The following is a 56,416-nucleotide window of genomic DNA, read 5'->3' on the forward strand; positions in this document are numbered from 1 at the left end:
GGCGCGCTTGTTTGTCTGGCACGTGAATTGCTGACGTTGAGACCTAGAGTGCGTCTCAACGACGAGCCGACTCGCTTCCCAAATTCCGTCTCTTTGTGCCGAGATACCGCGCGGCCCGCACGGTATCACACGCCGCTGTTCGAGGCTGCTCGATGAAGTTTGCTGAATTCAAGAAGGCCGGCCATTGGCCCACGCTGCTCGCCGCCTTTCTCTATTTCGACATAAGCTTCATGGCTTGGGTCGCGCTTGGTCCGTTGATCGTCTACATCGTGCATGACATGAACCTGGCCGTCGACGAGAAGTTCACACTCGTCGCCATCCCGGTTCTGGCCGGCGCGCTGCTGCGGGTGCCGATGGGCATACTCGCCGATCTGTTCGGCGCCAAGCGGACCGGAATTGTCGCGCAACTCGTCGTCATCGCCGCGACGTCCTGGGTTTGCTATTTCGGACTCCCGAGCAAGCTGTCGGTCGAAATCTTCGGTCTCGCGCTCGGCATCGGCGGCGCCTCGTTCGCGGTGGCACTGCCGCAGGCGAGCCGCTGGTATCCGCCGCAATATCAGGGCGTGGTGATGGGGATCGCGGGTGCCGGCAATATGGGTGTCGTGCTCGACACGATGTTCGCGCCGACGATTGCTGAGCTGTGGGGCTGGCAGGCCGTGTTCGGCGTGCTGCTCGTTCCGATGGTGCTGATCCTCGCCTACTACGCCTATGCCGCCAAGGACGCGCCCGGAGAGCGGAAACCGATCTCGCTGAAGGCTTATGGCACGTTGCTGCGCGATCCCGACAGCCGCTGGTTCATGTTCTTCTACTTCATCACCTTCGGCGGCTTCGTCGGACTGGCCAACGCGTTGCCGCTGTATTTCACCGTGCAATATCACGTATCAGGCGTCGCGGCAGGTCTGCTGGTTTCCTTGATCGTCGCTTTCGGTTCGGGTTTCCGCCCGGTCGGTGGCATGATCGCCGACCGCATCGGCGGCATCCGCTCGCTGTCGATGTTCTTTGGCGTCGTCGTGGCGGCGTATCTCGTCATCGCCTTCATGCCGGAGGGGCCGGCCGCGCCAGCGGCTGCGGGTTGGGCGCTCACCGAAATGCCGCGGATCGCCTGGATGTCGGTGCTGCTGTTCTCCATCGGAGTGCTCGCGCTCGGCATGGGCAACGGCGCCGTGTTCCAGCTCATTCCACTTCGCTTCCGGCAGGAGATCGGCCTGATGACCGGCATGGTGGGTTGCGCCGGCGGCATCGGCGGTTTCTTCCTTGCCAAGGCCCTCGGCATCGCCAAGGGAATGACCGGCGGATTTGGCGCAGGCTTCCTGTTTTTCGGCCTGCTGGCGTTGCTTGGTTTCCTCGGACTTGCCATGGTCAAGGTGCGCTGGCGCACCACATGGGGCGCCGCATCGGGAGCGCGGGTCTGACGACGCGCGCTGCTAACTTGACAGGCCGCGCTGGGTGACGATCGGTTCGCAACGAGATCTCGGGGTTCGCGTCGGCTTCGTCAGCGAGACCGGCAAGCGCTCCGCTAACGAGGATTATGTCGGGACCTGCCTCGGCCGGTCCGGCGTAAGCAATCGCGACATCGTCGCCGCCGTCGCCGACGGTGTCGGCGGACACAAGGGCGGACGCGAAGCCGCCGAGCTTGCGGTTCGTTGCTTCATCGACGCTTATTATTCTCTCCCCGAGACGCTCGGCGTGCGCCGCCGGGCGTCGCGCTCGCTGGAAGCCGCCAATAGCTGGATCTATACGCAAGGCCGCACCGATCCTCGGCTCAGCGGCATGAGTTGCGCCTTCTCGTCGATCATCCTGTCGCGGCGGCTTTGCCACATCATTCACATCGGGGACACCCGCGCCTATCGCCTGAGCGAGGGACGCCTGGAGCGGTTGACCACCGACCACATCGCCGGACGCGGCGATCTCGCTCACCTGCTCAACCGCGCCATCGGCTTCGAGGATTTTGCCCGCTTCGACTACGCGACCGTCGGATTGCGGCAGCACGACAGGCTGCTGATCTGCAGCGACGGCGTTCATGGCGTACTCGCCGATCACCGGCTGCAGCTATTGTTAAGCGAGCGCGCTTCGCCGGAAGAATCCGCCCGCGCGCTCGTCGACGCGGCGCTGGATGCCGGCTCCACCGACAATATGACCGCACTGGTGCTCGATGTCGTCGACCTGCCGCCCGCCGACCGGGACGAGCTCACCCACTCGATCGCGACGCTTCCGATCCTGGATTTGCCCGAGACGGGCGACCTGGTCGACGATTTCACGCTCGGCGAAATATTGTCGGACGGCCGCTACAGCCGGCTGTTCAAGGCCATCGACAAGCGGCAGGGCCGCGAAGTCGTGCTGAAGTTTCCGCATCCGCGCGTGGCCAGTGAGGGCTCCTATCGCCTCGCCTTCGTCCGCGAAGCGTGGGTCGCGGCGCGCGTGCGAAGCCTGTGGATCGGCGAGATCATCGAACTGCCCGCCGAACGGCAGTCCCGTCTCTATTCGGTGATGCCGCTCTACGAGGGCGAGACGCTGGAACAGCGCCTCAATCGTTCGCCGCAGCTTTCGCTGGCCGAAGGCATCGGCATCGCGACCAAGCTGGCGCGCGCGGTTGCCACCCTGCACCGCGCCGGCATCATCCATCGCGACATCAAGCCCGACAACGTGATCCTGTTGAAGGCCGGCGGATTGCGGCTGGTCGACCTTGGCGTCGCGCGGGTGCCGTTGCTCGAGGACTTCCCGGCCGAGGATATTCCGGGCACGCCGAGCTATATGGCGCCGGAGTTGTTCGGCGGGCGGCCCGGCGACGAGTTTTCCGATCTCTATGCACTCGGCGTCACTGTGTACCGGATGTTCACTGCCGCCTATCCCTACGGCGAAATCGAACCGTTCTCGCGGCCTCGCTTCGGCAAGCCAACCTACCTCTCGCGCTATCGCCCCGACCTGCCGGCCTGGCTGGACGCGGTGGTCGGCAAGGCGCTCAGCGTCGATCGTGCACAACGCTATGGCGACGTCATCGAATTCTCGCACGAGCTCGAGAACGGCGCGATGTGGGCAAAGCCCGCCGTCACATCACGGCGCTCGCTCTACGAGCGCGATCCGCTGGTGTTCTGGAAGAGCCTGTCGGCGGGCCTGATCGTGCTCGTCATCCTGCTGCTTGCGTGGATAGTAAAAAATTAGCCCGACGCTCCGGGTGGGGCGTCGGGCTACGGCACGTGAGCGAAGCAGACCGGGCTGGCTTCGCCAGTCGGGTTCACACCCCGGTCTGGGTGATGAACTTGGTATTGAAATAAGCCTCCATGGCCTCGGTGCCGCCTTCCGAGCCGTAGCCGGAATCCTTGACGCCGCCGAACGGCACTTCGGGCAGGGCCAGACCAAAACTGTTGATCGAGACCATGCCGGCTTCGATCGCCGCGCCGATCGCGGTCGCCGTCTTGGTCGAGCTGGTGAAGGCGTAGGACGCGAGACCGAACGGCAAGCGGTTGGCCTCCTCGGCCACCTCGTCGAAGGTCGAGAACCGCGAGATCAGCGCCAGCGGCCCGAACGGCTCCTCGTTCATGGCACGCGCGTCCTTCGGCACGTCGCTGACGACCGTCGGCTCGAAGAAGTAGCCCTTGTTGCCGACGCGGTGCCCCCCGGTCTCGAGCTTGGCGCCCTTGCCGACCGCATCCTGCACCATGCCCTCGATGGCGGTGACGCGGCGCGGATTGGCGAGCGACCCCATCTTCGAGTCGGGATCGAGACCATTGCCGACCTTCATCGACTTGGCACCTTCGACGAACTTGTCGACGAATTCACGGAACACGTCGTCCTGCACCAGCATGCGCGTCGGCGAGATGCAGACCTGGCCGGCATTGCGGTACTTTGCTGCCGCCAGAATCTTCGCCGCCGACGTGACGTCCGCGTCCTTGAATACGATGGCCGGCGCGTGGCCGCCCAGCTCCATGGTGGCGCGCTTCATGTGCAGGCCCGCCAAGGCCGAGAGCTGCTTGCCCACGGTGGTCGAGCCGGTGAAGGAAATCTTGCGGATCACCGGATGCGGAATGAGATATTCCGAAATCTCTGACGGCACGCCGAAGACCAGGTTGATGACGCCATCGGGCACGCCCGCGTCAGCGAACGCCTTGATCAGTTGCGCCGGAGATGCCGGGGTTTCCTCGGGCGCTTTGACGATAATGGAGCAGCCGGCTGCGAGAGCCGCGGAGAGCTTGCGAACGACCTGGTTGATTGGGAAATTCCAGGGCGAAAAGGCCGCAACCGGGCCAACCGGCTCCTTGACTGCGATCTGGTAAATGCCGGGACCACGGGCCGGGATCACCCTTCCATAAGCGCGCTTGGCTTCCTCGGCGAACCACTCGATGATGTCGGCCGCCGCCATCGCTTCGATCTTCGCCTCGGCCAGCGTCTTGCCCTGCTCCATCGTCAACAGCGGCGCGATCTCGTCATTGCGCTCGCGCATGATTGCGGCCGCCTTGCGCATGATCTTGCAGCGGTCGAACGGCGCCACCGTGCGCCAGACCTTAAAGCCCCTGGCGGCGGCTTCCAGCGCGTCGTCAAGATCGGCACGGTCGGCGTGCGCAACGGTGCCGATCGTCTCTTCGGTCGCCGGGTTGAGCACGGCGATAGTCCTGCCCGACTGGCTCGGACGCCATTTGCCGTTGATGAAGAGTTGGGTATTCGAATATGCCACGAGACTTTCTCCCTGAGCTTATTAGTCGCCAAATGGCGCGCGCGGCGGAAATCAGGCGCCTATATGATGGAAGCCCGATCGAATTGCAAAGCCGATTCAAGGGTGTGGCCGCGCAGCCGACGCATAGCGCCACCACGGCCCGCGCCATTTCGGGACTCCGATCGCTTCGAACCTCGGCTGCTGGGTGAGCGCCGCAAAATCAGGCTATTGCGTCGCGCCACCGTCACCGACCAGCAGGAAAACTGCCTTGCCGGCTAGCGACCGGGAGGCCGCTCCAGCGGGCGGCCAGCGTCACGCCGCCAAAATCATTTCGGGCGCCGCTGCAGGCAAATTCTGGCTGTCGGCGACCGCGCGATTGGTGATCTGTCCGCGGTGCACGTTGAGTCCGGCGCGCAGATGCGGATCCTCGATCAGCGCGCGGATGCCCTTTTCAGCCAGCGCAAGGCCGAACGGCAGCGTGGCATTGTTGAGCGCATGGCTCGACGTCACCGGCACCGCGCCCGGCATGTTGGCGACGCAATAGTGCACGATTTCGTCGACTAGATATGTCGGCGCCTGATGGGTCGTCGGCCGCGACGTCTCGAAGCAGCCGCCCTGGTCGATTGCGACATCGACCAGCACGGCACGGCGTTTCATACGGGCGAGATGCGCGCGCGAGACGAGCTTCGGCGCGCTGGCCCCCGGCACCAGCACGGCGCCGATGACGACGTCGGCCGCAATGACTTCCTCTTCGATCGCTTCCAGCGTTGCATAGCGCGTGCGCACGCGTCCCTGGAACATCTCGTCGAGAACGCGAAGGCGCGGCAGCGAGCGGTCCAGGATCGCGATATCGGCGCCGAGCCCTGCGGCCATCCGCGCGGCATGCGTGCCGACCACGCCGCCGCCGATCACCGCGATCCTGCTTGGCGCCACACCGGGCACCCCGCCGATCAGCTTGCCCATTCCGTCCGCCGATTTCCGCAAGGCAGCGCCCGCCGCCTCGATCGCCAACCGTCCCGCCACTTCACTCATCGGCGCAAGCAAAGGAAGCCCTCCATAGGCGTCGGTCACCGTCTCGTAAGCAATCGCCGTGCAGCCGGATGCCAGAAGCCCCTTGGTCTGCGCCGCGTCCGGCGCAAGGTGCAAATAGGTAAAGAGGATCTGATTGTCGCGAAGCTGGCGCCATTCGGTCGGCTGCGGCTCCTTGACCTTGACCACCATATCAGCGGTCGCGAAAATTTCCGCAGCCGTATCCACGATTGCAGCGCCGGCCGAACGGTAGACATCATCACTTGCGCCAATGCCGATCCCCGCACCCTGCTCGACGATCACCTCGTGCCCCCGCGTCACATATTCCCGCACCGACGCCGGCGTCAGACCGACGCGATATTCCTCGACCTTGATTTCCCTGGGCACACCGATCCGCATGGGCTGCTCCTGCATTCGAGGTTGTCTGACTGCAGACAGAGTACTTCTGACTCGGCAACGCTTTTCGGCGAATTACGGCTTGCTGGACGCGATCTGCGCACATATTCTGCACATTAGCCTTGTAAATTGGTGACTTGTAGCGTGAATGAACTGGATCGCATTGATTATCGGATTCTGACCGAGCTCCTCGCTGACGCCCGGGCGAGCCAGATCGAGCTCGCTGAAAAGGTCGGACTATCGCCGACAGCCTGCGCGCGCCGCATCCGCCAACTCGAGGAAGGTGGGATTATCAGGGGCTATCGCGCCGATCTCGAGCCGACTGCGCTCGGGCTCGTCACGACCGTCGTCGTCACCATCACGCTGGAAAAACAGAGCGAGGATTACCTGGCCGCGTTCGAAGCGGCGATCGCCCGCTGTCCGGATGTCGTGTCCTGTCATTTGATGTCGGGCAGCGACGATTATCACTTGCAGGTCATCGCACGCGACATCGCGGACTTCGAGCGCATCCACAAGCAACATCTTTCACGGATGCCCGGGGTGGCGCGCATCCACTCGAGCTTTGCGATGCGCGAGGTGGTGCGCAGGGCCATCCCCGAGACGGCATTGCGGCGCTAGCCTCTTCGATCAGCTCGACGCAATCAGCACATCCAACCTACCAACGCATAGATGCGACGGCGAAGCGTCAGTCGTTTTCGGCGTCGTCCGGCGTGTTGCGTTCCGATGCTGCCGACCGGACCAAACGCGACTTGACAGAACGCTAATCCACCGTATGTTACGTTATAACATAACGTACTTGCAAACCAAAGATGCCTTTCCGACGGGGACCCCTTGCATGGGCGAAATCGTTCGACTTGTTCCGAAGCCAGAGCTTGAGCGGGCTCGTTTAATTCGAGAGGCCCGCGCGATATACGACAGCATATTTCCGCCGACGGATGCGGTCAGCCAGCACGCAGATGATCACCTCAACCAAGAGATGCAATCGGGCAGAAAAGGCCGGGCGGTACCGGGGCTCTGACCAGCAGCGACTCGATCGCGACCGGCATTCTGCCAGCTTCATCTAGTGCATGCGATTCTCGACAGGCTTGCCCTTGAGGCCGTCGTGCGAGTGCCTGAGATCGAGCGTCGGCTTGGGTTGCTCCCTCACAAAGCTCTGCACCGTCTCCCCCGGACCGCCCTTCGCAATCGTGGTGCCGCCGTCAGCAAATATCAGCGCCCCCGTTACGAAGCTCGCCTCATCCGACGCGGCGAACGCAAAGACATTGGCCATCTCCTCCGGGGTGCCGCGCCGACCGAGCACGGTACCGGCAAGAGTCTGCTTCTCCATCTGCTCGTTCATCGGCCCGGTCTCCTTGTGCGTCCAGGCCGTATCGATGGGGCCAGGGCACACACAGAGAGCGCGCACGCCGTGTTTGCCCTGTTCGTAGGCCACGCCGCGCATGAAAGCGTGAAGGAAACCCTTCGAGCCGCCATAGGGCGCCGCCGTCGGCTCACCCATTTCGCCGGCCTCCGATCCCGTTGAAATCACGACACCCCGCGAGCGCTTCAGATGCGGCAGCGCAAACTTCGTCATCAGGAATGCAGAACGGACATTGTTACGCACGATGTAGTCGAACATCTCGACCGAATGATCCTGGCATTCGGCAATTTCAGGAAAGACGCCAGCATTGTTGATCAGGACGTCGAGCCTGCCGAATGCGTCGATCGCCAGGGCGATGCATGCTTGCGCATCCACCTCGTCCGCAACATCGCCAAGAAAGGGTTCGGCCACGCCGCCGCGCGCCCGGATGGCATGGACGACGTCCTCCACCGGATCGGCGGGCAGTCCGGCAACAATGACTTTCGCACCTTCTCGCGCAAATTTATGGGCGATAGCTTCGCCGATTCCCGTCGCCGCACCTGTTACGATTGATGATTTGCCGTTCAGCCGTCCCGCCATCGTCATCCGCTCCGCTTTGCTCTGGTCCAAAGCGTTGAACACACTCGTACCCGCGATGTTCCGCGGCGCGCGTCATCGGCGTTCTTCCCGCCGCGCGTGGAACGACTGACGCAGTTTCTGCCGCGAGCGCCGAATGAACTCCGTTCCTTCGCAACATGCGGGCGCAGTCAGGGGCTGACGCTTTCAGTCGGAAAACTACAGGAGCGTCCGCGTCACTGAACCCGTGGACCGACAGCTCAAGCCACACAGTCCCAAGCTACAGGGCAGCAAGGTACGTAATCGCACGACCTTCCATCGATGCAAACAGAAGGAACAGAGTGCCGAGCGGGAGCGGGCATGCCACAGGCGCACCCCGACACCCGCTCGTTCCATGCAACGCGTCGCCACTACCTGCGGTACGTCCCGACGAGTTCAGCCTGGCCGATCATGTGCTTCTCGGCTGCTTTCCAGATGTCGACTACCGGCATGCTGGGCGACCGCGATAGCTCGTCGACATCCAAAGCCGCTAGCTTGAAGTGATAGTGATGCGTACCATGACCCTTGGGCGGCGCGGGCCCGCCATAGCCTAGTTCGCCGAAATCGTTCATGCCCTTGCCGAGACGCTCCGTCTTTGGCCCGTGACCGATGGCTTCCGGCAGCATCGACCGCTCGCCCATGACGTTGTAGATGCCCCAATGCCGAAACGTGCCGGACGGTGCATCCGGGTCCTCAACGATAAGGGCGAAGCTCTTCGTACCCGGTGGCGGATCCGACCATTGAAGCGGCGGAGACACATTCTGGCCGTCGCAAGTGTATTTGACCGGAATCGGCTGGTCGTCGTCGAATGCAGGACTCGTCAACTTGAACACCATATGCAGACTCCCGTGCTCATGGAATGTAAGGGTCGCAGCGGCGGGCTCGCTCGGTCCTCCGGGGTGCAACCACACGCCTTGCCGGTCGATTCCGCCGATACGAAGGAACGTCGGACCGGCCCTTGAGTTGCTTCAACAAGGCCCGTTGATCGGCGTTTCCCGCGCGCGCTCAGAAGATCCTTGTAAAGGCGTGCGTCGGTACGCCGATGCCGGACAAGCGCAGCAACCATCTAGGGAACCCGGCGCATGGCCCTTTCACCGGAAGCCGAACAAGTTCGCGAGAGGACTAATCGCGAGCTGATCGATCTCCTGCACGAGGCAGGCGAGCATCTCCCGGCGCCGGAGCAGGACGATTTCACGTCCTTTTTCGATCGATTCGGCCCTGCGAAAATCGTGATGCTCGGCGAAGCGACACATGGCACGTCAGAATTCTATCGGGCACGTACCGCCATCACCCGCCAGTTGATCGAGCACCACGGCTTCAACATCGTCGCGGTCGAGGCCGATTGGCCGGACGCAGCAGTGCTCGATCACCTCGTGCGGCAACTGCCATCCGAGCCGCCCAAGGAGCGGCCGTTCGAACGTTTCCCGACCTGGATGTGGCGCAATATCGAAGTGAAGCAATTCATCGATTATCTGCGCTTCCACAACGACGCGTGCGCTGCGGACCGGAGAGTCGAGTTGCGGGGGCTCGACGTCTACAGCCTCAACAGCTCCATTGCCGCAGTCATCGCGTATCTCGAACGCATCGACCCGGAACGCGCCCGCGTGGCGCGTGAACGCTATTCCTGCCTGACGCCGTGGCAGGCAGACCCTGCCGGTTACGGACGCGCCGTACTGTCCGGCCGAGACAGTTGCGAAGACGAGGTGGTGGCTCAATTGCGCGAGCTTCTGTCGCACCGGCTTTCGCATCAAGACGGCGACGAGGCCTTCTTCAATGCCGCGCAGAATGCGCGGATCGTGCGCGCGGCCGAGCAGTATTACCGCATCATGTATCGCGGCTCGACCGAGTCGTGGAACCTGCGCGACCGTCACATGTTCGACACGCTGCAATATGTGGTGCAGGAACGCGGGCCGCAGGCGAAGGCGGTGGTCTGGGCCCACAACTCCCACATCGGCAACGCTGCGGCAACTTCGATGGGTTGGGGCGGCGAATTCAATATCGGTGAGCTCGTCCGCAACGCCTATGGCGACGAGGCCGTCTTGATCGGCTTCGGCACGGATCGCGGCACAGTGGCTGCGGCCTCCGATTGGGGCGGCGAGATGGAGATCAAGTCGGTTCGGCCGGCACGCGAGGACAGCTATGAATACCTGCTCCGCCGCACTGGTCTGGCGCGATCACTGACCGATTTGCGGCCGCCCGGCCGAAGCGAGCTGCGCGACAGGTTGACCGGTCCCAGACTCGAGCGAGCCATTGGCGTCATCTATCGACCCGAGACGGAGCTCCTCAGCCACTACTTCGAGGCGGTATTGCCCGAACAGTTCGACGCGTTCGTCTGGTTCGAAGACACCAAGGCGGTGACACCGCTTGCGACACGAGCCGTAGCGGGCGCGGCAGAGACCTATCCCTTTGGGTTCTGATCATGGCGAGTGCACGGGAACAGCTCAGCGAAGTCCTGGTCGGTCCGCACCACCTTGCGGGCATTCTGGGCGTACCTCACGATGCGGCCGGCATCGTGATCTTTGCGCATGGCAGCGGTAGCGGCCGTCTAAGCCCACGCAACAACCAGGTCGCAGCGGCTCTCCGTGAGGCCGGATTTGCCACGCTGCTGCTTGATCTCCTCAGCCCGGAGGAGGAGCGTGACCGCGGCAACGTATTCGACATCCCGCTATTGGCATCACGGCTCTCAGACGCCGCGGACTGGACCCGCAACAGGCCAGAGCTCGCGGAGTTTCCGATTGGCTATTTCGGCGCAAGCACCGGTGCAGCGGCCGCGCTGGTCGCGGCTGCCGACCGGCAGAACGTTACTGCGGTGGTTTCGCGCGGCGGTCGGCCGGATTTGGCCGGCAAGGCGCTGCACGCCGTCAGGGCGCCGACCCTGTTGATCGTTGGCGGGGCCGACCTACCGGTTATTCCGCTCAACCGTTCGGCTTTTGCGGAGCTCTCTTGCGAGAAGGACCTCGTGATCGTGCCGAAGGCGACGCATTTGTTCGAAGAACCCGGCGCGCTCGAGCAGGTGACGCAATATGCCACGCGCTGGTTCCGCCTATTCCTGGCGTCGCCCCTCTCCGAAGAGGTGATCGACGCCGACACGGTTTTCAACGACCGGCAAGACGCCGGACGCCGGCTAGCCTCTGCGCTCATGAAGTTCAAAGACAAGGACGCGGTCGTGCTCGCGCTGCCGCGTGGGGGCGTACCCGTCGCGTTCGAGGTTGCGCAAGCGCTGCACGCCAAGCTCGACGTAGCGCTCGTGCGCAAGATCGGCGCGCCGGGTCATGAGGAGCTCGGGCTCGGCGCGGTCGTCGATGGCGCCCATCCGCAGGTCGTGCTCAATGAGGACATCGTTCGCGAGATCCAGCCGGGTGCGGCCTACCTGGAAGCCGAGATTGCCCGCCAGCTTGCCGAAATCGAACGTCGACGACGCCTTTACCGCGAGGGTGATCCACCGCCGGAGATTGCAGGCCGTACGACCATTGTCGTCGACGACGGCATCGCCACCGGCGGAAGCGTGAAAGCCGTGCTGAGAGCGCTCGCAAGGGCGAAGCCGGGCCGTCTCGTCCTTGCGGTGCCGGTTGCGCCACGCGATTCGCTTGACGAACTGAGTGCGGAGGCAGACGAGATCATTTGCCTCAGGAGCCCCGATCCGTTCTTTGCGGTCGGCATGCACTACAGGGATTTCGGCCAGACTTCGGATCAGGAAGTTACCGAGCTGTTGCATCGTTCGAAGGCCAGCAGCCCGAACCAGACGCGTACGTGACGATCGCGAGAGCGCCCTCACCTGGTAAGGCAAATACAATATCCGATGCGATACTGCGCCCGCCTCGGAGATCGAGCCGCCGTTTCACACCTGCTCGCGCCTTTTTCGCTTTGCCTCAAACCACTCCACTTGTCGGACCCCGAAAGCCTTGCCGCCGCCTGGCGTCTCGACGGCCACGGTTTCCCCTCTGCTCTTTCCGATTAACGCCTTGGCGATGGGTGAAGTTATCGAGATCTTCCCCTTGCTCGCGTCGGCTTCCGGTTCGCCGACGAGCTGCCAGACCCGCTTCTCGCCGGTGTCCTCATCAATCAGCGTCACGGTGGCGCCAAACTTGATGGTATTGCCGGAAAGCTTGGATACGTCGACGATATCGGCACGCGCGAGCTTGTCTTCCAACTCGGCAATTCGGGTGTCGTTGACACTTTGCTCTGCAAGCGCAACCTGATACTCCGAATTCTCAACCAGATTTGGATCGTCGGCGATCGCCTGCTGAATTCGCTGAATAAGATCGGGGCCGCTCGATACGGATGCGGTGCCTCAGTTCATCAGCAAGGGCAGCGTAGCCCGCGGCCGTCATGGGAAGTCTTGTCATCGCGACTCTTATACCGAGTTAATCGACAAAGCATGCATTCAGACGTTCGCGCCGCGCCACCAGCGGTCGCGTACCTGCGGTGGGGAACGCCGTGCGAGGACACGGGTTCCAATTGGTGAGGTTGCCGGTTTCCCATAGTGCGGGGCCACGGCGCCTCGCCCGCTGCGCAGCTCTGACAGTCCGTGATGGAACCTGCAGAGCGGTATGATGGAACGTACACCCTTATGTAAGGTTGCCAGTCCAATGCGGAGCAAAGAGGGCTCGGTACCGTGGCTTTTCATGTCAGCCTTGTTGGTCGAGGTGACCTCAGCGGCGAGATCTACCGTCAGATCCGGCAGGCAATTCTGGACGGGCGCCTTCGGCCTGGAGAGCGGCTGTCTCCCACGCGAGAACTAGCCGCCGCGCTGACGGTTGCGCGATCGACGGTGACGATTGCTTATGAAAGCCTTGTCGCGGAAGGATTCGCGACATCGCAAGCGGGCGCCGGGACGTTCGTCAGCCATCAGCTTGAGGCGAAACGTCCAGCATCGAAAACAAGGCGGTCGACAGTCCGCGCAGTTCGGGTGCGTGGCGTTTGGGAGACCATATTGCCTCCGACGGCCTTTGCCCGCGCGGCGGATTTCGACTTTAGAACCGGGCTTCCGGACGCTTCGTTGTTCCCACACGGAGCCTGGCGGCGGGTCGTCTCCCGTGCGGTGCGCTCGCGCGAAATGGCGGCAGGCGTCTACGAGAATCCTGCTGGCAATCGGGAGCTGCGCGCGGCTATTGCTCGCCACATTGGCATCTCACGAAGCGTTTCCGGATCGCCCGACGACGTCATCGTGACTAATGGCACCCAACAGGCGCTCGACATCATCGCTCGCGTGCTCCTCGAGCCCGGCGATGTCGTTGCGATGGAAGATCCGGGCTATCAACCGCCAAAGCACTTGTTCAAGGCGTTGGGCACGCGCGTGATCGGTGTGCCGGTCGACAGCGAAGGTCTCGTCGTGGAGGCGCTGCCGGCCGAGGCAAGGGCCGTCTACGTGACGCCCTCGCATCAATATCCCCTCGGCGTGGCCATGAGCCTGTCGCGCCGACGCGCACTGCTTGCCTGGGCCGAGCGCAACAACGCGGTTGTCGTTGAGGACGACTATGATAGCGAGTTTCGCTTCGGTGGGCGTCCGCTCGAGCCGCTTCAGACCCTCGATTCAGCCGGTCGCGTTGTGTATGTCGGCACGTTTTCAAAGACGTTGCTGCCGACTCTCCGGCTGGGCTTTATGGTCGTGCCGCCGTCGCTGCGAGAGGCGGCGCAGAAGGCGAAGTTCGTCACCGATTGGCATACAGCGACAATGGCGCAGAGCGCGCTGGCGCGGTTCATCGACGAGGGCGCGTTTGCGCGCCACATTCGCAGGGTGAGCCGCACCTATAGCGAACGGCATCAGGTGCTGACCGCGGCGATCAAGAGCAACTTCGGCGATTATCTCGACCTTATTCCGTCGAGCACCGGGTTGCACATCGCCGCCTACGCGCGAAGAGCGTCGGTTGGTCATATTGATGCGATTGCATCAAGAGCCTTTGATCTCGGCGTCGCCTTCCAAAGACTGTCGGCCTGCCGGGTGGACGGAAAGCCTCAGGCCGGCATCCTCCTGGGATATGGGGCGATCGAGACGGCTCGGATTGCCGAAGGGCTGAGGCGGCTGCGAAGTTGCTTCGATGAATGCGTGTCTCGACGCCCGAATGCAGCGTGAGCGATGTCGCTTGAGGTGACGGCACGCGACTCAGCAATCCGATCAACAACAGTCCCGAGGCGCCGCCTGAATTGGACTGATTGATCATCCGCAAATTGGACCTTCCGTCATACCGCTTCGCTTTCTAACGTTGGGCCGCTGACGCGCGCGACGTCAGGCAGTTGTGGCCGCGCGCGTTGAAACCGCAAGCACACCCTGACCGCCCACGCTCTCTCGTCATCGCACGAAGGCGTGAGACGTGAACGAACTCACACGCCAGCGACGCGCATGCCGATAGTTCTATCCGCGCATCAGGAGGATTACGTCAGGAGGATTCTCATGTCCGTTATTGCCAATGCGCTCACGAATTGGAAGGAAGCCGCTGCATCCAGCCATCATCGACCTGGATGGGGATTGCGGTTCCTACTCTGGTGTGTCCAGTGTTCGGAGCGGTCGCGGCAGCGACAAGCCCTGGCGGAGCTCGATGACCACTTTCTCAAGGACATCGGCAAGACGCGGCAAGAGGCCATGGTCGAAGCAGCCAAGCCATTCTGGAAATGACGTCGTTCATCGCGCACTGGTTCAACAAACTCACCGGGGTCCTCCTGATAGCCTTGGGAGCTTCGCTATGCGCCCGCATCGTCTGACGGCAACAGCAGAAAAAGAACTGGAGCCATCGAACGAAGATTAGGTGATGCACATGAAATCTGTTGATCGCATGCAGAAGAACGGCCGCCTTATGGTGGGCTCGATGGCGAGTGACACGCTTCGAACGAAGCGGGCTGTGGACGGGGTCCTGCATCTAGTCCACGCGGCCGCCGACGAAATCGAACGCAACCGCCGCCTGCCCGACGCGGTCGTCGCCGCCCTGCGCGACACAGGGATCAACCGCCTGCTGATCCCAGCAGCCCTCGGTGGAATGGAGGCGCCGATCACGGACGCGATGGACGTCATGGAGCGCATCGCGGCGGTCGACGGCAGCGCCGGGTGGTGCGCGGCGATTGGCGGGGGGAGCAACGTGTTCGCCGGCTACGTGCCCGCAACGGGCGCACGCACGGTGTTCGCTGACCCGGATCAAGGCAATGCCACGATGTTCGCTCCGCTCGGCCGGGTGGTCAACGACCACGGCCGAGTCACGCTGAGCGGCCGCTGGCCATTCACGAGCAATTGCCTCCACAGCGCATGGGTCGGCCTTGGCGCACTATTCCATGACGCCGATGGAGCCGGTCCCGTGCCGCGCATCGTGTTCGTGCCCGTGGCCGACCTGACGATCGAGGACACCTGGGATGTCGTGGGCCTCCGCGGGACCGGCAGCCACCACGTTGCCGCCGCCGAAGTCCCGGTCTACCCGGATCGGTGCACTCGCTTCGCCGACCGGCCGTGGCCCGGCGGCACGTTATGGCGGCTGCCGATCTACACGACGCTGCTGCCGACCCTTGTCGCCGTCCCGCTCGGCATCGCCCGGGGCGCCATCGACGAGATTTCGCGGCAGGCGCGCGAAGGCCGGACCGCGCGGCGCGGTCAATTGGCCGACGCGCCGATCTCGATGGCCGAACTGGCCGTCGCAGACACAAGACTGCGGGCGGCCCGGGCCGGATTGCGCGCCGCTGTCGGTGAGGCGCACATGCACGCCGAGCGAGGCGAGCCGATCAGCCGGCAGCTCCAGGCTCGCATCTGCCTGGCTGGCATGCACGCCTGCGACACGAGCGTAGAGGTGACATCCACAGCGCACCACCTTGGCGGCGGCGCCGCCGCTTACCGTGGCAGCCGCCTGCTGCGGGCCCTCAGCGACGTGCAGGCCGCGCGCCAGCACCTGCTGTTCTCGCACCATCACTTGGGCGAGCTGGGCAAGCTCGTCGCCGGCCTGGACCTGGCCTATCCTCCCTACGTCATGTGACGGCCAGCCACTGGTCAGCTCGATTGCCATTGAGATCGATGCGGCAGGAGGCGGAGCTCCCAACTACGAAATATGGAAAACAACCCCATGCAAAGTAGCAATAGCCGCAGGCATGATACCTTGAGCGATCCCGCGAGCACTTGACGCGTCGGGCAAATCAGCGGCACTACTCCATCATCGCGCAGACTATCTATTGGCCTGCTGTAACGCCGCCCCTCGTCGCGATGGCACACAAAATCCTTTTGACAATCGAAAGTCGCCACAGCGAGCGATCGCCTGCGCGTTGCCGAACCGTGCGCGCTTCCGGCGCGTGCCGAAGGAGTATCGACATGAACGCCGCACCGGACGTCAATTGGCCGACGGCGACAGCCCCAGCCGATCCAACCAAGGCCGCCGCAACGATGCTAGCTCAAAGGTACACTTCCATGAGCCATTTCGCTTCCATAGCTTGTCATCGCCTCACCGCGGTTCTGACGTCAGATGCTGGGGCGCTTTAGCTCGCCGTCAGTTCCTGTGAGAGGCGCTGCTCGCGGCAATTGTGGGCCCAACAATCTGCCGCGCCGGCAGTTCCGCTCGAGCCCAAGTCATCCCAAAACTTGCGGCGAGCCTTCGCAACTTTCTTTGAACCATCCGTGTTAGGATGGATCTATCAAGACAACCGAGTTGAACCGAGCTGTGATCAAGGTCGAGCGAACCGGCGAAGGCGATCCACTTGAATTCGAGGTCACCGTCGGTGTGGGAAACGGCGAAACTCGCCATCACGTCACGATGGCAAGAGAGACTTGCGAACGGCTAACGATGGGCACGCATACGCCCGAGCGTTGCATCGAGACAGCATTCCAATTCCTGCTTGATCGCGAGCCCCAGGAATCGATCCTGCGGCGTTTCGACATCACCGTGATCTCCCGTTACTTTCCCGAGTTCGAGCGCGAACTGCCACGCTACCTCTCGCGATCCTGACAGCTTCGGCAAAAGGGTATTGGTAGCGGGGGAGCGCTACCGCTTTTCCCACACCACACAAACTTACGATATTCTATCCGATCGATCGCCTGAAAGTTTCTTACATGCGTCCGATCACCGATCGATATTGCCTAACCACTATCGGCAACTTGGACCCGCCGCGTAACGGCAGGAACGATTCCTTGACTGACACCACATGCATGGATCGTACGCGCCGGTCGCTGTCGAATCGGCGTCCGTTTCAGCTCTCCGATTGTTCGAGCGCCTTGCACATCCTACAATCGTGTCCGTCGCGTCGGCCGTGCTGCGTTCGGCCCGGCACACTTGCTCCGGGTCTACCGGCGAGATTCACATGGGAGCACCGAGGGCTCCGGCACTAGCGAAGAGAGTCTCGAACGCCACAAACGGCTTGCGCGCAATACTGTACGTCAACCCCTTCTTCCACGTGAGGCAGCGACTCAACGAAGCGCCTGGCGTCGTCCATCGCGGCGGGCCGCGCCATCGCGCACGCGACCTACCGCTGTCGCAGGGCTCGATGCCCAACGATTTGTGGTGTGCTGACTTCAAGGGCGACTTCAAGCTCGGCAATAGGCGGTACTGATATCCGTTTGACCCTCACCGACCATGCCTCTCGCTACCTGCTCCTCTGCGAGGCGCAGCCTCGCTAATGCGATGCCGCTTTTCGTACCGGAATAATCGGCGTCGCTGCGCGTCGCCTCAGCCTGGGAAGTCATTGTCCCGCCCGAGCGTCAGCCGCTATTGTTCATCTTGCGCACCAACTCGCGCGCTTCGTCACCCTCCGGGATCGGTCGGCCGCTGTCGCGCCACTCAATCGCCGCCTTGAATCCATGGGCTTGGGCGTAGCGGCGGAACCAAAGCCCTTCAGGATTATGGCGAGCGATGCCATCCATGATCGTGGCCAAGGATTGCGTTTGCTCAAGGCCCATGTTGAGCATCACCTGGTTCACGACCAGCTTGTGCATGGCGAGGTGGCTTTTTGGAACGCCGGCAATACGGTCGGCAAGACGCATCGTCGCTTCCTCGAGCTCAGCGAGCGGTACTGCCTCATTCGCCAGTCCCCAATCTGCCGCGCGCCGACCATCGATCATGTCGCCGGTAAACATCAATTGTTTGGCGCGCGTCGGACCCAGTCTGAACGTCCACATCGCCGTCGTCGGACATCCCCAAACGCGCGTCGGCATGTAGCCGATCTTGGCATCTTCAGCCATTACGAGCATGTCACAGCTCAACGCGATGTCGCTGCCGCCAGCGACAGCATGGCCATGCACCTTCGCGATCGTGGGCTTGGAGCAGCGCCATAGACTCATGAATTGCTCGGTATTTTCCTTCATCGAGGCATAGTCGACCATCGGATCCCAAGGATGATTCTCCTGCTGGTTCGGGTGATGTCTTACGCGCTCGGCATAGTGTGTGAGGTCGTAGCCACCACAAAATCCTTTGCCGGCACCCTCGACTACAATGACATGAATATCGTCATTGTTCTGAGCCCACTTAACAGCCTGCTGTATCTCGCCGGGTGTTTCGTCGTTGATGGCATTGAGGCGCTCGGGACGGTTCAGGAGCAATCTGGCAACGCGCGGCGAATTCTTGTCGGGCTCGATCGATAGCGTCGAAAAACTTGGCATGGTAACTCCAGTCCGCAGTAACCGTCAGAGTTGACGGTATCATGCCTTCTGATACCGTCAATACTGACTGTGCATGGGAGCCTCGCATGTCTGCGAAAACTCAGGGAATGTTGGGCCAGCATACCCGCAAGAAGTTGCTGGACGCGGCCGTGGAGTGTCTCATCGAGCTTGGGGTGGCCGGAACAACTACTCTTGCTGTTCAACATCGCGCAAGCGTAAGCCGGGGCACACTGCTCCACCATTTTCCCAGCCATGCGGAGCTGCTGGCGGCGACGGTAACCGAACTCGTTGAAAGGAACGAACTAGCTGTCATCGCTTCGCGTCGTTCCCATCCAATCGAAGATCCCCTTGAGCGCGCCATGCACGCATTGGCCTATGCGGTGCGACAGCCGGCGTACCTGGCTGAACTGGAGCTATGGGCCGTTGCGCGAACGGATCCTCATCTAAAGCAGGTTCTCGTGGCCGCCGAGCGGTCGGCGCGTCGGGACAGCCAGCGCGTTCACGAGATGCTATTCAGCGAATGGAGCGGCTTTAAAGGCCTTCAAGAGGTCATCGCCCTAACGCAGCACTTTATGCGCGGCCTTGCGATCTCGGAAAACTTGAGAAATTCGGCAACCAAGCGAGATCGATTGATCACGGCCTGGGCCAACGCTGCGCGTCTCATGCTTAAAGAGTAATAGAAGCAGCTCAGCTACGGGGTGCTGCGTCGCGCCTGTTGGCCGGCTTCTGCGGATCGGATTCGCTTCGGGCCGCGTTCCTGAGATCCCAGCGAACATCGTGCTCGTGAAGAACCTGACCGTGATCGGTGTCTTCTGGGGGTTCTACATGGCGTGGGGAAAGAGCAAGGCCGACGCATCCATACGCGAGCGCGTCGGCACACTGTTCGATGAGTTGTTCGGCCTCTGTGAAGCCGGCAAGCTGCGCGCGCCCGTCGATCGGTCGCTGCCGCTGTCGAAGTTCGCGGATGCGCTCCGTAGCGTCGAGGCCCGCGAAGTCATCGGGAAGATCGCGTTGATACCGGAACAACGAACATGACTGCAACCGAGCCACGAAGCCCCCGCTTCGCTACCAGCAGCAGTACAAAATCGTAGAAAATCGTAGTTTGGCGTAGAAAATCGCAGAATTGGTAGCGGGAGAGGGACTCGAACCCCCGACCCCAGGATTATGATTCCCGTGCTCTAACCAGCTGAGCTACCCCGCCACGGCATCGCGGTGGCGGCAGGCAATGCCGCGGTCGCGAACGCGCGGCATATAAGGAGCGGGTCGACGCCCTGTCAAGCAAAGCGAGCCGTCCGGCCAGGCATCTGCAAAATTGCGCTATTTCGGCCGGATTGACGGGTCGCCGCCGGGAGTGCCGGGCGGCGGGATTACCGGCGTCTTGCCATCTTCCGGCGTGGGCGCATGGATTTCGGGATCAACGCCCGGCGGCGGACACAAGACGCCCTCCGAGCGGGCCAGCTTGTCGCCAAGCGGCTCGGCCCGCTGACCGGTGGTCGTTCCTTCCCGCGCCTTCCCTTCCGGAACCGTCGCGCCGGAATTCGGCGCCGGCTGCATCGGGGCGCAATTGGCGGCGGCGCGGTCGGGCGATGGCGGTGCGGTCTGGGCGGGCGGCGTCGCCGGGCTGGGCGGGGCCTGAGCGCCCGCCATACTCGTAGCCGTCATCAACACACATGAAAGAAGAAGTGCCCGGTGCATTGCCATGTCGGGAAAACGGTCCGCTCGCGCGGAGGTTCCCAGTTAGTTCAGCCGCTTTTTGTTTGACGCGTTTTCTCGAGCGAAAACGCTATGCGCTTCACGATTTCCGAAAGCGGATCAGCGAAAAATGTCCCATCGGCGGCATCGGCCGCCGCTCGGTCAAGGTGACGCCGCCATGTTTGGCGGCCCAGTTGGTCAGGCGTTCCCACGGAAATTCCGGCCGCCAGCCCAGCCGCCGCGCCAGTGGCGCGAACGCCAGTTCGAACGCGCGGCGCGGACCGGTTTCGGCGCCGATGTGATTGACCAGAATCAGTTCGCCGCCGGGCTTCAGCACGCGGATGAAATCATCCAGCGTGCGTTCCGGATCCGGCACCGCCGTGATGACATATTGCGCCACCACCGCATCGAAGAACGAATCCGGAAACGCCAGGTTCTTGGCGTCCATCACCGCAAGCGCTTCGACATTGGTCAGGCCGAACTCGCGCACGCGCTTGAGCGCCCGCCGCAGCATCGGCTCGGAAATGTCGACGCCGCACAATTTCGTGTTGCGCGAATATTCCGACAGCGACAGCCCAGTACCGACACCGACGTCGAGAACGCGTCCACCGATTTTGTCGGCCTCCGCAATGGTCGATCGACGGCCTTCGTCGAACACCTTGCCGAAAACCAGATCGTAGACCGGCGCCCAGCGCCCATAAGCTTTTTCGACCCCCTCGCGGTCGATATCCCCAGCCATTCCCTCTGCCCCGATTTTTTCTTAAGTGCGCATCACCTCGGCGAGCGGCGCGGCCTTTTCCTGCGCCCCTCCCCTCGTCACCGGATGGCGTGCGGTCGCGCTCTTGATGAATCCGCCGCCGAGCACGCGCGCCTGTCCCGCAGGCGCATCGTAGAACACGCAGGCCTGGCCGGGCGATACGCCCTCTTCGCCGGCAACGAGTTCGACCTCATAACCGCCATCGACCGCGCGCAACCAGGCCGGCTGCGGCGCGCGCGTCGATCGCACGCGCACGAACATCTCGATGCCGTCGCCGATGACGCGGTCGAGCGCGCCATCGCCGATCCAGTTGACGTCACGCAGCAGGATGCGATCCATCCGCAACGCCTCGCGCGGCCCCACCACGACGCGGCGGCTGGTGGCATCGAGCTTGACGACATAGAGCGGCGCGCCGGCTGCAATGCCCAGTCCCTTGCGCTGGCCGACGGTGAAATGAACGATCCCTTGATGGCGGCCGATTGTATGGCCCTCGAGATCGACGATGTCGCCGGGCTCGATCGCGCCGGGCTTGAGGCGGCCGATAATGTCGGTGTAGCGCCCGGTCGGCACGAAGCAGATATCCTGGCTGTCCTGCTTTTCGGCGACTTCGAGGCCGAAGCGCCGCGCCAGCTCGCGCGTCTGCGGCTTGGTCATGTCGCCGAGCGGAAAGCGTAAGTAATCGAGCTGCTCGCGCGTGGTCGCGAACAGGAAATAGCTCTGGTCGCGATCGGAATCCGCCGCGCAGACCAGTGCGCGCGATCCGTCGGCAAGGCGGCGCGAGGCGACATAGTGTCCGGTCGCGAGCGCCTGCGCGCCGAGCTCACGCGCGGTCGCCAAGAGATCGCGAAACTTGATCGAGCGGTTGCACTCGATGCAGGGCACCGGCGTTTCGCCGAGCGCGTAGCTGTCGGCGAAATTGTCGATCACGGATTCGCGGAAGCGGCTTTCGTAGTCGAGCACGTAATGCGGAATGCCGATTCGCTCCGCCACGTTGCGGGCGTCGTGGATGTCCCGTCCCGCGCAGCAGGCCCCCTTGCGATGGGTGGCAGCGCCATGGTCGTAAAGCTGCAGCGTGATCCCGACCACGTCATAGCCTTCGGACTTCAGCAAGGCAGCCGTCACCGAGGAATCGACGCCGCCGGACATGGCGACCACGATCCGTGTGTCCTGCGGACGGCCTTCGAGATCCAAACTGTTTCGCATGCCAGGGGTCATCGACTTCAATCGCGAACGCGCCATGGCGGTTCGCGGCCAGGGATTTAAAAAGCCTTTATGCATAAGGCCTTAAGGCGCAATTCGGCCATACCGGGCCGGATCGGACGCCGCTCTTTAATATAGGCCGTATTCCCGTGAAGCAATCAGCCGATCCCCATTTTGGAGCTTGTCCAGGACGGCAAATCTTGCCGCCGGGCAGAAAAGGCGGCCGTGGTCACGCTCCGGAATCCGGACGTCACCTTTTTAAGTATTTGAAATAACGTGATATTTTTTACCACAGCGGCTGGCCCGGTCCTTGCTGAATGGTAGCCGAGAGCTCAGCGCGAGGGTTACCGTGGTTAGTGTCACGTCAGAAGTATCGGCAAATGCATCTTTCCAGAGCGCGGCGGCGAGGTCCGCCCGGCCGGATTCCGATCCGCCCGCCGGGAACGACAGCTTCGCGGCGCTGGTCGACAGCAACACGGCCGCGAGCCACAACGACCGCGCGCAGGACGCAGCGCCCTGCCCGCGCCGCTCCGACGACGCGCAATCAGCTTCCGACAACCGTTCGCGCGACAGCGCCGCCGCATCCGACAAGGCCGACAAGGCCGCGCGCAACGATTCGAATAATCGCGACGCCGCGGCCAAGCTGCGCGACGACAAGACACGGGACGACAAGATAAGGGACGGCAAGACACGCGACGACGGCAAGGTCGACACCGACACCAACGCCGATGCCGAGACGAAGTCCGCAAAGACCGGCCGCGCCAAATCGAAGTCCGACGCACCGAAGTCCGAGAAGGCGTCCTCCGACGAAGCGACGCAGGTTTCTTCCGGAGACGCCTCACCCGCGACCGATCAGACCGAACTGGCGCAGAATGGAACGGCCGTGGTAACGGCCGACGCGATTGCCGCCGCCATCCCTGCTGCCGCAACGCCGCCGGCGACGACGGCTTCCGCCGTACCCACGACCGATAAGGTGACCGCGCCGCTTGCCATCGCGGCGGCTGCGATCGCAGCCTCCGCTTCGCTCGCCGCCGAGACCGCGCCAGCCAGTCCCGCCGGTGAAAGCGCCGAAGCGACCGCCTCCACGACCGCGAACGCTGCGCAAGGGGACGGTACCAAGACCAACGCGCAGGGCATCGGCCAGGCCGTCAGCGCCCAGGCCACGTCCGCCGACCCGTCGGTCACAACCGGCATCGCTCAGGCCGCCGCCGTGGTTGCAGCGACACCCGCCGCTACCAAATCGGCCGTGCCGCTCAAGAACCCCGATCTCGCCAGGAAAAGCGCGACGACGGCGGTCACGCCGGAAAACACCGCCGGGACCACGACCACTACCGCACCCGCAGCACCTGCCGCTGATACCATCGTGCCCGCCGTCACGCCGCCGACCGAAGCCGCAGGCAAGCTTAAGTCCGAGAATGGCATCGCCGAGGCCGTGAAGGCCGACGCCTCGGGCAATTCCATCGTGCCGTCGGCCGCCAACACCAACACACATTTTGCGGCCCCAGATGTCGTCGGCCAGACGCCGGTCAACGCGTCCGGCAACGGCCTGCAGGCTCCTGGTGCGATCCAGACGCAGCAACCGGCCGCTCCCACCACGACGGCGGCTGCCGCTACCCAACTCACCGCCACGGCGGCCACAAGCGCGGCAGTGCCGGTGAGCGGGCTTGCGATGGAAATCGCCGCGTCCGCCAAGAGCGGCAAGACCCGCTTCGAAATCCGGCTCGATCCCGCTGAACTCGGTCGCATCGACGTCCGCATCGATGTCGATCGCAACGGCCAGGTGACGTCGCATCTGACCGTCGAACGGCCGGAAACGCTGTCGATGCTGCGTCAGGACGCCAACCAGTTGCAGCGCGCACTCGACAACGCCGGCCTCTCGACCGGCAACGGCGGCCTGCAGTTCAGCCTGCGCGACCAGTCTTCGCAGGGCCAGAACGACGGCAACCAATCCAATCCCAACGCCCACCGTCTGGTGGTGGGCGAAGAAGACAACGTCCCGGCCGTGGTCGCCGGCCGCACCTATGGTCGCATGCTCGGTTCGAGCGGCGGCGTCGATATCAGGGTTTAAGGAGATCGCCATGGCAGTCGATGCAACCATGCCGACAACGGTCGTCTCGGCGCCGGGAACCGGCACCGCGACGAGCAACAACACCGCGTCGGAGAAGACGACGGGAATCGCGGATAATTTCCAGACCTTCCTGACGCTGCTGACCACGCAGTTGCAGCACCAGAACCCGCTCGATCCGCTCGACACCAATCAGTTCACCCAGCAGCTCGTGCAGTTCGCCGGCATCGAGCAGCAGCTCAAGTCGAACGAACAGTTGAAGGCGCTGGTGGAGATCGAAAAGAGCGCCCAGGCGACGCAGGCGCTGGTCTATGTCGGCAACACGGTCGCCGTCGACGGCAGCAAGGCGCAGTTCGACAAATCTGCGACGTGGAATTTCAATTCCGAGAAAGACACCAGCGCGACGATCACGATCACCAATTCGGCGGGACAGACCGCCTATACAGGCAACTATACGCTGAAGAAGGGCGGCTCCAGTTTCGTCTGGGACGGCAAGGGCAATGACGGCGTGCAGTGGCCGGCCGGCACTTACACCCTGACCGCCACGGGCAAGGACAGTTCGGGCAACAACGTCGCGATTTCCACCGAAGTCCAGGGCATCGTCGATTCAGTCGATCTCAGCGCCTCTCCGCCGCTGCTGTCGATCGGCGGCCAGAGCTACACCACCGACAAGATAAAGCGCGTGGTCCGTCCGAGCTCTTCCAGCTAAGCCCGGCCCACTCGCCTCGGTTGATCCACCGCTCCCGGCCCGGCAATCCCTGATTGTACGCAAAAGCGTCACAGGGAACCGGGCCGGAGCCATTTCGATCATTTTCAAGGAGATTCGTATTGAAGCCGCAGGCTTAGGCAAATTTTAAGCCGCGGGGCGTAGGTTACCATGGTGAGTTCAGTGGTTGAGAGTTTGTGAGTACACCATGACAGAACCCCATCGCCCGAGGGTGAAATACGTCATCGGGCCTGACGGCAGTCCGTTAACAATTGCTGACCTGCCCGCGCCCGGAACCAAACGTTGGGTGATCCGCCGCAAGGCCGAAGTCGTCGCCGCGGTCCGTGGCGGCCTGCTCTCCCTCGAGGAAGCCTGTAGCCGTTATACGCTGACCGTCGACGAATTCCTGTCCTGGCAGTTTTCCATCGACCAGCATGGCCTGGCAGGCCTGCGGACCACCCGGATCCAGCAATATCGCCAGTAACTCTGGCGAACCGAAAGATTTGATGAAAACCGGCTTCGTTTTACGAAGCCGGTTTTTTTCATGCCGGAACTATTCGCGGCAGCTTTAAGGGTTGTTAACCATATGGAAACCATCCCCTAGGCAATAATTGCCCAGTCGGTCCCTCGGGCCGAATCCCTGGGGGCGGTTGGTGCAAAGTCTCGTTGCTTTCCTGAAAGGCTTGGGCGCAGCGCGGCTGATGGCCATGGTTGCGGTGACGACCGCGCTGATCGGCTTCTTCGCCTTCGTCATCATGCGCGTCACGACGCCGCAGATGACCACCCTGTTCACCGACCTCTCCACCGAAGATTCCTCCGGCATCATCAAGGATCTGGAGCGCCAGGCGATTCCCTTCGAGCTGCGCAACGAAGGCGCGGTCATCATGGTCCCGAAGGACAAGGTCACGCGGCTGCGGATGAAGCTGGCCGAAAGCAACCTGCCCAAGGGCGGCGGCGTCGGCTACGAGATTTTCGACAAGTCCGACGCCCTCGGCACCACGAGCTTCGTCCAGAACATCAATCATCTGCGCGCGCTGGAGGGCGAACTCGCCCGCACCATCCGCGCCATCGACCGCATCCAGGCCGCCCGCGTCCATCTGGTGCTGCCGGAACGGCCGTTGTTCGCCCGCGAGGCGCCGGAGCCGTCGGCTTCGATCGTAGTGCGGGTGCGCGGCAGCCTCGAACCCCAGCAGATCCGTGCCATCCGTCACGTCGTTGCCTCCGCCGTCAACGGACTGAAGCCGCAGCGGGTGTCGATCGTCGACGAAGCCGGCCGGTTGCTGGCCGACGGCGCCAGCAAGGACCCCGAGATCGCCGTCGGCGACGAGCGCCGCACCGCCTTCGAGAAGCGCATGCGCAACGAAGTCGAGGCGATCGTCTCCTCGGTGGTCGGCCAGGGCCGCGCCCGCGTCCAGCTCACCGCCGACTTCGACTACAACAAGGTTACCCAGACTTCCGACAAGTTCGATCCCGAGGGACGCGTACTGCGCTCCACGCAGACCCGCGAGGAATCTTCCCTCACTGCCGAGAACAACGGCCAGGTAACGGTCAACAACGAACTGCCCGGCAATCAAACCAACACCACGCCGGCGGCCCGCGACCAGAGCAAGAAGAGCGAGGAGACCAACAACTACGAGATTTCCCGCACCACCAAGACCGAGGTCACCGAGGCCGGACGGGTCAACCGGATCTCGGTCGCTGTGCTGGTCGACGGCGCCTACACCAAGAACGAAAAAGGCGAAATGGTCTATCAGGACCGCAGCAAGGAGCAGCTCGACCGCATCGCCACGCTGGTGCGCTCGGCGATCGGCTTCGACCAGAAGCGTGGCGATCAGGTCGAGGTCGTCAATCTCCGCTTTGCCGAAGCGCCCTCCGTGCCACCGGTCGTCGAGCCGGGCGGGCTCCTGGGTATGCTGCAATTCACCAAGGATGACGTCATGTACGTCATCGAGCTCGGCGTCATGATGCTGCTCGGCCTCGTGGTGCTGTTCCTGGTGATCCGCCCGCTGGTCAAGCGCATCCTGGCCGCCGAAGTCGTTCCCGCTTTGGCCGAACCGACGCCCGCATTGATCGAGGGCAGCGGTCCAAACGGAGAACTCGGGCCCAATCAGGCCTTGATTGCCGGCACCAGCGGCACCGCCCAGTTGATCGACGTCGCGCAGGTCCAGGGCCAGGTCCACGCCCAGGCCGTGCACAGGGTCGGCGAACTGGCCGAACGTAATCCGAACGAGACCGCCTCCATTGTTCGCCAATGGCTGAGCGAACCCGCCGAGAGCTGACATGGCCGCCGTACCGCAAACCTCGAACGCCAACGACATCACCACCGTCATCTCGGCGCTGGCGAGCCGTCAGAGCAACCGGCCCAAAGGCAAGCCGTTGAGCGGGCCGAAGCGCGCCGCCATCCTGATGCTGGCGCTGGGCGAGCAATATGGCGGCAAGGTGTGGTCGCTGCTCGACGACGACGAGGTGCGCGAACTGTCGATCCACATGTCGACGCTCGGCACCGTCGAGGCCGATGTCGTGGAAGACCTGCTGCTCGAATTCGTCTCGCGGATGTCGGCCTCCGGCGCCCTGATGGGCACCTTCGACGCCACCGAACGGCTGTTGCAGCAATATCTGCCCTCCGAGCGCGTCAGCGGCATCATGGATGAAATTCGCGGCCCCGCCGGCCGCAACATGTGGGAGAAGCTCTCCAACGTGCAGGAAGAGGTGCTCGCCAACTACCTCAAGAACGAATACCCGCAGACCATCGCGGTGGTGCTGTCGAAGCTGAAGCCCGAGCACGCCGCGCGCGTGCTGGCGATCCTGCCCGAGGACCTCGCGCTCGATGTGGTCGGCCGCATGCTGAAGATGGAAGCCGTCCAGAAAGAAGTCATCGAGCGCGTCGAGCAGACGCTGCGCACCGAATTCATGTCCAACCTGTCGCAGACCCGCCGCCGCGACGCCCACGAGGTGATGGCCGAAATCTTCAACAATTTCGACCGCCAGACCGAGACTCGCTTCATCACCTCGCTGGAAGAGGAAAACCGCGAATCCGCCGAGCGCATCAAGGCGCTGATGTTCACCTTCGACGACCTGATCAAGCTCGATTCCGCCTCGGCCCAGACGCTGATGCGCAACGTCGACAAGGACAAGCTCGGCATCGCGCTCAAGAGCGCCAATGAAGAGGTGCGCGCCTTCTTCCTCGGCAACATGTCCTCGCGCGCCGGCAAGATGCTGATGGACGACATGGCCGCGATGGGACCGGTGCGGCTGCGCGATGTCGACGAGGCGCAGGCGCTGCTCGTCAACCTCGCCAAGGACATGGCCGCCAGGGGCGAAATCACCCTGACCAAGAACCGCGCCGACGACGAACTGGTGTATTGATGGCCGCGCCCGCAAAATTCCTGTTCGACATCGACTTCGCAGCGCCCGACAGGACACGCGAGCGTGCCGCCACGGCCGCCGAGATCGCGCAGAAGGTCGCGGAGGCCGAGGCACGTGCCTACCGCGCCGGCTACGAGGCAGCCCAGCACGAGGCCAAAGTCGAGAGCGACCGCCGCTCGGCGCTGGCGCTGGAAGAGATCGGCATCGCCATCAAGGGCATCGCCACACGTGTCTCCGGCATCGAGGCCAGGATGGAAACCGAGGCCGTCGATGTCGCGGTCGCGGTGGCGCGCAAGCTGTGTAGCGAACTGATCGCCCGCGAACCGCTCGGCGAGATCATGGCGCTGGTCAGCGACTGCTTCTCGCATCTGGTCGCCACCCCGCATCTCGTCGTCCGCATCAACGACCAGCTCTACGAGGCCGCTCGTGAGAAGATCGAACGCCAGGCGGCCCAAAGCGGCTTCGAGGGCCGGCTGGTGATCCTGGCCGAGCCCGGCATCGCTACCGGCGACTGCCGGATCGAATGGGCCGACGGCGGCGTCGTGCTGGAACGCGCGGCCATCGAAGCGAAGATCAGCGAACTCGTCGGGCGCTATCTGGCGTCCCACGATCAGGCCGCAATGTGAAGGCCATGAGGACTGAACCATGAGTGACACCGACGCACAGGTACCACTACCCGATCTCAACGCCGCGGACGCGCCGCCGGTTGACGATCTCGCCTACAACGAGGACGAACAGGCCTCGCGCATCGCAGCCGACCTCGAGGCCGTATTCGACGTGCCCGTGCAGGTCTCGGCCGTGCTCGGCCGCTCCAAGATGGATGTCGGCGAGTTGTTGAAGCTCGGACCCGGTACTGTGCTCGAACTCGACCGCCGCGTCGGCGAAGCCATCGACATCTACGTCAACAACCGCCTGGTGGCGCGTGGCGAAGTCGTGCTGGTCGAAGACAAGCTCGGCGTGACCATGACGGAAATCATCAAGGCAGAACGCAACTAACAATTTTGACAATACGCGCCCGTGAGGCGCGAACAGACGGACAGGAGACAAACATGCGGCTTCTCATCGTTGGCACATTGAAGGGCCAGCTCACGACCGCCACCAAGATCGCGATGGAAAACGGAGCTTCGGTGACCCATGCCGAGGCGACCGAACAGGCGATGGCCGTGCTGCGCGGCGGCAAGGGTGCCGACCTGCTGCTGGTCGACGTCGCCCTCGACATTCGCGACCTGGTGATGCGGCTGGAAGCCGAACATATTCACGTGCCGATCGTGGCCTGCGGCATCTCCAACGATGCCCGCGCCGCGGTCGCCGCGATCCGCGCCGGCGCCAAGGAATACATCCCGCTGCCGCCGGATCCGGAACTGATCGCCGCCGTGCTTGCTGCCGTCGCCAATGATTCGCGTGATCTGGTCTATCGCGATGAAGCGATGGGCAAGGTGATCAAGCTGGCGCAGCAGATCGCGGGCTCCGACGCCTCCGTGATGATCACTGGCGAATCCGGAACCGGCAAGGAAGTGCTGGCGCGTTATGTCCACACCCGCTCGACCCGCGCCAAGCGGCCGTTCATCTCGATCAATTGCGCGGCAATTCCCGAACACCTGCTGGAATCCGAACTGTTCGGCCACGAGAAGGGCGCCTTCACCGGCGCGGTCGCCCGCCGCATCGGCAAGTTCGAGGAAGCCACTGGCGGCACGCTGCTGCTCGATGAAATCTCGGAAATGGACGTGCGGCTGCAATCCAAGCTGTTGCGCGCGATCCAGGAACGCGTGATCGACCGCGTCGGTGGCACCAAGCCGGTGCCGGTCGACATCCGCATCATCGCGACCTCGAACCGCAACCTCGCAGACGCCGTGCGCGAAGGCACCTTCCGCGAGGATCTGCTGTTCCGCCTCAACGTCGTCAACCTGAAGATCCCGCCGCTGCGTGACCGTCCGGCCGACATCCTCGAGCTGGCGCAGCACTTTGCCAAGAAATACGCCGACGCCAACGGCGTGCCGCTGCGCCCCATCTCCGCCGATGCGCGGCGGGTGCTGACATCGAACCGCTGGCAGGGCAACGTTCGCGAGCTGGAAAACACCATCCACCGTTCGGTGCTGATGGCGCAGGGGGACGAGATTGGGCCTGAGGCCATCCTGACCCCCGATGGCGACCGCCTCGACCTCGCCAAGACCGCGCCCGCCGTGGCCCACGCCACCTTTGCCGCCGAACAGGTGACCCGCGCTCTCGTCGGCCGCACCGTCGCGGACGTGGAGCGCGACCTGATCCTGGAGACGCTGAAGCACTGCCTCGGCAATCGCACCCATGCCGCCAACATCCTCGGCATCTCGATCCGCACGCTGCGCAACAAACTGAATGAATATGCCGACGGCGGGATACCGATTACGCCGGCGGGTGCAGGCGACAGTCAGCGGTTTATGACGGCGGGGTAGACAACCCGTTCCCCGGACGCAGCGCAGCGCGACAGCGATGCGCTGCAGAGCCGGGGTCCATCTTCTTTGTAACTGGCGATGGGTCCCGGCTCTGCGCCGCAGCGTTCCACGCTGCAGCGCGTCCGGGACACGATGCATCACGAATAACTCGGCGCATCCGGCTTGCGGAAAATGTGGATGGGATCGCCGGGCTGCAGGTCGCGCCCGGTGAAAACAGCATAGGCATACAGTGCCAGATACGCGATCGCGATCGCGCCGACGCCGTAAAACACCCAAGTCGCAATCCGCTTCATCGCGAATATCTAGAATGCCGGGCCGCAAATGGCCAGCCGTCGAGCGCGAGAAATCCGGAACTTTCGCCGGGATCGTCAGGTCCTTCGCGTGGCCCGCGATGCAGGCAGACTCACTTCCGCCAGTTTGAGCGCGTCCTCGTCGCGGTCGATGGCGACGTACTGCCCCTGCCAATAGGCCAGCGCCGCGGTACGCGTGGAGACAGCAACATCCAGCACGCGCCCAATGACAATCGCATGGGAATGCCGTTCGACCATATCCTCGACTTCGCAATCAATCGCGGCCAGGGCGTCTGTTAGTAGCGGCACTCCCGATACGCGCGTCGTCCAATGCGCGCCATCGAAGCGTTCGGTGCCCTTCAGTCCGCCTTTCCCGGTAAAGCGGTCGGCGATGTCGATCTGGTCCGAGGTCAGGATGTTGACGCCGAAGAAGCCGTATCGTCTCATGAGCGGCCAGGACGAGGCTTCCCGGTTGATGCTGACGATCAAGGCGGGCGGGTCGACGGACAACGACGATACCGATGTAACCGTCATGCCTGAGATGTCCCAGCCTATGCCCGCGGTGATGACGCTGACGCCGCCCGTCAACCGGCGCATCGCCTGGCGAAAATCGCCTGCGGAAACCCCGCGGTCGATCGAAACGTTGCAGACGATCGAGTTCATGGCCACCTCACAGGTCGGACGTGTCTTCAGTCCCTTGCAGCAGGTTCTTCAGGATCGAGCCCTCCAGCGCAGCAAGTTCCGCCGAGCCGCGCCGCCTGGGGCGCGGGATATCGACTTCGATGTCGTGGGCGATGCCGCCATCATCGATGACCAGAACGCGATCGGCCAGCGCCACGGCCTCCGACACGTCGTGCGTCACCAGGATCGCGGTAAAGCCCTGGTCGTGCCAGACCCGTTCGAGCAGTCGCTGCATCGATATCCGTGTCAGCGCATCGAGCGCGCCGAGCGGCTCATCGAACGCCAGCACGCGGGGACGGCTCACCAGCGCCCGCGCCAGTGCCACGCGCTGCCGCTGTCCGCCGGACAGAACCGCCGGCCATTGCGCCCGCTTGTCGTCGAGACCAACCTCGACCAGCGCGCTTTCCGCCCTCGCCTGCGCATCCTGCGATGCCCGTTCGCGACCAAGCCCGACTTCGACATTTGAAAGCACCCGCGCCCAGGGCAGCAACCGCGGTTCCTGAAACATCACGCGGATGTCTTCGGCGCGCGCCTCCTCACCGAAGTCGATGCTGCCCGCGGTTACGGTCTCGAGGCCCGCGATCAGCCGCAGCAACGTGCTCTTGCCGCAGCCGCTGCGGCCGACGATGACGACGAACTGGCCGGCCGGAATGTGCAGGTCGATGCCGCGCAATACCTCGTTGTCGCCGAACGATTTGCGCAAGCCGCGGATGGTAAGCGAAAGGCCGCGAGACGCAGTTCTCGGCCTGCGACGCGCAAACGGGGCTTGCTTGATCTCGGCGCGGCTCAAGGGCTCGGCATCCGACAAACGAAAACGAAGGGCTTCTTGCATTTGTTGTCCTCAGTGTTTCTGGAAGGCCGGGTGCCAGGAGAGCGTCAACCGCTCAAGCGCGCGCGAGGCGCTGTCGGCAAGCTTTCCGAGTAGGGCATAGATCAGGATGGAGAGCACCACGACGTCGATCAGCATGAACTCCCGCGCCTGCATCGCCATGTAACCGAGGCCGGAGGAAGCGGCGATGGTCTCCGCCACGATCAGCGTCAGCCACATGATGCCTAGCGCAAAGCGCAGACCGACGAAGATTGACGGCAAGGCTCCAGGGAAGATCACCCGGCGGAACAACTCGCCATCGCTCATGCCGTAGATCCGTCCCATCTCGATCAATTGCGGATCGACGGTGCGGATGCCGTGCAGCGTGTTGAGGTAGATCGGGAAGAACACGCCGAGCGCGACCAGGAATAGTTTTGCGGATTCGTCGATGCCGAACCACAGGATGACCAACGGGATCAGCGCCAGATGCGGAATGTTGCGCACCATCTGCAGTGTCGTATCGGTGAGCTTGCTGGAGATTTGCGACAGGCCGTTGGCGAGGCCGAAGGAGAAGCCGATGCTGGCGCCGATCAAGAAGCCGACGCTGGCGCGCCAGAAACTCACCCAGATGTTGCGCGCCAGTTCACCTGACAGCAGAAGCTTCCATCCCGCCAGTGCCACGTCGGTAGGAGCCGGCAGGACCCGCACCGAGACAAAGCCGGTGACGCACGCGACCTGCCAGATCAGAATGATTCCGAGCGGCACGACCCACGGGATCAGGCCGTCGACCCGCGGCAATTTCGGTGCGCCCACGCGCGGAAGACTGTCGATCAAACTCATGATTGCGATGCCTGTTTCTGTGGCCGGTACTCATTGCCGATGGTTTCACCGAACGGGCCCGTGTTGACGCGGATCGGCGTGATATTGTTGTGCCGCGTCAGCGACAACAGCGGGAACACCAGTTCGGCGAAGCGATAGGCCTCCTCCAGATGCGGATAGCCCGACATGATGAAGGTATCGATGCCGATGTCCTGATATTCCCTGATCCGCGCCGCCACCGTCTGGGGATCACCGACCAAAGCGGTGCCTGCCCCGCCGCGCACCAGGCCGACACCGGCCCAGAGGTTTGGGCTGATCTCGAGCTTGTCACGACGGCCGCCATGAAGCTGTGCCATGCGCTGCTGACCGACGGAATCCATCCGCGCGAAGATCTTTTGTGCGGAAGCCACCGTCTCGTCGGTGACATGCTGGATCAATTCATCCGCCGCCTTCCAAGCCTCCGCATTGGTCTCGCGCACGATCACGTGCAGGCGAATGCCGAACGAGAGCTTGCGGCCGCGGCTTGCAGCCACCGCTTTCACGCGGTTGACCTTTTCGGCCACCTGCGCCGGCGGCTCGCCCCAGGTCAGATATTTGTCAACGGCGTCGACGGCAACTTCGATGCCGGCATCCGACGATCCGCCAAAATAGAGCGGCGGGCGCGGCGACTGCCCCGGCTGGAACAGCAGGCGGCCGTCCTCGATGCGGATGTGCTTGCCCTCGACGTTGACGGTCTTGCCTGCAAGCAGATCACTGTAGACGTGGAGGAACTCGCGCGTCACCTCGTAGCGCTCGTCGTGATCGAGGAAGATGCCATCGCCCTTGTTCTCGATCGGATCGCCGCCGGTGACGACGTTGATCAGCAAGCGCCCGTTCGACACCCGATCGAGCGTTGCGGTCATGCGCGCGGCGACGCTTGGCGATTGCAAGCCGGGTCGTACGGCCACGAGATAACGCAAGCGCTCAGTCCAAGGCGCGACAGCCGAAGCAACCACCCAGGAATCTTCGCAGCTTCGCCCGGTCGGCAGCAGCACGCCGAAATAGCCGAGCTGATCGGCGGCCTGTGCGATCTGGCGCAGGTAGTTGAAGTTCACCTCGCGGCCGCCAGTGGTCGTGCCGAGATAGCGACCGTCGCCATGGGTCGGCAGGAACCAGAGAATATTGGCGTTGGGTTGCGTGCTCACGATCCGGACCTCCGGGCCACATCAGAAATCTTGATTTGCTTCGGGATAAGCCCAAGCGTGAAGAACGTATCGGCAACCTGTTGCTGGTCGGCGATTACGCTCTCGGTGATCGGCTTGATGCCGTACGCCTGCCGCTTGAGCGCGACTTCAACGACCGGAACGGAGAGTCCGACCGCAGGCGCGAGTTGCTCGGCGACGGCATGGATGTCGCCCTTGGCCCAGTCGTCGACCTCGCTGAGCTGGGCCAACACGACATCGATGATCTTCGGATCGCTCTCCAGGAACTTCTTGGACGAGAAATAGAACTGATAGTTTGAAACCAGGCCCGTGCCGTCGGCGAGCGTGCGCGCACCGGTGGCAGCTTCAGCGGCAGCCTGGAACGGATCCCAGATCACCCAGGCATCCACGGCGCCGCGCTCGAACGCCGCACGGGCATCCGCTGGCGCCAGAAACACCGGCTCGATCTCGGAATATTTGATGCCGGCCTTCTCCAGCGCCTTCACCAAGAGATAGTGAACGTTGGAGCCCTTGTTCAGCGCGACCTTCTTGCCTTTCAGGTCAGCCACTGAGTTCAATTTGCTGTCCTTCGGCACCAGGATCGCCTCGCCTTTCGGCGCGGGCGGCTCGTAGGCGACGTACTGGATCGGCGCGCCCGCAGCTTGCGCGAAAATCGGCGGCGCTTCGCCGGTGTTGCCGAAATCTATCGCGCCGACATTGAGCGCTTCGAGCAGCGGCGGACCGGATGGAAACTCCGTCCATACCACCTTGTAGCCGGAGGTTTTCAGTTTCTCCTCCAGCGTGCCCTTGCTCTTGAGCAGCACCAGCTTGCCGTATTTCTGGAAGCCGATGCGGACGACCTTCTCCTGGCCGTAGGAGACGCTAACGGTCGCTGCGACCATGCTGATCGACAGCACGGCACTGGCGATCCAGCGTTGAATCAAACGCTTCATGAGTTACGTCCTGTTCTAAGGAACTCAGCTTTGGGTATGGCGCCAGACGATGTCGCGCACGGCAATCTGCTTCGGGATCAGCCCGAGCTTGTGGAAGCGATCGGCAACGGCCTGCTGCGTCGTGACGATCTCGTCGGTCACGGGCCCGATCAGGAAAGATGCGCGGTTGGCGGCGACGGCCTGAACCTCGAGAGGCACGCCGGTGACCGCGGCGAGCGCGCTCGCGACTTCGGCGCGGTTGGCCTCGGCCCAGCGCGCGGCCTCTGCGAGGCCGTCGATCACCTCGCGGGTTTCCCGCACATGAGTGTTCGCGAAATCGCGATTGGCCAGATAGAACGAATTGGTCTTGGCGACTTCAGAAGCGTTGACGAGAATCCGGCCGTTCTGGCGCTTCTCGCCGATCGCAAAATACGGATCCCAGACCGCCCACGCCTCGATGCTGCCATTGGCGAATGCCGGTCCAGCATCGGGCGGCGTCAGATAGACGGGCGTGATATCCTCATAGGTCAGCCCGGCTCTCTCCAGTGCGGCGATCACCACGTTGTGCGCGCTGGTGCCTTTGGTGAATCCGAGGCGCTTGCCCTTCAGGTCGGCGATTGTGCGAATGCTGGAGTTGGCGGGAACGAGAATGCCCTGCCCATTGGTGATCGGCGATCCCGCGATATAGACGATGCTGGCGTTTGCGGCCTGCGCGAAGATCGGCGGCGTATCGCCGACCGCGCCGAGATCGACGCTGCCGGTGCTCATGGCCTCCAGCAAGGGCGGCCCCGACGTAAACTCGATCCACTTGATGCCGATTTGCTTTCCTGCGAACCGTTTTTCGAGCACGGCTTGCTGCCGCGCGATCACCAGCACGCCGGTCTTCTGGTAACCAATCCTGATTTCCTTGACAGTTGTTTGCGCCTCTGCACGCGAGGAGAGCGCAGCAATTGCGCTTCCAACCGACAATCCGAGAAACTCCCGACGCTTCATTCCAGATCTCCTGACGACCATGCGCGCAACGTCGTCGCGCGACCATGCAATGTCAGAATGATGGGACCGTCGATTTAGACTGTCGAGCGCCTACGAAAAATAACGACGCGCGTTCTGTCATTCGACAATGACACAACGCATTTATTGTTGGACGAATGATTGCGACGATATTTTTTCCCGCAGCACACACAATCGGAACCGGGTTCAACGCTTCACGGCGCCGTTACTTTGCCTGTCGATCGCTTTGCGCGACGAACGTTCGACGGCACGATTCGAAAGACTTTTTGCGACTACTTACTGCACAGTATTTAAGCGACGGCTACACTGCACACGATTTGATTTCACGACAATGAATTCGAACGAATGATTCATTGCGACCTCGTAACGCAATTCAGTCAGCCATTTCATTGACTGCGTTTCGGTCGCTCGTAGGCTTTGTGCATCGCTGATTGCGCCCACGCAATGCAGCGGATGAAACGAGAAAGATCAAAAACATGAACGCAACCAAACTTGAATCGCGTCCCCGCGCGCGTCTCCGTCACTTCGGTGCAACGTTGTTCAGCGCGGCGATGGGCGTGGCGATTACCGCATCGACGCCGGCCGCGGAAACCGTGACGCTCCGCGTCGGCGACCAGAAGGGCGGCAATCGTTCCTTGCTCGAAATTTCGGGCTATGCGAAAGATTTGCCATACAAGATCGAATGGTCGGAATTTCCTGCTGCCGCGCCGATCCTGGAAGCGCTGAACGCTGGAGCGCTCGATGTCGGCTATACCGGGGATCTGTCGTTCCTGACCGTGTATGCCGCCGGCGCTCCGATCAAGGCCATCGGCGGCACCCGCTCCGATCCTCGCACGCAGGCTATTCTGGTACGCAAGGATTCGGCAATCAAAACCGTCGCCGACCTCAAGGAAAAGCGTCTGGCCGGAACACGCGGGGGCTGGGGCCAGTTCCTGATCAACGCGACACTGGAGAAGGCCGGATACAAGATCGACGACGCGACCTTTGCGCCGCTCGGGCCGGTCGATGCGAAGATTGCGCTGGTGGCGGGATCGATCGACGCCTGGGCGGTGTGGGAACCTTATGTGTCCTATGCGACGCTGAAGGACAACGCGCGGGTCGTTGCGAACGGCGAAGGCCTTACTCCCACCGTCACCTTCATCGTCGCCTCTGATAGCGCCATCGCCACCAAGCGCGCGGCCGTACAGGACCTCGTGCAACGGCTCAACAAGGCGCGCCTCTGGTCACTCGATCATCTCGGCGAGTATGCGAAGAACACTGCCGAGCTGACGAAGCTACCCGAAGACGTGCTATTGAGCGCTTACACGGCGCAACGCACCAATCCGATTGCAATCGACGAGAACATCGTTCGCGAGATTCAGGAGGCGTCGGATCGCGCCACGCATTACGGAATCCTGTCGAAGAAGCTCGACGTCAATAAGGCTGTGGATCGGAGCTTTACTGCAGCGGCGAACTCCAACTGAAGCGCAACAACGCGAGGCGGCGCGTTTGCGCCGCCTCGAACCCAGTCCGCCGTAGCCTCTAACCCGCCGCCACTTTCTGCGCCGGCGCGACATTGATCGCGAGCTTGCCATAGCGATCCGTAAAGGCCTCGGTGTCGATCTCCTCGAGCTGGATCGCCCCGCTCATCACGCTCTGCTTCCAGGCGTCGTGTTCGGGGTCGTTCTGGAACTCGGGCATCACCTCCTTGGCGAACAGTTCCAGCGACTCGCAGATGTGCTCATGGGTATTCTTGCCCGCCTGATTGAGCAGGATCACCTGGTCGATGTGGGATGAGCGGAAACGTCTTAGCTTTCTGCGGATGGTTTCCGGCGACCCCATCAGGCCGCCGCGCAGCGCAGCCTCCTGCGCCTCAGGATTTTCACGCTTCCATTTGTTGTACTCGTCCCACATGTTGACGGTGCCGGGGTCGGGACGCTGGCGGTTCTGCGAGGCACCGTAATAGCGCAGCGCGAACTGGAAGAAGGTGGCGCCGTCGGCACGGGCGCGGGCCTCCTCATCGGTCCTGGCGCACATGAAGAACGACACCAGCGCCATGTTCGGATTGATCTCGTAGTCCGCGAGTTTCTTCAGCCGCTTGGTGATCGCATTGTAATAGGCATGCACCCAGGCATGCGCCGCTTCAGCGCTGACGAACTGGAAGCCGAGCGCGCCGAAACCGTTCTGGCCGGCGCGCTCGATGGTCGGGAGCTGCGAGCACGCCATCCACAGCGGCGGATGCGGCTTCTGCACCGGCTTCGGCACCACATTGCGCAGGGGGATGTCGAAATACTTGCCGTGATGCTCGGTGCCGACCTTGGTGAACATCGGGAAGATCGCCTGAACCGCCTCCTCGAACACCTCGCGCTTGGTCTCCATGTCGCGGCCGAACGGCGTCAGTTCGGTGATGGAGGCACTCTCGCCCATGCCGAACTCGCAGCGGCCGTTGCTGAGCAAATCAAGCACCGCGACCCGTTCGGCGACGCGCGCGGGATGGTTGGTGGTGAGCTGGAAAATGCCGTGGCCAAGCCGGATGTTTTTGGTGCGCTGGCTGGCGGCGGCGAGAAAGGATTCTGGTGCGGGCGAGTGCGAATATTCTTCCAGGAAATGATGTTCGACCACCCAGGCATAGTCATAGCCGAGCCGGTCGGCGGTCTCGAGTTGCGTCAGCGCATTTTGGTAGAGCCGGAGTTCGTCGCCCTCTTCCCAGGGACGCGGCAGTTGCAGCTCGTAAAAGATGCCGAATTTCATGGCGCCTCCCAGGACCGCTTGTTCAAGACCGTTTGTCGTTTTCGGGCAGTGTATTCTCCGCAAATCGCAAGTCTAGCCTTGGTCGCGAAATGGCAATTCCGCGTCACGGAAGTTGTCTTGCATGGAACGCGCGAATGGTTAGCTTTACAGTCCGTTGAGTCGCGGCCTTCCGCCCGCTCTTCTCTCCATCTGGACCCCATGACCATTTTTACGCCGCATCAGGATTCCGCGCTGAAGGCCGTTGCCGACTGGCTGAAGGCCAGGCCGGGCCGCAACGGCACGCCGCCGGTGTTTCGCCTGTTCGGCTATGCCGGCACCGGCAAGACCACGTTGGCGCGGCACATCGCCGAGGGTGTCGATGGCGAGGTGAAATATGCCGCGTTCACCGGCAAGGCGGCGCTTGTGATGCGCAACAAGGGTTGCGACAACGCCTCCACCATCCATTCGCTGATCTATCGCGCCAAGGAATCCGGCGTCGAGCAGCCGAGCTTTGAGTTGTGGGACGACGCACCGGCTTCGAAGGCGAAGCTGATCGTAATCGACGAATGTTCGATGGTCGACGCCGAACTCGGCCGCGACCTGATGTCATTCGACTGTCCACTGCTCGTGCTCGGCGACCCCGCGCAGTTGCCGCCGATCCAGGGCGGCGGCTTCTTCACCAATTGCGAGCCCGACGCGATGCTGACGGAGGTGCACCGGCAGGCGCAGGACGACCCGATCGTGCGGATGTCGATGGACATTCGCGAGGGCCGCGAGCTCGAAATCGGCCGCCACGGCGAGAGCGAAGTGGTGCCGCGCAGCGAGCTCGATCCCGACCGCGTCATGAGCGCCGACCAGGTGCTGGTCGGCCGCAACAACACCCGCCGCGCTTACAACATGCGGATACGGCAGAAGCAGAGCATCGAGGATCCCCTGCCGGTCGCGGGCGACAAGCTGGTGTGCCTGCGCAACAACCGCAAGAAGGGCCTGTTCAACGGCGGACTGTGGCGCGTGAAGTCGCGTACACAGCCGCGATCGAAATCGCAGATATTGAGCATGCGGCTGTCACCCGACGAAGAGTTCGGCCACAAGGTCACCAAGGTCTCGGTGCGACACGACTGCTTCCAGGGCGGCATCGAGGCGATCCCGTGGGAGCAGCGCAAGCCCTATGACGAGTTCGACTATGGCTACGTGCTCACCGTGCACAAGTCGCAGGGCTCGCAATGGGACGACGTCGTGCTGTTCGACGAGAGTTTTGCATTTCAGGACAGTCGGGCGAGATGGCTCTACACCGGCATCACGCGCGCGGCGAAAAGGCTGAGTGTGGTGGTGTGACGGTTTCTTCCGTCATTGCGAGCGAAGCGAAGCAATCCAGAATCTCACCGCGGAGTCAGTCTGGATTGCTTCGTCGCTTCGCTCCTCGCAATGACGGCAGCGACCTATTTCCCCGCCACGAAGTAGAAATCCTCGCGTCCCGGCAATGAGCCGTAGGTGAACGGCTGCTGCGTGCGGTTGGTCGCCTTCCAAACGTCGTCGCGGACAATGTCGAACAGCTTGCGCACCTCGATCTTCGGCTCTTTGATGACGCGCGCGAGCACCGTGGCGAACGGGCTGTTGAGGGAATCGCCGTCAAGCGCGGTCTCGCCGTGCTTGGCAGCGTAGACCACCATGAAGCCGGCTTCCGGCTCGATGTTGGAGAAGCCGCGGTTGACCAGCTTCAGGGCGATCGTTCGCTGCATGGTCTTTTCGAAGGGATTGTCACGGCAAGCATCGAGCATCACCAGCCGCAGCTTTCGCGCGCCGGCGACCGCGGCAATCACCTGCTCGAGCGCGACCGCCTGTGTCTCCGCATCACTATCGGCCTTCAGCCTGGCGTCGACCGGGATCAGATAATTCACGCCGCCGATCTCCATGCCGTGACCGGCATAATAGACGACGGCCCAATCCGCCTTTTCGGCCTCCAGGCCGAACTGGTGCAGGGCGGCGAAGAATCTGTCGCGGGTGAGATCGGACGCCAGCGTCACCGTGGCAAAGCCGAGTTCGCGAAAGGTCGATGCGATCAGTTTGGCGTCGCGCGGCGGATTATCCAGCGGGGCGACATTCTTGTAGGCGCCGTTGCCGACGATCAACGCGACCTTGCGCGGTCCCGCCGGTTGTGGCGCCGACGGCGAAGCCTTGCCCGCAGGCGACGGCGCGGCGATACCCAACAAAGCTTCCAGCCGCTCCTTGGCGATACCGCGCGCAAGTGTAGTATCGATATCCTCGCGTCTTGCCGCGACGGCGTTGGCCGCCGAGCGATAGTCGGCGCGTGCGGCGGCAAGGTTGCGGCGTTTCTCGAAAAGCTGCCCGCGGCCGACATAGGCGCGGACGTAGTTCGGATTGATCTTGAGCACCTGGTTGTAATCGCTGAGGGCGGCGTCGAGATTGCCCTTGCCGAGATAGGCATTGCCGCGGCTGGTCAGCGCGTAAACGTTGTTCGGCGACTTGGCCAGCGCCGCATTGCAGTCAGCGAGCGCGTCATCGAACCTGCCCATGCTGGCGTAGGTAACGCACCGGTAGCCCGGAACGTGCGGACCGTCGGGATTGACCTTTTGCGCCTCGGCATAGTCGGCGAGCGAGGCCTCGTACAGCTTCATCAATCCTTGCACGCGGCCCCGGTTGTAGTGGTGCAGATAGCGGCTCTGGTCATTGAAGATATGTTTGACCGCCAGGTTGAACTCATCGAGCGCCCGCTGCAACTCTCCCCGGCGCATGAAGATGACGCCGCGGTTGTTGTAGGCACTGCCGAAGCTCGGGCGCAACTGCAGGCACAGATCGTAGTCGGCGAGCGCGCGCTCGTCGTCGCCCTTGTGGCTGTGGGCAATGCCGCGCGCGTTGATGACGTTGATATTCTGCGGCGCGATCTCGTGGGAGGCGGTGAACGCCGCGATCGCGCCATCGTAATCGCGCTTCTTCACCAGGGCATCGCCGCGATACCAGAAGGCGGCTGCCCTGGAGGTCCCCGTGATCTTCTCGTCGGCAATCACGCTTTCGCAGGCTGCGAGCCGGGCTGCCGGTTCCGCTGCGTTATTTCGGCAGGTCTCGACATCGCCCGCGGCCCGCGCGGGGCCGGCGGCGACAAGCAAGACGAGACCCAGCAACAAGTGCCGCAACATCAGCGGAACGCTCCGGCGCATGGATTTTGGTCACGGCGCGACCACCGATTCATTGTGGAAAGGCAGGCCCGCACTGGTCAAGTGATCGAGATCACCCCTCCAAATACTTGCGTAGATGGCCCTATTCACGAACTCGTGTGGCGCACGCCGTAACAATCCGCAGCCAGCGCCGTATCATGGGCATCGGCGAGAATTGAGCCGATTGCAGAACGCCGGTCCCGCTCTAGACTGCCCCAACCAACGCCGAAAGAGGAAACCATGTCCCCTCGCCATTTCAGCCGCCTGTCGTTCGCCGCTGCCACCATCGGCACGCTGGCCATCGCTGCCTTCGCCGCCTCGCCTTCGCGCGCCTCGGAAGAGGCCGTCGTGATTCCGGCCCCGGCCGTCGACGTTCAGGCTGCCGACGGCATCCAGACCGCCGTGATCGCCGGCGGCTGCTTCTGGGGCGTGCAGGGCGTGTACCAGCACACCGCCGGCGTGCTCAACGCGGTGAGCGGCTATTCCGGCGGCAGCAAGATGACCGCGAACTACACCATGATCGGCACCGGCACGACGGGACACGCCGAGGCGGTTGAGATCAAGTACGATCCGAAGAAGATCAGCTACGGCAAGATCCTGCAGATCTTCTTCTCCGTCGTACACGACCCAACGCAATTGAACCGCCAGGGCCCGGACATCGGCACGCAATATCGCTCGGCGATCTTCACCACCAATGACGATCAGAAGAAGGTGGCGGAAGCCTATATCGCCCAGCTCAACGCCGCCAAGGTCTACAAGAAGCCGATCGCGACCAAGGTCGGCCCGCTGCAGGCGTTCTACCCGGCGGAAGACTATCACCAGGACTACCTGACGCTGCACCCGAACCAGCCCTATATTGTCTTCAACGACATCCCGAAGATCGAGAACCTGAAGAAGATCTTTGCGGAGAGCTATGTCGAGCAGCCGACGCTGGTGCGCAACGCGAAGGCTACCAATTGAGGAGGGCAAATGTCCGATACCAAGACATCCGGCAAGGTCGTCAAGAGCGAGGCCGAATGGCGCAAGGAATTGACGCCGATGCAGTACGCCGTGCTGCGCGAGAAGGCAACCGAGCGGCCGTTCTCGGGCGAGTATGAGCACGAGCACCGCAACGGCACCTATACCTGCGCCGGCTGCGGCCAGATGCTGTTCGAATCCGATGCCAAGTTCGATTCCGGATGCGGCTGGCCGAGCTTTACGCGGCCTGCGGTGGACAGCCATATCGATGAGGAGCGCGATTTCAGCCACGGCATGATCCGCACCGAAGTGTTGTGCTCGAAATGCAACGGCCATCTCGGCCACGTCTTCAACGACGGCCCCGGCCCGACCGGCCTGCGTTACTGCATCAACTCGGCGGCGCTTAAGCTGCAGCCGAAATAAGCTCCGATCCATTCCGATCGACCAGACGAAGAAGTGACGACGTAGTCGTCATTCCGGGATGGTCCGAAGGACCAGACCTCAGATGCGCAATTGCGCATCGGGGAATCTCGAGATTCCGGGTTCGCATCTTCGATGCGCCCCGGAATGACAGGTGTCCCCTCTCCACTTCGGCGGATCGACCAAGGACGTGCGGCCCGGGATATGCTTTGATCCAGGCCGCGGGCGCCGTTTTCCGCGTGCCCGCGGGCCTCGGGGGAGCGTGCGATGTCGCTTGGAACGATACTCATCATTATTCTGATTATTTTCCTGCTGGGCGGCTTTTCCGGCCGTTTCGGCGGCTACGGCTATGGTAGGGGCCATTCCGCGATGGGGCTCGGTGGCGTGATTTTAATCGTGCTCCTGATCCTGCTCCTGCTCGGCAAGCTGTAAGCCAGGGAACCCATTGAAATAACTTGATTTAATTTATGGATCCCGCAGCCATGCGTGGATTCATCATCACCCCCGATGTCGGGCTTCAGGGGTCGCATTTTCGTCAAAGAAGCTTATATTGGGCTCTGAAATGACGTGCACGGCGTGGCCCGCCATTGTGGCCCACCGTCATCCAATCCCCATTGCTCATACGAAAAGAGCCGAAAAAGATTGAGGTCACCGTCCATGCGTCCATTCAGCTACAACACCGCCGCCGAACTGTTTCCCGCCGCGATCCGCAAGAAAAAGCGGGCCGGGTTTGCCTATCGGCGTTTTGGCACCGCGGCGGAAGCTGTTCGCTTCGCGATCGAGGAGCTGCCTGCGGACTCGCTGAATGGCGCCTATCTCCAGGTCGAGGAAGCGCGCTTTGACCAGAGCGGCATCCGCTCGCTCTATGAAAGCGAGGCGTTCCCGCTGCCGCGTCGTCCGCGCCCGGCCGCCACCGACGACAAGGCCGACGCCGCCTAAAGCTTTACTTTTTCAAGCAGCGCGTCCCCGGAAATCATTTCGGGGGCGTTTTTCTTTAGCGCGGCTGCTTATCGAGCCAGCGCTTGAGCATGCGCACATTGCGGACGTTGGCGCGGAACATGACGTCGAAGGCGTCGCCCGCGACCGGCACCAGGCCAACCGCGCCGTCAACCGCAACATTGGCAAGCATCCGCGCCGTGATGTGCCAGGGGGCGCCAAGCGCACGCGCCTCGCGCACCACCCACAGCGAAATCGCCGTCGTGATGATGTCGCCGACCACCGGGATCAGGCCGATCAGCCCGTCGATGCCGTAGCGGAAATTGGTGCCGGGCACGATGAAGGCGACATCCAGCAATTTGGCGATGGCATCGAGCCGCGCGATCCGCTGCTCACGCGTCAACTCGCCGAACGGATTGGCGGCGGAATGACCGAAATCGAACCGCATTCCCTCGAACCGCGTATGCAGGTTCGGCTCGGGGAGTTCGCGCCCCTCCTGGTCGATGACCGGCCCACGTCCGGGCGCGCGCGTCCGGGATGATGGTCCGGAACGCGAACGGGGCGGCGTAAAGATATCGTCGTCTGGCATGGCCATCAGATGGTAACGCGAATGCGAGGCGCAAGTTGCGTCATGCGGTCGCTGCTTGGTCGGATCCGAAAGATCAACGCTGTCATCCCCGCCAACGGGTCGCGCGAATGCGCGCCCGATGACAGGCTCCGGCGGAGGATCCAGTACGCCGCGGCTTATCGGTTCTATCATTGACGTCTCTGGAATACTGAGTCGCCCGGTCCCGGCTACGCCAAGGCTTCGCCGAGGCTTTCTCTCTTGGCTCGCCGTAGCTTTAGCGGAGGCGGCAAGCCGGGCGATGACGACCAAGTGTGAGGAGCCGATCTCGCGACGTGTCGCAGGCCGCTGCACGAAATTGCACTTGTGCGCGCGCATGCGCGCCTTGGCTCGTGCCGGGCTTTTCCTGACATCCCCGAACGAAGCATGATTCTAATATGCGGTTGCGCGCGAAGCAGGTGGGACGCGCGCAGCGGGCCGACCCGCCATTGAGACGCCTTCGGACAAATCAACGGCACGAAGTCAAGACAGATGAAGCGATTCGTCCATCTCGCGACTGGTCTTTCTCGCACCGGGAAGTGCAGCGATCGTAGCCTACGCGATGGCGCACCTCGCGCATCATAGCCTGGGCTTTGCCCGATCCGTACTTCGAGAGCAGGCGCTGATCTGCGCGGCTGTTCTCCTTGGCCTCGTCACGATCGAACTCCTCGCAAGCAGAGAGAAATAGCAAGGTAGCCGACGATGAGGATCATAGACCTGGCTGTTGCCGTCATCTTCTTTATCGCAAGTGCCGGCGTGACCGCACTCCTGATGGCCGTGTTCATTCACTACGGATTGGGAGTCCCTCCGGCGGCATTGAGGATGAACGCCCTCATCTCGGCCGGCGCCCTCAGCGTCGTGCTCCTGGTAGCGATGGCGGGGGCGCACGAGAGCGAAGACTAGTTCGCGGACAATCACGATCCGGGTGCTACGGGGAACGGGGGCTGGAATGTTCGGTGGCAGGACAATCGATAAGCGACCTTTGGCGTATTGCGTTCCTTGCTCGGAAAGGACACCGCACCGATACGAACGATGGGGCGTTAACCGACGTCTCACATCGAAAGCCATCTGCCTGGCCTGCAACAATGATTCGCGCGGCGACCCGGGTCACAACAGCGTCACCGAAATCGCATCCGCAAAAGCAGGCACAGTGTAAGCATCATTGCCGTTGACAGGTTTTTCCTGACGCGCCGGCGCAAGATTGCATTCTAGGATGGCGATCATTTGTGGAGTCGCATGCGCAATGGGACAGGGAGCAAGAAGGGTGGGTCGAACCAAACGCAAATTGATCAAGCTGTCTCGGGCCGAGCTGCTGCATGAGCGCGCTGTCTTTTTCAAGCGTCTGGCGATTGGCGCGGCCGATCCAGGATTTGCCGAAAAACTTCAGATATTGGTCGACGAATACGAGGCCGAGGCCGCGCAGGCAGCTTTACAAGCCAGCCCGCAGCCTGGATTCGGCGAGGCCCTCAACGCCCAGCCGCAGCATCAGACAGGTTGACGGATTCCAGTGCGGACCAATGAAGGTGCGAAGGATTTCCTGCAAGATGGCAGGCTGGGGCGCGTTCCTGACGGCTTTGTTCATCGTCCAGCCGTGCATAGCCCAGAAGCTCCATTCTTACGAACCGCTGATGATGGATCCATACTCCACCATCTACGTCGATGACGGCTCCTGTTCGGCTGGCAAGGTCTTGAAGGTGCAGGGCGCAGCGAAGAATCATCGCCGGAAAAAGAGCTGCGTGCCACTGAGTGATCTGCAGCCCGGCGCGCGCACAGGGGCGGCAAAGTAGCCGATGATGTCATGTCCGAGATAAGTGCCGCATGCGGGATCGTTCAGGCAGCTTGATCCCGACGCTTTAGTTGCACGAGGCAGGAATTGGCATTCCCAAGCGCTCAGTTCGGAGCAGCGAGCCAGCCCCGCCTGATGCCGTAGCGGACGATATCCGCGCGGCTATGCAGGCCCTTCTTTTCGGATGCTCGCGCCTTGTAGGTCTCGACGCTTTTGACGCTCACCTCCAGCTCGCCGGCGATTTGCTTGTTGCTGAACCCTTGAGCGACCAGCTTGAGCACATCCTCTTCGCGCCGGCTGAGTTCGCCGCCATCGCCGTTATCGGCGGACGTCAGTTCGGGAGCGCTCGTTGACGCCTTGTCGGCGATAGCGGGATCGAGGTAGATGACGCCCTCGTTGACGGCCCTGATCGCGCGAAGCAGTTCGTCTCCGGCGGATCGCTTCAAGAGATATCCCCGTGCGCCAGCCTCGAGAGCCGGATGAATATAGGCGCGGTCTTCATGCACGGTCAGCGCAATGATCTTTACCGCCGGGCATCGCTTGCTCAGCCTGCGCGCGAGTTCCAGGCCGCTGATGTCAGGCAGCGAAAGGTCGATCACCGCAATGTCGGGGGAGCATTCGCAAATCGCCTTCAGCCCCGTTGTCCCCGTATTCGCCTCGCCGACGAGTTCGACCTCGGGCACGCCCTGAAGCAGCGCGCGTATGCCGGCGAGCACGACCGGATGGTCATCCACGAGCGCAATCCGAATGGGCGTCATGTGCCGGTCTCCTGCACTTCCATCTCCTGCACTTCCAGCGGGATCTGGACAAAGATCGTGCTGCCTCTTCCCGGCGCGGATTCCACCGCGATCGTGCCGCCGAGCAGCGCGACGCGCTCCTTCATGCCGGAGAGGCCAAGTCCGGACGGTTGACCGCCGCCCATCGCATTGCGGCTGACGCTTTCCGGATCGAAGCCAACGCCGTCATCCTCGAGAACAAGCGCCAGCCCGTCCGATTTCTTCTCGAGCACGATACTGACCTTGCTGGCGCTGGCGTGCTTCAGGACATTGGTCAATCCCTCCTGGACCAGTCGATACAGCACCGCCGCGACATCGGGAGGCAGCGAATTGTCCCGCCCGAACGTCTGGATATCGATACGAATGCCATAACGCTCCTGCCACTCCGCAACGTAGGCTTCGATCGCCCTGAAGATTCCGAGGTCGTCGATCGCGGTCGGCCGCAGGTCCGACGCGGTGCGGTGAATGTCCCGGCCGATCTGCGCGGCAAGCTGTTCCAGCCATCGCACCTGCTCGGAGGCTGCTTCCGTATTGCCGCCTTTTGCCAATCCCTGTTCAAGCGCCTTCAGGCCGAGAGACAATCCCGTCACCGTCTGGCCGATCTGATCGTGCAGTTCTCGCGAAATCCGGCGCTGCTCTTCTTCCTGGGCCGAAGCCAGGCGACGAAGCAAGTGAGAACGCTCGGCCTCCGCGCGCTTGAGGATATCGATGTCGGCGAGCACGCCGTGAATCACGTGACGCCGGTTGGGCGGACCTTCCGCCCTGCCTGCCGCACGTAACCAGTAATCACCGCGATCGTCGGATTGAACCGGAAATTCGACGCTGCCTGATTTGCCGCTTTCGAGGCAAGCGCCGCCGAACGAGGCCAGAGCCGCGCGGTGCGGCGGTTCGAGCAACGCAAAGATCCGGTCCGCGGTCCATCTGGTTTCGCCCGATCGGTCGCTCGGCAACCCCAGCAATGCGCCAAAGCGGCTGCAACCGCTGAACTCATTTGCGGTCAGATCCCAGCGCCAGGTACCGAGTTCGGCGGCATCGATGGCAAGCGCGCCGCGTTTTTCGCTGTCCAGCAGCGCTGCGGCCGACTGAAGCGCCTCCATGCGACGCCGCTGCGCGATCTCGCGGGCGATCACCAGTCCAAGCGCGATGGCGAGCCCGACACTCGCCGCCGTTCCTGCGACCAGCAGCCGCAGCGAGCGGGATACGGGAGCATTCAGTTCAGCGACGGGAACGCCCACGTGAACCGACCATCCTTCGGTGCCCACCAAGCCGCGATGGACGGTTTCGACATCCATCCCCTCCCGCGTCTGGGTGCGCAGCGAATTCGAGCCGCCGCGGGCGATGACTTCCTGCACCGCGGGCGTCTTCGCGCTTGTACTGACGGCTCTGGCATCAGGCGTTCGTGCGACAATCTCGTCCTTGGCGTCAACGACGGTGCCGGCCCATCCAACGGGCAGACCGGCCTGACCAAGAATGGTACCGATCTGATCGGGCAACAGCCCGACGGTCAGGACGTAGCGAAGTTCGCCCTCTCGAACAACCGGCACACGCAGTGCCACGAGCCGCTTGCCGATGGAGGCCTGGTACGGCCCTAGCCCGCCAAGGACTGGCTTACGTGTGCGGAGCACGGCGTCGAAGCTTTCGCTGTCGGTCACCGGCCCAAGCGGCGCGCCGAGCGGCCGCAATACGTTGAGGACCTGTTCCCGGTCCGGCTTGGTCAGGAAGGCGGTCTCCCACAGCGGACGGGCGGCGACTATTCGTTTCGCCTCGCGATAGAAGTCGCCCAAATTGCCATCGTCGAGCGCGGCCGAGCTTGCAAGCGTCTCCGCGACTTGTATTTCGTGGGAAATTTCGCCCTCGATCCGGTGCGCCACTTGCGTCAGCGCCTCGGTGGCGGCTTGGCGGGCGTAGCTTCGTTCCTGGTCGGCGGTGATATAGGCCATCCATCCCCCGAGCAGCAGGACTGGAATGGCGGCCGTCAGAACCAGCGCAGTGAAAAGCCAGACAGCTTCCTTGCTTCGGCCCGAACCGGAGGAGAGCCTGTTACTTAACTCCGCGATCATGGACGCGCGCATGTTGGTTCGCCGGCGAAAACTGACAACGCCGAGGCTCCTTTACGTTGCATTCCCCGATCGGACCAGCCTGACATTCGTCTGCCAAGCGTCAACTTGACGGCCGGGGTCAGGTAATTCCTGACGTTCAACCGGCGGAACGAACATTGACGCGCCGATGATAGATGGTGGGCACGGCGCAAGCGCGCCTTTGCCTACCGAGCTGCGGAGTGCTGCACACTTACGTCGAATGCACTGGCTGCGGCTCGTCCACGTATCGGTGCGCGAGCCACGACGACAGCGCCGCAGGTACCATGGCGACGCTGCCGTAGAGCAGAAACTGCACCATGCCGGTATCCGGTCCGCGCGAACCATAGAGCAGTTCTGACGCCGCAAATCCGATGGCGCCCACGATCAGGATACGCGCTACGAAAGGAATGCGCTTGACGTGACAGAGAATGTCGTCGATGGCGCCGATCATCAGCGCAGGCACGATGCCGAACAGATAGCTGTATTGCAGCGTCTTGGCGAAAGCGCCGAGGAATTTCCCGATCTCCGACCAGTTGGTGTCGGTCCAGTAGCCCGAGGCCACCGTGGTCGCGAACAGCATCAGGAATCCGCCGACGAACGGGCCGATAGCTCCGAAGATCAGATAGCGTTTCATGAAACTGCCTCCTGGCGCTGGTTACCCAATACAGCAGCTCAAGGGCCAAGTAAATTTGGCCGCTCCACCTTCCCATTGCCCGAGAACTACTGACAGCACCAGCATCTGAATCAGGTTGCGCCGAGGGCGGATGAACAGCGTTCAGCAACATGAAAATGGCTGGACGCAAGAAATGGCTGGACGCAAGGCTGGTTCGGGTAGTCCGATCAGTGAACGACGCGGTTACCTTCTGCCGGCAGCCGCTACAGCCGCCGCGGGCTCATTGTTCTTCCCAAGAATCCGGTCGGAGCCGAAACGAATGGTCCACTGCGCCACCGACAGCAGCAGCGATTCATAGATCGCCACGCACTGCTCGAGTTCCCGGTCGGTGGATGGCGGACAGTTCGGACGGTTGCGGACGATCATCGTCGTTGTCGACCAGCTCAGCAGCGCCGCCTTGCACGCGACGATCAGGCCGTATACCCGGTCGGGCTCGAGCAAGGGTTCGATGGCCTCGACCTTGACGTCGGCCTTCAGGGCGAGCGCTGCGACGACGTGGGTGTATTCACCCCGCACCGCAAACCGGTTCACGATCGAATCGTTGAGCTTGCCCGTGCGATTGAGCGCGACGACTTCGCTTTGCGCCTGGGTATAATCAATCGCCTTCCGTGCCGCGTCACCCTGTCCGGCAGCCCCGGCAGAACCTTGGATTTTCTTCCGTGCAACAGGTCGCGACGCCGTCAAGAACCGCGCGCGGACCACGTCGGCAACTCTGCCCAGAAGCTCCCGAAGCAGGTTGCCGGGAATGTCCAATCGAAGCCCGAGCTTTTCCGCGAGGACTTCGTCGCGCTCGGCCCGCCCCACCAGCGTCGCGTAGCCGCATTCGGAGAAACGCGCGCCGGCGTTGCGCGCGAGCGCGCTGGAGACGTGGACGTCGCCAAATCGCATCAGCGCGTCGGTGAGCGCCTCATTGAGGATCTTTCTGTCCGATATTGCCAGCAAATGCTGCTGGCTGCGGCTTTTGACGATTTCAAGAAGGTCGGCTTCCGACAGGCAGTTGGAGCATCTGAGAACCGGTGCCGCCAGCAAGTGGTTTTCGTGAAATGCAAGCTTGCGGATGGTCTGGCGCGGGGCGCGGTCGATGGTGGAAAGGGCCTGGCTGAGCTGGACCACGGTTTTCGCGTCCACCCGCTCGATCAGGTGGGCGAGAACGCCATCGACGGCTGCGATCTGCGATTCACCGAGACGATCGACATTGGACAGGAACAGGTCCGTCACCTCCCCGAAAATCCGGGCGTCGTGCTCGGGTCCCTCCTTTTCGGCGCCGTTCAATTCCGCGCGCAAGTTCGGCGATGCAGCAGGCATGGCTATGCCGCCTCCGCACCGGTCATGCCGGCACGCCGCGTCACTTTACGGCCCACCGCGCGGATGGCCGGCATCTTCGCAAATCCATCGGCAGCGGCATGAACGCGCATTTGAGTGCCATTCGACAGGCTGGTCCCGGCAGCCTTTTTCACTTCAACGACAGCAATGAGGCGGGTGCGAGTAGCCGCTGATCGTACTCAGCCTTCCCTAACGGGTGGTTGTTCCGGAACGCTGATTTTGCGCATTTTTACGGAGTTTTGGGGAGGTGAAGGCGGGCCCGGCCATCTGCCGGGCGTTCGGGCCAAGCAGCATCGGCTTCGGGAGGCCTCACCGGAAGCCGAAATCACGGTCGCCGCGTTACGGAACGCACGGCCGTTCGCCGCACTGTTCGATCACGGCTGAGACGGCGTCCGGAAGACTCGCATCTGTTCCTTCTCCGGAACCGTCAGGCTGACACAAGAAGCGCAGCGCAAAACCGAGTCGTTTTCACTTTCGCGCTTCGCTCGACGTGGCGCGCACGCAACAGTCTTGAGAAGTGTTGGTGCGAGCCATTACAGCTTCGCAGCGAGCCATTGCAGCTTCGCAGCATTGGCGCATAATTCGCGTGGGGCCGCGCAGCACTTTTCGATTCGGACATCGGCAGAAATCGAGCAACCACACCGGGTGAGTTCCCGGTGACGGACGACGTGTGCGGCAGCGCAAACCGCGTGCAGCGCCCCCAATGAAGAGCGGCCAGCACCGCACGCACGCAACCCTTGGGGAACGGCTCATGACTATCCATCGTACAAGCAAGATCGCACTTCTCTTCGCCATCGCTCTCGCGGCGACGACGCTTTCCGCACGCCCAGGCCTCGCCTTCTCGGAGGCGCAGCAGATGTGCACCGGCGATGCCATGCGGCTCTGCGGCCATGAAGTCCCCAACGTCCAGCGAATCACCGCCTGCATGGTCAGGAACCGCGCGCATGTCAGCCCGGGCTGCCGCGCCGTGATGGAGCGCGAAGGCGCACGGCGACGGGCCGCCTCCGCAGAGCGATAGACTGCTTCGCTCGAAGTCGAACGCAGAACGGCCTCGGCAGAACTGCGAGCAATGCTGAGGCCTTTTTTGTGTTGGACTGTTTGGCGACGCCCGCGGCAATCGATGGCTTTACCGCGGCGGTATCAACTCACGCTTGAGCGCGCATCAGGGGCGCTCTCCGCAGCTACTCCCCCCACAGTGCGAACGCGTCGTTGAACGCGCGTTCGCCCGGAGAGCCCTTTTCGATCGCGATGATGGCGCGGCGCTGGTTGACGTAGACCAGCGGCACGTCGAACCAGGAGCGCTCCTTCAGGAGCTGCAAATTGCGGGCGCGGTCGGAATCGACGTTGGAAAGGCCAACCAGGAAGAAGCCGTCGGTCACTTTCACGGCGAGCCCCGCCAGCGGCGTGCCGCGCGCCTGCTCGTTGGACTTCATCAAGATGCCCGGCACATTGCCGACGCCGCCGCCGGAAAAATCCTGCGGCAGGATGAAGGTCAATTCCGCGGTGTGGCTCGCCGGCAGCGAGGTATCCGTGTTGCGGCGGAACGACATCGTCATCTTGAACTTGCGGTCGGGAATCTCGATATCGGCGCGCACGGCAACGTCCGGCTTCTGATTGCCGCTCGCCTTGATCGGTTCAGTGCGCCAGATCACCGAGCCGACATATTGCTTGCCTTTGGGATCGGACGGATCCTCGTCATACAGCACGACGCGCTGCGCCACGGGCGCCACGTTCTCGCTCGACGACGGCTGGCCGACACGGTCGGGAATCTTCGGGCGCGACTGCGGCGCGGCCGGATCCTTCGGCGCTTCCACCACAGATGAGGATTTGAACAGGCCGCTCACGGCTGTCACGACCGACTTGCCCCAGAGGATGCCGGCGCCGACCAGAATGAGCACGATGCCGACCGCGATCGCGCTCTTGAACGGAAACGCGGCGCCTGCGCGGGCGGGCTTTTTCGGCTGGTCGCGATCCTGCGACAGACGCGGACGATCGCGCAACGGCGGCTGCGACGCGTAGCGGTCGGCTTCCGCCTGCGATTCGTCGTACGAATAGGGCGCTTCGGGATCGGCACCGCGGTCTTCCATGCTCGGCTCGAGCCGGTCGAATTCCGGCGAGGGCGACGGCACGTTGGCATAAGTCTTCCGCGCGTTGCGGTTGGCTTGCGCCGCGGCGCGGCCAAGATCGTCGGCATCGGCTGCGATGTCGCGGAAGCCGCGCATGCCGGGCGGCTGCGGCGGCGTCGGCGGGCCACCATTACCATTGTCTGGGCCGCGACGGGGGCCGCGCTCGCGAGGCGGCGGTGGCGGCAGGCCAGCATCCTGCGTCGGAATCTGCGGCGGCTGCGGGCGCGGCGCGCCGGGCGGTGGCGCATCGGCGCGCAGATTGCGCGGCGGGCGTGGCTCCTCGCCAAGCGGCGGACGGCCATCGCGCGAGGGGCCTTGAGATGGCGGACGCGGGCGCGGCGTACCCGGCGGCGTGGCAGCCGCTTCCGGCGGGCGGGCATTGGCGCGGCGGAAGGCATCACCGCCGCGCGCAGCCCCGCCACCGCCGGGCCGCGAAGCTTCGCGGGCGCGCTGGGCGGCTTCCGATTCGACCTTGCGCACGGCCTCTTCCAGCGACAGCCGCTCGCGCGTGATTTCGGATTCGGAAAGCGGCGGCTGCACGCTGCGCAACTGCGCGATCAGCGCGGTACGCGCCCGCTCATAGAGCGCACGGCGGCTCTCGCCTGGAGCATTGGGGTCCAGGCCGGCGATAGCGCGTGCGATCAGCGGGTAATAATCAGCCATTTCTCTTCAATACTGCAGCCCCGGCGGTAACATCCCGTTAAGCCTCAAACGGGTTCTGCACCAGTATAGTATCCTCGCGTTCGGGGCTGGTGGAAAGCAATGCGATCGGACAACCCACGAGTTCCTCGACCCGGCGGACATATTTGATGGCCTGGGCCGGCAGATCCGCCCAAGAGCGGGCATTGGCGGTCGGCTCTTTCCAGCCCTCGATGGTTTCGTAGACCGGCACCACCCGGGCCTGGGCACCCTCGCCCGCCGGCAGATGGTCGATTTCCTTGCCGTCCAGCATATAGCCGGTGCAGACCTCGATGGTGTCGAAGCCGTCGAGAATATCGAGCTTTGTAAGCGCCAGACCCGTGATGCCGCAAGTGCGGACTGTCTGCCGCACTAGGGCGGCGTCGAACCAGCCGCAGCGGCGCGGGCGGCCGGTGTTGGTGCCGAACTCGCGGCCCCGCTCGCCGATCTTGCGGCCGATCTCGTTGTCCTGCTCGGTCGGGAACGGGCCCTGGCCAACTCGCGTCGTATAGGCCTTGCAGATGCCGAGCACGTAGCCGACCGCACTCGCGCCCATGCCGGTGCCGGTTGCCGCTTGCGCTGCCACCGTGTTGGACGAGGTGACGTAGGGATAGGTGCCGTGATCGACATCGAGCAGCGCACCCTGCGCGCCCTCGAACAGGATGCGCTTGCCCTCGCGGCGCTTGATATCCAGCAGCCGCCACACCGTCTCCGCATAGGGCAAAAGCTTCGGCGCCAGCGCGGTAAGCTCTTTCAGAATGCCGTTGCCGTCGATCTCCTCGAGATTGAGCCCGCGGCGCAGCGCGTTGTGATGCGCCAGCAGCCGATCGATCTTGTGCGGCAGCGTGTCGAGGTCGGCTAAGTCCATCAGGCGAATCGCGCGGCGACCGACCTTGTCCTCATAGGCCGGGCCGATGCCGCGGCGCGTGGTGCCGATTGCGGTGACGGCGTTACTGGATTCGCGTAGCGCATCGAGGTCGCGATGCAAGGGCAGAATCAGCGTGACGTTTTCGGCAATGCGCAGGTTTTCCGGACTGACGGCGACACCTTGGCCCTTCAGCCGCACCACCTCGTCGAGGAAGGCTTGCGGATCGAACACCACGCCATTGCCGATCACGGCAAGCTTCGACGGCCGCAGCACGCCGGACGGCAGCAGTGCGAGCTTGTAGGTCTCGCCGTTGATGACGAGCGTATGGCCGGCATTATGGCCGCCCTGGAAGCGCACGACGATATCGGCCTGCTCCGACAACCAGTCGACGATCTTGCCCTTCCCCTCGTCACCCCATTGGGCGCCGACGACGACAACATTGGCCATTTTTAAGATGTTCCCTGCAAATCTCTTGGTTCCAGCATGATTTCACCGGAGAACCGGTACCTGTGTTTCCGGACCATGCCCTAAGCTCGCCCAGCCAAAATCACGGCCGGGGCCGCTCGCGTGCAGGGCGCCCCACCGGATAAAGGAAGCAGGTGATCTAGGCAAGCAAGAAGGCGGCTTTAAGGGGGCCTTAGAACAGCTCCAACCCATTGATATCCCCGTAAAATCCTGGCCCTCCCGGTCTTGCACGGGCGAGAAACGCATTAATGTTCGGCAATGATGGAAAGGCCATGTCCAAAACCACCCGTGCGACGCTAGCGCTGGAAAAGCTGGGCGTGAAATT

The 56,416-nt window shown here is 62.9% G+C and carries 55 protein-coding genes, 1 tRNA gene and 2 pseudogenes (1 of these 58 cut by a window edge); 32 read left to right on the plus strand and 26 right to left on the minus strand.

The genetic code is table 11. The annotated features are described in order from the left end of the window. Positions 1-152: 152 nt before the first annotated feature. Both V1292_RS01680 and V1292_RS01685 read left to right on the plus strand, forming a co-directional pair. The gene (locus V1292_RS01680; RefSeq protein WP_334370025.1) at positions 153-1,412 is read left to right on the plus strand and encodes an MFS transporter; all 1,260 of its coding nucleotides are present in this window, start codon (positions 153-155) and stop codon (positions 1,410-1,412) included. 34 nt (positions 1,413-1,446) lie between these two features. Beyond that, positions 1,447-3,159: a protein kinase domain-containing protein gene (locus V1292_RS01685; RefSeq protein WP_334370026.1), complete on the plus strand. Its 1,713-nt coding sequence runs from the start codon at positions 1,447-1,449 to the stop codon at positions 3,157-3,159. 73 nt (positions 3,160-3,232) lie between these two features. On the opposite strand, the gene V1292_RS01690 is transcribed toward V1292_RS01685, so the two are convergent. Together V1292_RS01690 and ald are read right to left on the minus strand one after the other, a co-directional pair. Beyond that, complete coding sequence (locus tag V1292_RS01690; protein ID WP_334370027.1) at positions 3,233-4,669, minus strand: NAD-dependent succinate-semialdehyde dehydrogenase; 1,437 nt, start codon at positions 4,667-4,669, stop codon at positions 3,233-3,235. Between the two features lie 291 nt (positions 4,670-4,960). Continuing rightward, positions 4,961-6,076, minus strand: a complete 1,116-nt coding sequence (gene ald / locus V1292_RS01695; protein ID WP_334370028.1) for an alanine dehydrogenase — start codon at positions 6,074-6,076, stop codon at positions 4,961-4,963. Positions 6,077-6,217: 141 nt separating this feature from the next. On the opposite strand from ald, the gene V1292_RS01700 reads away from it, so the two are divergent. Both V1292_RS01700 and V1292_RS01705 read left to right on the plus strand, forming a co-directional pair. Next, positions 6,218-6,691 (plus strand): Lrp/AsnC family transcriptional regulator, encoded by a 474-nt coding sequence (locus V1292_RS01700; RefSeq protein ID WP_334370029.1) that lies wholly within the window; start codon positions 6,218-6,220, stop codon positions 6,689-6,691. A 217-nt stretch (positions 6,692-6,908) separates the two neighbouring features. After that, positions 6,909-7,091 (plus strand): hypothetical protein, encoded by a 183-nt coding sequence (locus tag V1292_RS01705; RefSeq protein ID WP_334370030.1) that lies wholly within the window; start codon positions 6,909-6,911, stop codon positions 7,089-7,091. Positions 7,092-7,133: 42 nt separating this feature from the next. Here the strand turns inward: V1292_RS01705 and V1292_RS01710 are convergent, their stop codons facing one another. Together V1292_RS01710 and V1292_RS01715 are read right to left on the minus strand one after the other, a co-directional pair. Beyond that, on the minus strand, positions 7,134-8,018 hold the full coding sequence (locus V1292_RS01710) for an SDR family NAD(P)-dependent oxidoreductase (protein ID WP_334376910.1): 885 nt from the start codon (positions 8,016-8,018) through the stop codon (positions 7,134-7,136). A gap of 380 nt (positions 8,019-8,398) precedes the next feature. Next, positions 8,399-8,863 carry a YbhB/YbcL family Raf kinase inhibitor-like protein gene (locus tag V1292_RS01715; RefSeq protein ID WP_334370031.1) on the minus strand — a complete coding sequence of 155 codons (465 nt, stop codon included), beginning with the start codon at positions 8,861-8,863 and terminating at the stop codon, positions 8,399-8,401. A gap of 246 nt (positions 8,864-9,109) precedes the next feature. Here V1292_RS01715 and V1292_RS01720 point away from each other — a divergent pair, with 246 nt between their 5' ends. Then, complete coding sequence (locus tag V1292_RS01720; RefSeq protein WP_334370032.1) at positions 9,110-10,444, plus strand: erythromycin esterase family protein; 1,335 nt, start codon at positions 9,110-9,112, stop codon at positions 10,442-10,444. Positions 10,445-10,446: 2 nt separating this feature from the next. Continuing rightward, the gene (locus V1292_RS01725) at positions 10,447-11,781 is read left to right on the plus strand and encodes a phosphoribosyltransferase family protein (protein WP_334370033.1); all 1,335 of its coding nucleotides are present in this window, start codon (positions 10,447-10,449) and stop codon (positions 11,779-11,781) included. A gap of 84 nt (positions 11,782-11,865) precedes the next feature. On the opposite strand, the pseudogene greA reads toward V1292_RS01725, so the two are convergent. After that, positions 11,866-12,373, minus strand: a pseudogene (greA, locus tag V1292_RS01730) (transcription elongation factor GreA). A gap of 269 nt (positions 12,374-12,642) precedes the next feature. Between greA and pdxR the strand changes: the two are divergent. The 5 genes and pseudogenes from pdxR to V1292_RS33815 all read left to right on the plus strand — a co-directional run. Next, the gene (pdxR, locus tag V1292_RS01735; protein WP_442895486.1) at positions 12,643-14,100 is read left to right on the plus strand and encodes a MocR-like pyridoxine biosynthesis transcription factor PdxR; all 1,458 of its coding nucleotides are present in this window, start codon (positions 12,643-12,645) and stop codon (positions 14,098-14,100) included. 318 nt (positions 14,101-14,418) lie between these two features. Continuing rightward, positions 14,419-14,640 carry a DUF1127 domain-containing protein gene (locus V1292_RS01740; RefSeq protein WP_334370035.1) on the plus strand — a complete coding sequence of 74 codons (222 nt, stop codon included), beginning with the start codon at positions 14,419-14,421 and terminating at the stop codon, positions 14,638-14,640. 139 nt (positions 14,641-14,779) lie between these two features. Then, entirely contained in the window at positions 14,780-15,976 is a 1,197-nt protein-coding gene (locus tag V1292_RS01745) for an acyl-CoA dehydrogenase family protein (protein WP_334370036.1), read from the plus strand. 663 nt (positions 15,977-16,639) lie between these two features. Then, complete coding sequence (locus V1292_RS01750) at positions 16,640-16,936, plus strand: hypothetical protein (protein WP_334370037.1); 297 nt, start codon at positions 16,640-16,642, stop codon at positions 16,934-16,936. A 475-nt stretch (positions 16,937-17,411) separates the two neighbouring features. Next, a pseudogene (locus V1292_RS33815) lies at positions 17,412-17,592 on the plus strand (IS481 family transposase); the annotation flags it as partial. Positions 17,593-17,685: 93 nt separating this feature from the next. Here the strand turns inward: V1292_RS33815 and V1292_RS01760 are convergent. After that, positions 17,686-18,582 (minus strand): crotonase/enoyl-CoA hydratase family protein, encoded by an 897-nt coding sequence (locus V1292_RS01760; RefSeq protein ID WP_334370038.1) that lies wholly within the window; start codon positions 18,580-18,582, stop codon positions 17,686-17,688. 86 nt (positions 18,583-18,668) lie between these two features. Between V1292_RS01760 and V1292_RS01765 the strand changes: the two genes are divergently transcribed. Next, positions 18,669-19,259 (plus strand): TetR/AcrR family transcriptional regulator, encoded by a 591-nt coding sequence (locus V1292_RS01765; RefSeq protein ID WP_334370039.1) that lies wholly within the window; start codon positions 18,669-18,671, stop codon positions 19,257-19,259. Beyond that, the gene (locus V1292_RS01770; RefSeq protein WP_334376911.1) at positions 19,234-19,617 is read left to right on the plus strand and encodes a zinc-binding dehydrogenase; all 384 of its coding nucleotides are present in this window, start codon (positions 19,234-19,236) and stop codon (positions 19,615-19,617) included. Before V1292_RS01765 ends, V1292_RS01770 begins: the two co-directional genes overlap by 26 nt. Before the next feature lie 89 nt (positions 19,618-19,706). On the opposite strand, the gene V1292_RS01775 is transcribed toward V1292_RS01770, so the two are convergent. The 4 genes from V1292_RS01775 to mnmA form a co-directional block, all read right to left on the minus strand. Next, positions 19,707-19,783, minus strand: a tRNA-Met gene (locus V1292_RS01775). A gap of 116 nt (positions 19,784-19,899) precedes the next feature. Then, positions 19,900-20,283 carry a hypothetical protein gene (locus V1292_RS01780; RefSeq protein ID WP_334370040.1) on the minus strand — a complete coding sequence of 128 codons (384 nt, stop codon included), beginning with the start codon at positions 20,281-20,283 and terminating at the stop codon, positions 19,900-19,902. A gap of 91 nt (positions 20,284-20,374) precedes the next feature. Further along, positions 20,375-21,013 carry a class I SAM-dependent methyltransferase gene (locus V1292_RS01785; protein ID WP_057847181.1) on the minus strand — a complete coding sequence of 213 codons (639 nt, stop codon included), beginning with the start codon at positions 21,011-21,013 and terminating at the stop codon, positions 20,375-20,377. A gap of 21 nt (positions 21,014-21,034) precedes the next feature. Next, the gene (mnmA, locus tag V1292_RS01790) at positions 21,035-22,234 is read right to left on the minus strand and encodes a tRNA 2-thiouridine(34) synthase MnmA (RefSeq protein ID WP_334370041.1); all 1,200 of its coding nucleotides are present in this window, start codon (positions 22,232-22,234) and stop codon (positions 21,035-21,037) included. 346 nt (positions 22,235-22,580) lie between these two features. Here mnmA and V1292_RS01795 point away from each other — a divergent pair, with 346 nt between their 5' ends. From V1292_RS01795 to flbD, 8 genes are all read left to right on the plus strand, one after another. Continuing rightward, positions 22,581-24,299, plus strand: coding sequence for a flagellar hook-length control protein FliK (locus V1292_RS01795; RefSeq protein ID WP_334370042.1), 1,719 nt, complete (start codon positions 22,581-22,583; stop codon positions 24,297-24,299). Between the two features lie 10 nt (positions 24,300-24,309). Continuing rightward, complete coding sequence (locus tag V1292_RS01800) at positions 24,310-25,005, plus strand: flagellar hook assembly protein FlgD (protein WP_334370043.1); 696 nt, start codon at positions 24,310-24,312, stop codon at positions 25,003-25,005. A 205-nt stretch (positions 25,006-25,210) separates the two neighbouring features. Continuing rightward, the gene (sciP, locus tag V1292_RS01805) at positions 25,211-25,486 is read left to right on the plus strand and encodes a CtrA inhibitor SciP (protein WP_002714638.1); all 276 of its coding nucleotides are present in this window, start codon (positions 25,211-25,213) and stop codon (positions 25,484-25,486) included. 169 nt (positions 25,487-25,655) lie between these two features. After that, positions 25,656-27,281: a flagellar basal-body MS-ring/collar protein FliF gene (gene fliF / locus V1292_RS01810; RefSeq protein WP_334370044.1), complete on the plus strand. Its 1,626-nt coding sequence runs from the start codon at positions 25,656-25,658 to the stop codon at positions 27,279-27,281. A 1-nt stretch (position 27,282) separates the two neighbouring features. Then, complete coding sequence (gene fliG, locus V1292_RS01815) at positions 27,283-28,368, plus strand: flagellar motor switch protein FliG (protein ID WP_334370045.1); 1,086 nt, start codon at positions 27,283-27,285, stop codon at positions 28,366-28,368. Further along, a complete protein-coding gene (locus tag V1292_RS01820; RefSeq protein WP_334370046.1) occupies positions 28,368-28,994 on the plus strand; it encodes a FliH/SctL family protein in 627 nt (208 codons plus the stop codon). The genes fliG and V1292_RS01820 overlap by 1 nt, the downstream gene beginning before the upstream one ends. A gap of 19 nt (positions 28,995-29,013) precedes the next feature. Then, complete coding sequence (fliN, locus tag V1292_RS01825; RefSeq protein ID WP_057847186.1) at positions 29,014-29,364, plus strand: flagellar motor switch protein FliN; 351 nt, start codon at positions 29,014-29,016, stop codon at positions 29,362-29,364. A 53-nt stretch (positions 29,365-29,417) separates the two neighbouring features. Beyond that, positions 29,418-30,797: a sigma-54-dependent transcriptional regulator FlbD gene (flbD, locus tag V1292_RS01830; protein ID WP_334370047.1), complete on the plus strand. Its 1,380-nt coding sequence runs from the start codon at positions 29,418-29,420 to the stop codon at positions 30,795-30,797. Between the two features lie 137 nt (positions 30,798-30,934). Here the strand turns inward: flbD and V1292_RS01835 are convergent, their stop codons facing one another. The 7 genes from V1292_RS01835 to V1292_RS01865 all read right to left on the minus strand — a co-directional run bounded on the left by V1292_RS01835 (position 30,935) and on the right by V1292_RS01865 (position 36,501). After that, positions 30,935-31,090, minus strand: a complete 156-nt coding sequence (locus tag V1292_RS01835) for a hypothetical protein (protein ID WP_334370048.1) — start codon at positions 31,088-31,090, stop codon at positions 30,935-30,937. A gap of 75 nt (positions 31,091-31,165) precedes the next feature. Further along, positions 31,166-31,750, minus strand: a complete 585-nt coding sequence (locus V1292_RS01840) for a flavin reductase family protein (RefSeq protein ID WP_334370049.1) — start codon at positions 31,748-31,750, stop codon at positions 31,166-31,168. A gap of 7 nt (positions 31,751-31,757) precedes the next feature. Continuing rightward, positions 31,758-32,600 (minus strand): ATP-binding cassette domain-containing protein, encoded by an 843-nt coding sequence (locus tag V1292_RS01845; RefSeq protein WP_334370050.1) that lies wholly within the window; start codon positions 32,598-32,600, stop codon positions 31,758-31,760. Between the two features lie 9 nt (positions 32,601-32,609). After that, entirely contained in the window at positions 32,610-33,416 is an 807-nt protein-coding gene (gene ssuC / locus V1292_RS01850) for an aliphatic sulfonate ABC transporter permease SsuC (RefSeq protein WP_334370051.1), read from the minus strand. Beyond that, on the minus strand, positions 33,413-34,582 hold the full coding sequence (gene ssuD, locus V1292_RS01855; protein ID WP_442895588.1) for an FMNH2-dependent alkanesulfonate monooxygenase: 1,170 nt from the start codon (positions 34,580-34,582) through the stop codon (positions 33,413-33,415). The genes ssuC and ssuD overlap by 4 nt, the downstream gene beginning before the upstream one ends. Continuing rightward, positions 34,576-35,529, minus strand: a complete 954-nt coding sequence (locus V1292_RS01860) for a sulfonate ABC transporter substrate-binding protein (protein WP_334370053.1) — start codon at positions 35,527-35,529, stop codon at positions 34,576-34,578. The genes ssuD and V1292_RS01860 overlap by 7 nt, the downstream gene beginning before the upstream one ends. 24 nt (positions 35,530-35,553) lie before the next feature. After that, a complete protein-coding gene (locus tag V1292_RS01865; protein ID WP_334370054.1) occupies positions 35,554-36,501 on the minus strand; it encodes a sulfonate ABC transporter substrate-binding protein in 948 nt (315 codons plus the stop codon). Between the two features lie 569 nt (positions 36,502-37,070). Here V1292_RS01865 and V1292_RS01870 point away from each other — a divergent pair. Further along, a complete protein-coding gene (locus V1292_RS01870) occupies positions 37,071-37,982 on the plus strand; it encodes an ABC transporter substrate-binding protein (RefSeq protein ID WP_442895589.1) in 912 nt (303 codons plus the stop codon). Between the two features lie 58 nt (positions 37,983-38,040). Here V1292_RS01870 and V1292_RS01875 read toward each other — a convergent pair whose 3' ends face one another. Then, a complete protein-coding gene (locus V1292_RS01875; RefSeq protein ID WP_334370056.1) occupies positions 38,041-39,249 on the minus strand; it encodes an LLM class flavin-dependent oxidoreductase in 1,209 nt (402 codons plus the stop codon). Between the two features lie 198 nt (positions 39,250-39,447). On the opposite strand from V1292_RS01875, the gene V1292_RS01880 reads away from it, so the two are divergent. Further along, a complete protein-coding gene (locus V1292_RS01880) occupies positions 39,448-40,563 on the plus strand; it encodes an ATP-dependent DNA helicase (RefSeq protein WP_334370057.1) in 1,116 nt (371 codons plus the stop codon). A gap of 104 nt (positions 40,564-40,667) precedes the next feature. On the opposite strand, the gene V1292_RS01885 is transcribed toward V1292_RS01880, so the two are convergent. Then, positions 40,668-42,383, minus strand: coding sequence for a caspase family protein (locus tag V1292_RS01885; protein WP_334370058.1), 1,716 nt, complete (start codon positions 42,381-42,383; stop codon positions 40,668-40,670). Positions 42,384-42,641: 258 nt separating this feature from the next. Between V1292_RS01885 and msrA the strand changes: the two genes are divergently transcribed. From msrA to V1292_RS01905, 4 genes are all read left to right on the plus strand, one after another. Beyond that, positions 42,642-43,361, plus strand: a complete 720-nt coding sequence (gene msrA, locus V1292_RS01890; RefSeq protein ID WP_334370059.1) for a peptide-methionine (S)-S-oxide reductase MsrA — start codon at positions 42,642-42,644, stop codon at positions 43,359-43,361. 9 nt (positions 43,362-43,370) lie between these two features. Then, positions 43,371-43,781 carry a peptide-methionine (R)-S-oxide reductase MsrB gene (gene msrB, locus V1292_RS01895; protein ID WP_334370060.1) on the plus strand — a complete coding sequence of 137 codons (411 nt, stop codon included), beginning with the start codon at positions 43,371-43,373 and terminating at the stop codon, positions 43,779-43,781. A gap of 264 nt (positions 43,782-44,045) precedes the next feature. Then, complete coding sequence (locus V1292_RS01900; protein WP_065743452.1) at positions 44,046-44,210, plus strand: DUF3309 family protein; 165 nt, start codon at positions 44,046-44,048, stop codon at positions 44,208-44,210. A 225-nt stretch (positions 44,211-44,435) separates the two neighbouring features. Next, entirely contained in the window at positions 44,436-44,717 is a 282-nt protein-coding gene (locus V1292_RS01905; protein ID WP_057842144.1) for a hypothetical protein, read from the plus strand. A 55-nt stretch (positions 44,718-44,772) separates the two neighbouring features. On the opposite strand, the gene V1292_RS01910 is transcribed toward V1292_RS01905, so the two are convergent. Further along, on the minus strand, positions 44,773-45,309 hold the full coding sequence (locus V1292_RS01910; RefSeq protein WP_213287941.1) for a DUF4112 domain-containing protein: 537 nt from the start codon (positions 45,307-45,309) through the stop codon (positions 44,773-44,775). Positions 45,310-46,020: 711 nt separating this feature from the next. On the opposite strand from V1292_RS01910, the gene V1292_RS01915 reads away from it, so the two are divergent. From V1292_RS01915 to V1292_RS01925, 3 genes are all read left to right on the plus strand, one after another. After that, positions 46,021-46,221, plus strand: coding sequence for a hypothetical protein (locus tag V1292_RS01915; RefSeq protein WP_334370061.1), 201 nt, complete (start codon positions 46,021-46,023; stop codon positions 46,219-46,221). Positions 46,222-46,582: 361 nt separating this feature from the next. Beyond that, positions 46,583-46,816, plus strand: a complete 234-nt coding sequence (locus tag V1292_RS01920; protein WP_334370062.1) for a hypothetical protein — start codon at positions 46,583-46,585, stop codon at positions 46,814-46,816. A gap of 46 nt (positions 46,817-46,862) precedes the next feature. Further along, positions 46,863-47,105, plus strand: coding sequence for a DUF6719 family protein (locus tag V1292_RS01925; RefSeq protein WP_334370063.1), 243 nt, complete (start codon positions 46,863-46,865; stop codon positions 47,103-47,105). A gap of 103 nt (positions 47,106-47,208) precedes the next feature. On the opposite strand, the gene V1292_RS01930 is transcribed toward V1292_RS01925, so the two are convergent. The 4 genes from V1292_RS01930 to V1292_RS01945 all read right to left on the minus strand — a co-directional run bounded on the left by V1292_RS01930 (position 47,209) and on the right by V1292_RS01945 (position 51,936). After that, entirely contained in the window at positions 47,209-47,862 is a 654-nt protein-coding gene (locus V1292_RS01930) for a response regulator transcription factor (RefSeq protein ID WP_334370064.1), read from the minus strand. Then, a complete protein-coding gene (locus V1292_RS01935) occupies positions 47,859-49,952 on the minus strand; it encodes a sensor histidine kinase (protein ID WP_334370065.1) in 2,094 nt (697 codons plus the stop codon). The genes V1292_RS01930 and V1292_RS01935 overlap by 4 nt, the downstream gene beginning before the upstream one ends. A gap of 217 nt (positions 49,953-50,169) precedes the next feature. Beyond that, positions 50,170-50,592: a DUF5413 family protein gene (locus V1292_RS01940; protein ID WP_334370066.1), complete on the minus strand. Its 423-nt coding sequence runs from the start codon at positions 50,590-50,592 to the stop codon at positions 50,170-50,172. A gap of 222 nt (positions 50,593-50,814) precedes the next feature. Beyond that, positions 50,815-51,936, minus strand: a complete 1,122-nt coding sequence (locus V1292_RS01945; protein ID WP_334370067.1) for a DUF2336 domain-containing protein — start codon at positions 51,934-51,936, stop codon at positions 50,815-50,817. A 769-nt stretch (positions 51,937-52,705) separates the two neighbouring features. On the opposite strand from V1292_RS01945, the gene V1292_RS01950 reads away from it, so the two are divergent. Then, the gene (locus V1292_RS01950; RefSeq protein WP_334370068.1) at positions 52,706-52,972 is read left to right on the plus strand and encodes a hypothetical protein; all 267 of its coding nucleotides are present in this window, start codon (positions 52,706-52,708) and stop codon (positions 52,970-52,972) included. Between the two features lie 163 nt (positions 52,973-53,135). Here the strand turns inward: V1292_RS01950 and V1292_RS01955 are convergent, their stop codons facing one another. Together V1292_RS01955 and V1292_RS01960 are read right to left on the minus strand one after the other, a co-directional pair. Next, positions 53,136-54,743: a hypothetical protein gene (locus tag V1292_RS01955; RefSeq protein WP_334370069.1), complete on the minus strand. Its 1,608-nt coding sequence runs from the start codon at positions 54,741-54,743 to the stop codon at positions 53,136-53,138. Positions 54,744-54,780: 37 nt separating this feature from the next. Then, positions 54,781-56,073: an adenylosuccinate synthase gene (locus tag V1292_RS01960; RefSeq protein ID WP_334370070.1), complete on the minus strand. Its 1,293-nt coding sequence runs from the start codon at positions 56,071-56,073 to the stop codon at positions 54,781-54,783. 290 nt (positions 56,074-56,363) lie between these two features. On the opposite strand from V1292_RS01960, the gene ybaK reads away from it, so the two are divergent. Continuing rightward, positions 56,364-56,416, plus strand: the beginning of a protein-coding gene (gene ybaK, locus V1292_RS01965; protein ID WP_334370071.1) for a Cys-tRNA(Pro) deacylase. Its footprint extends 421 nt past the window's final position; 53 of the gene's 474 nt are visible here — the first part of the coding sequence; the start codon lies at positions 56,364-56,366; its stop codon lies off the right edge, out of view.

The sequence above is a fragment of the Bradyrhizobium sp. AZCC 1719 genome (genome assembly GCF_036924525.1).
GTDB lineage: Bacteria > Pseudomonadota > Alphaproteobacteria > Rhizobiales > Xanthobacteraceae > Bradyrhizobium.

What these genes read in the sequence shown, in the direction of transcription:
- V1292_RS01740 (WP_334370035.1), top strand. Translation starts at nt 14,419, where the DNA reads ATGTCCGTTATTGCCAATGCGCTCACGAATTGGAAGGAAGCCGCTGCA.
- V1292_RS01720 (WP_334370032.1), top strand. Translation starts at nt 9,110, where the DNA reads ATGGCCCTTTCACCGGAAGCCGAACAAGTTCGCGAGAGGACTAATCGC.
- flbD (WP_334370047.1), top strand. Translation starts at nt 29,418, where the DNA reads ATGCGGCTTCTCATCGTTGGCACATTGAAGGGCCAGCTCACGACCGCC.
- V1292_RS01715 (WP_334370031.1), bottom strand. Translation starts at nt 8,863, where the DNA reads ATGGTGTTCAAGTTGACGAGTCCTGCATTCGACGACGACCAGCCGATT.
- V1292_RS01710 (WP_334376910.1), bottom strand. Translation starts at nt 8,018, where the DNA reads ATGACGATGGCGGGACGGCTGAACGGCAAATCATCAATCGTAACAGGT.
- V1292_RS01905 (WP_057842144.1), top strand. Translation starts at nt 44,436, where the DNA reads ATGCGTCCATTCAGCTACAACACCGCCGCCGAACTGTTTCCCGCCGCG.
- V1292_RS01900 (WP_065743452.1), top strand. Translation starts at nt 44,046, where the DNA reads ATGTCGCTTGGAACGATACTCATCATTATTCTGATTATTTTCCTGCTG.
- V1292_RS01820 (WP_334370046.1), top strand. Translation starts at nt 28,368, where the DNA reads ATGGCCGCGCCCGCAAAATTCCTGTTCGACATCGACTTCGCAGCGCCC.
- V1292_RS01780 (WP_334370040.1), bottom strand. Translation starts at nt 20,283, where the DNA reads ATGGCAATGCACCGGGCACTTCTTCTTTCATGTGTGTTGATGACGGCT.
- V1292_RS01950 (WP_334370068.1), top strand. Translation starts at nt 52,706, where the DNA reads ATGACTATCCATCGTACAAGCAAGATCGCACTTCTCTTCGCCATCGCT.
- sciP (WP_002714638.1), top strand. Translation starts at nt 25,211, where the DNA reads ATGACAGAACCCCATCGCCCGAGGGTGAAATACGTCATCGGGCCTGAC.
- ald (WP_334370028.1), bottom strand. Translation starts at nt 6,076, where the DNA reads ATGCGGATCGGTGTGCCCAGGGAAATCAAGGTCGAGGAATATCGCGTC.
- V1292_RS01705 (WP_334370030.1), top strand. Translation starts at nt 6,909, where the DNA reads ATGGGCGAAATCGTTCGACTTGTTCCGAAGCCAGAGCTTGAGCGGGCT.
- msrB (WP_334370060.1), top strand. Translation starts at nt 43,371, where the DNA reads ATGTCCGATACCAAGACATCCGGCAAGGTCGTCAAGAGCGAGGCCGAA.
- V1292_RS01680 (WP_334370025.1), top strand. Translation starts at nt 153, where the DNA reads ATGAAGTTTGCTGAATTCAAGAAGGCCGGCCATTGGCCCACGCTGCTC.
- V1292_RS01765 (WP_334370039.1), top strand. Translation starts at nt 18,669, where the DNA reads ATGTCTGCGAAAACTCAGGGAATGTTGGGCCAGCATACCCGCAAGAAG.
- V1292_RS01870 (WP_442895589.1), top strand. Translation starts at nt 37,071, where the DNA reads ATGGGCGTGGCGATTACCGCATCGACGCCGGCCGCGGAAACCGTGACG.
- V1292_RS01960 (WP_334370070.1), bottom strand. Translation starts at nt 56,073, where the DNA reads ATGGCCAATGTTGTCGTCGTCGGCGCCCAATGGGGTGACGAGGGGAAG.
- mnmA (WP_334370041.1), bottom strand. Translation starts at nt 22,234, where the DNA reads ATGCGAAACAGTTTGGATCTCGAAGGCCGTCCGCAGGACACACGGATC.
- ssuC (WP_334370051.1), bottom strand. Translation starts at nt 33,416, where the DNA reads ATGAGTTTGATCGACAGTCTTCCGCGCGTGGGCGCACCGAAATTGCCG.
- fliG (WP_334370045.1), top strand. Translation starts at nt 27,283, where the DNA reads ATGGCCGCCGTACCGCAAACCTCGAACGCCAACGACATCACCACCGTC.
- V1292_RS01925 (WP_334370063.1), top strand. Translation starts at nt 46,863, where the DNA reads ATGGCAGGCTGGGGCGCGTTCCTGACGGCTTTGTTCATCGTCCAGCCG.
- V1292_RS01955 (WP_334370069.1), bottom strand. Translation starts at nt 54,743, where the DNA reads ATGGCTGATTATTACCCGCTGATCGCACGCGCTATCGCCGGCCTGGAC.
- msrA (WP_334370059.1), top strand. Translation starts at nt 42,642, where the DNA reads ATGTCCCCTCGCCATTTCAGCCGCCTGTCGTTCGCCGCTGCCACCATC.
- V1292_RS01915 (WP_334370061.1), top strand. Translation starts at nt 46,021, where the DNA reads ATGAGGATCATAGACCTGGCTGTTGCCGTCATCTTCTTTATCGCAAGT.
- V1292_RS01835 (WP_334370048.1), bottom strand. Translation starts at nt 31,090, where the DNA reads ATGAAGCGGATTGCGACTTGGGTGTTTTACGGCGTCGGCGCGATCGCG.
- V1292_RS01885 (WP_334370058.1), bottom strand. Translation starts at nt 42,383, where the DNA reads ATGTTGCGGCACTTGTTGCTGGGTCTCGTCTTGCTTGTCGCCGCCGGC.
- V1292_RS01930 (WP_334370064.1), bottom strand. Translation starts at nt 47,862, where the DNA reads ATGACGCCCATTCGGATTGCGCTCGTGGATGACCATCCGGTCGTGCTC.
- V1292_RS01760 (WP_334370038.1), bottom strand. Translation starts at nt 18,582, where the DNA reads ATGCCAAGTTTTTCGACGCTATCGATCGAGCCCGACAAGAATTCGCCG.
- V1292_RS01845 (WP_334370050.1), bottom strand. Translation starts at nt 32,600, where the DNA reads ATGCAAGAAGCCCTTCGTTTTCGTTTGTCGGATGCCGAGCCCTTGAGC.
- V1292_RS01785 (WP_057847181.1), bottom strand. Translation starts at nt 21,013, where the DNA reads ATGGCTGGGGATATCGACCGCGAGGGGGTCGAAAAAGCTTATGGGCGC.
- V1292_RS01865 (WP_334370054.1), bottom strand. Translation starts at nt 36,501, where the DNA reads ATGAAGCGTCGGGAGTTTCTCGGATTGTCGGTTGGAAGCGCAATTGCT.
- V1292_RS01800 (WP_334370043.1), top strand. Translation starts at nt 24,310, where the DNA reads ATGGCAGTCGATGCAACCATGCCGACAACGGTCGTCTCGGCGCCGGGA.
- V1292_RS01945 (WP_334370067.1), bottom strand. Translation starts at nt 51,936, where the DNA reads ATGCCTGCTGCATCGCCGAACTTGCGCGCGGAATTGAACGGCGCCGAA.
- V1292_RS01860 (WP_334370053.1), bottom strand. Translation starts at nt 35,529, where the DNA reads ATGAAGCGTTTGATTCAACGCTGGATCGCCAGTGCCGTGCTGTCGATC.
- V1292_RS01745 (WP_334370036.1), top strand. Translation starts at nt 14,780, where the DNA reads ATGAAATCTGTTGATCGCATGCAGAAGAACGGCCGCCTTATGGTGGGC.
- V1292_RS01880 (WP_334370057.1), top strand. Translation starts at nt 39,448, where the DNA reads ATGACCATTTTTACGCCGCATCAGGATTCCGCGCTGAAGGCCGTTGCC.
- V1292_RS01910 (WP_213287941.1), bottom strand. Translation starts at nt 45,309, where the DNA reads ATGGCCATGCCAGACGACGATATCTTTACGCCGCCCCGTTCGCGTTCC.
- V1292_RS01875 (WP_334370056.1), bottom strand. Translation starts at nt 39,249, where the DNA reads ATGAAATTCGGCATCTTTTACGAGCTGCAACTGCCGCGTCCCTGGGAA.
- V1292_RS01935 (WP_334370065.1), bottom strand. Translation starts at nt 49,952, where the DNA reads ATGCGCGCGTCCATGATCGCGGAGTTAAGTAACAGGCTCTCCTCCGGT.
- V1292_RS01725 (WP_334370033.1), top strand. Translation starts at nt 10,447, where the DNA reads ATGGCGAGTGCACGGGAACAGCTCAGCGAAGTCCTGGTCGGTCCGCAC.
- fliN (WP_057847186.1), top strand. Translation starts at nt 29,014, where the DNA reads ATGAGTGACACCGACGCACAGGTACCACTACCCGATCTCAACGCCGCG.
- V1292_RS01940 (WP_334370066.1), bottom strand. Translation starts at nt 50,592, where the DNA reads ATGAAACGCTATCTGATCTTCGGAGCTATCGGCCCGTTCGTCGGCGGA.
- V1292_RS01840 (WP_334370049.1), bottom strand. Translation starts at nt 31,750, where the DNA reads ATGAACTCGATCGTCTGCAACGTTTCGATCGACCGCGGGGTTTCCGCA.